This window comes from Parazoarcus sp. PS-13 R2A, assembly GCF_057621855.1.
The window spans coordinates 1-45,525 of the sequence record NZ_JBYEXN010000030.1 but is presented as its reverse complement, the minus strand read 5'-3'; the positions used below and the strand labels follow the sequence as shown (position 1 = coordinate 45,525).

41 protein-coding genes are annotated in these 45,525 nt (G+C 60.3%); 18 read left to right on the top strand and 23 right to left on the bottom strand.

Annotation, left to right across the window (positions count from 1 at the left end; all coding sequences use genetic code 11):
- A partial coding sequence (locus AC22G6_RS20270) for a DUF6538 domain-containing protein (RefSeq protein WP_487368270.1) occupies positions 1-1,614 on the top strand: 1,614 nt, incomplete at its 5' end.
- 173 nt (positions 1,615-1,787) lie between these two features.
- On the opposite strand, the gene AC22G6_RS20265 is transcribed toward AC22G6_RS20270, so the two are convergent.
- From AC22G6_RS20265 to AC22G6_RS20250, 4 genes are all read right to left on the bottom strand, one after another.
- Positions 1,788-1,937: a hypothetical protein gene (locus AC22G6_RS20265; protein WP_487368269.1), complete on the bottom strand. Its 150-nt coding sequence runs from the start codon at positions 1,935-1,937 to the stop codon at positions 1,788-1,790.
- A gap of 638 nt (positions 1,938-2,575) precedes the next feature.
- Entirely contained in the window at positions 2,576-2,878 is a 303-nt protein-coding gene (locus AC22G6_RS20260) for a hypothetical protein (RefSeq protein ID WP_487368268.1), read from the bottom strand.
- Complete coding sequence (gene rpsD / locus AC22G6_RS20255) at positions 2,875-3,486, bottom strand: 30S ribosomal protein S4 (protein WP_487368267.1); 612 nt, start codon at positions 3,484-3,486, stop codon at positions 2,875-2,877. Before rpsD ends, AC22G6_RS20260 begins: the two co-directional genes overlap by 4 nt.
- Before the next feature lie 15 nt (positions 3,487-3,501).
- Complete coding sequence (locus AC22G6_RS20250; RefSeq protein ID WP_487368266.1) at positions 3,502-3,801, bottom strand: hypothetical protein; 300 nt, start codon at positions 3,799-3,801, stop codon at positions 3,502-3,504.
- Positions 3,802-3,993: 192 nt separating this feature from the next.
- On the opposite strand from AC22G6_RS20250, the gene istA reads away from it, so the two are divergent.
- The 12 genes from istA (at position 3,994) to AC22G6_RS20190 (ending at position 17,030) form a co-directional block, all read left to right on the top strand.
- Positions 3,994-5,487: an IS21 family transposase gene (gene istA / locus AC22G6_RS20245; protein ID WP_487368265.1), complete on the top strand. Its 1,494-nt coding sequence runs from the start codon at positions 3,994-3,996 to the stop codon at positions 5,485-5,487.
- On the top strand, positions 5,477-6,298 hold the full coding sequence (gene istB, locus AC22G6_RS20240) for an IS21-like element helper ATPase IstB (RefSeq protein WP_487368272.1): 822 nt from the start codon (positions 5,477-5,479) through the stop codon (positions 6,296-6,298). The genes istA and istB overlap by 11 nt, the downstream gene beginning before the upstream one ends.
- 190 nt (positions 6,299-6,488) lie before the next feature.
- Positions 6,489-7,472 carry a GlxA family transcriptional regulator gene (locus tag AC22G6_RS20235; protein ID WP_487368264.1) on the top strand — a complete coding sequence of 328 codons (984 nt, stop codon included), beginning with the start codon at positions 6,489-6,491 and terminating at the stop codon, positions 7,470-7,472.
- A gap of 229 nt (positions 7,473-7,701) precedes the next feature.
- Positions 7,702-8,337, top strand: a complete 636-nt coding sequence (locus AC22G6_RS20230) for an ABC transporter permease (protein ID WP_234421549.1) — start codon at positions 7,702-7,704, stop codon at positions 8,335-8,337.
- A 29-nt stretch (positions 8,338-8,366) separates the two neighbouring features.
- Positions 8,367-9,497 carry an ABC transporter ATP-binding protein gene (locus AC22G6_RS20225; protein WP_108974371.1) on the top strand — a complete coding sequence of 377 codons (1,131 nt, stop codon included), beginning with the start codon at positions 8,367-8,369 and terminating at the stop codon, positions 9,495-9,497.
- A gap of 2 nt (positions 9,498-9,499) precedes the next feature.
- Positions 9,500-10,243, top strand: a complete 744-nt coding sequence (locus AC22G6_RS20220; RefSeq protein ID WP_108974373.1) for an ABC transporter permease — start codon at positions 9,500-9,502, stop codon at positions 10,241-10,243.
- A 45-nt stretch (positions 10,244-10,288) separates the two neighbouring features.
- Positions 10,289-11,179 carry a glycine betaine ABC transporter substrate-binding protein gene (locus tag AC22G6_RS20215; protein ID WP_108974375.1) on the top strand — a complete coding sequence of 297 codons (891 nt, stop codon included), beginning with the start codon at positions 10,289-10,291 and terminating at the stop codon, positions 11,177-11,179.
- Positions 11,180-11,241: 62 nt separating this feature from the next.
- On the top strand, positions 11,242-12,117 hold the full coding sequence (locus AC22G6_RS20210) for a nitrilase-related carbon-nitrogen hydrolase (RefSeq protein WP_487368263.1): 876 nt from the start codon (positions 11,242-11,244) through the stop codon (positions 12,115-12,117).
- Positions 12,118-12,128: 11 nt separating this feature from the next.
- A complete protein-coding gene (locus AC22G6_RS20205; RefSeq protein WP_487368262.1) occupies positions 12,129-13,322 on the top strand; it encodes an acyl-CoA dehydrogenase family protein in 1,194 nt (397 codons plus the stop codon).
- A 12-nt stretch (positions 13,323-13,334) separates the two neighbouring features.
- A complete protein-coding gene (locus AC22G6_RS20200; protein WP_487368261.1) occupies positions 13,335-14,897 on the top strand; it encodes a class I adenylate-forming enzyme family protein in 1,563 nt (520 codons plus the stop codon).
- Entirely contained in the window at positions 14,894-15,694 is an 801-nt protein-coding gene (locus AC22G6_RS20195; RefSeq protein ID WP_487368260.1) for a crotonase/enoyl-CoA hydratase family protein, read from the top strand. The genes AC22G6_RS20200 and AC22G6_RS20195 overlap by 4 nt, the downstream gene beginning before the upstream one ends.
- Positions 15,684-17,030, top strand: coding sequence for an MmgE/PrpD family protein (locus tag AC22G6_RS20190; RefSeq protein ID WP_487368259.1), 1,347 nt, complete (start codon positions 15,684-15,686; stop codon positions 17,028-17,030). The genes AC22G6_RS20195 and AC22G6_RS20190 overlap by 11 nt, the downstream gene beginning before the upstream one ends.
- Before the next feature lie 280 nt (positions 17,031-17,310).
- On the opposite strand, the gene AC22G6_RS20185 is transcribed toward AC22G6_RS20190, so the two are convergent.
- From AC22G6_RS20185 to AC22G6_RS20145, 9 genes are all read right to left on the bottom strand, one after another.
- Complete coding sequence (locus AC22G6_RS20185) at positions 17,311-17,796, bottom strand: hypothetical protein (protein WP_487368258.1); 486 nt, start codon at positions 17,794-17,796, stop codon at positions 17,311-17,313.
- Positions 17,797-17,874: 78 nt separating this feature from the next.
- Positions 17,875-18,321: a group II truncated hemoglobin gene (locus AC22G6_RS20180; RefSeq protein ID WP_487368257.1), complete on the bottom strand. Its 447-nt coding sequence runs from the start codon at positions 18,319-18,321 to the stop codon at positions 17,875-17,877.
- On the bottom strand, positions 18,318-19,454 hold the full coding sequence (locus tag AC22G6_RS20175; RefSeq protein WP_487368256.1) for an NAD(P)/FAD-dependent oxidoreductase: 1,137 nt from the start codon (positions 19,452-19,454) through the stop codon (positions 18,318-18,320). The genes AC22G6_RS20180 and AC22G6_RS20175 overlap by 4 nt, the downstream gene beginning before the upstream one ends.
- Before the next feature lie 653 nt (positions 19,455-20,107).
- On the bottom strand, positions 20,108-20,269 hold the full coding sequence (locus AC22G6_RS20170; RefSeq protein WP_487368255.1) for a hypothetical protein: 162 nt from the start codon (positions 20,267-20,269) through the stop codon (positions 20,108-20,110).
- Between the two features lie 294 nt (positions 20,270-20,563).
- Positions 20,564-21,457, bottom strand: coding sequence for a ZIP family metal transporter (locus AC22G6_RS20165; protein ID WP_487368254.1), 894 nt, complete (start codon positions 21,455-21,457; stop codon positions 20,564-20,566).
- 70 nt (positions 21,458-21,527) lie between these two features.
- Positions 21,528-22,967, bottom strand: coding sequence for a catalase (locus AC22G6_RS20160; protein ID WP_487368253.1), 1,440 nt, complete (start codon positions 22,965-22,967; stop codon positions 21,528-21,530).
- Positions 22,968-23,034: 67 nt separating this feature from the next.
- Complete coding sequence (locus AC22G6_RS20155) at positions 23,035-24,843, bottom strand: FAD-binding protein (RefSeq protein WP_487368252.1); 1,809 nt, start codon at positions 24,841-24,843, stop codon at positions 23,035-23,037.
- Between the two features lie 2 nt (positions 24,844-24,845).
- Complete coding sequence (locus AC22G6_RS20150; protein WP_487368251.1) at positions 24,846-25,061, bottom strand: 4Fe-4S dicluster domain-containing protein; 216 nt, start codon at positions 25,059-25,061, stop codon at positions 24,846-24,848.
- Positions 25,062-25,073: 12 nt separating this feature from the next.
- On the bottom strand, positions 25,074-26,483 hold the full coding sequence (locus AC22G6_RS20145) for a ferredoxin reductase family protein (protein ID WP_487368250.1): 1,410 nt from the start codon (positions 26,481-26,483) through the stop codon (positions 25,074-25,076).
- A gap of 160 nt (positions 26,484-26,643) precedes the next feature.
- On the opposite strand from AC22G6_RS20145, the gene AC22G6_RS20140 reads away from it, so the two are divergent.
- The gene (locus AC22G6_RS20140) at positions 26,644-27,375 is read left to right on the top strand and encodes a response regulator transcription factor (protein WP_487368271.1); all 732 of its coding nucleotides are present in this window, start codon (positions 26,644-26,646) and stop codon (positions 27,373-27,375) included.
- Positions 27,372-28,631, top strand: coding sequence for a sensor histidine kinase (locus AC22G6_RS20135; protein ID WP_487368249.1), 1,260 nt, complete (start codon positions 27,372-27,374; stop codon positions 28,629-28,631). Before AC22G6_RS20140 ends, AC22G6_RS20135 begins: the two co-directional genes overlap by 4 nt.
- On the opposite strand, the gene AC22G6_RS20130 is transcribed toward AC22G6_RS20135, so the two are convergent.
- The 5 genes from AC22G6_RS20130 to AC22G6_RS20110 form a co-directional block, all read right to left on the bottom strand.
- Positions 28,609-29,817, bottom strand: a complete 1,209-nt coding sequence (locus tag AC22G6_RS20130; RefSeq protein ID WP_487368248.1) for a trypsin-like serine protease — start codon at positions 29,815-29,817, stop codon at positions 28,609-28,611. The two genes, AC22G6_RS20135 and AC22G6_RS20130, sit on opposite strands and share 23 nt — an antisense overlap.
- Before the next feature lie 334 nt (positions 29,818-30,151).
- Positions 30,152-30,877, bottom strand: a complete 726-nt coding sequence (locus AC22G6_RS20125; protein ID WP_487368247.1) for a response regulator — start codon at positions 30,875-30,877, stop codon at positions 30,152-30,154.
- A 94-nt stretch (positions 30,878-30,971) separates the two neighbouring features.
- Complete coding sequence (locus AC22G6_RS20120) at positions 30,972-31,238, bottom strand: hypothetical protein (RefSeq protein ID WP_487368246.1); 267 nt, start codon at positions 31,236-31,238, stop codon at positions 30,972-30,974.
- Between the two features lie 167 nt (positions 31,239-31,405).
- Positions 31,406-32,074: a response regulator gene (locus AC22G6_RS20115; RefSeq protein ID WP_487368245.1), complete on the bottom strand. Its 669-nt coding sequence runs from the start codon at positions 32,072-32,074 to the stop codon at positions 31,406-31,408.
- Entirely contained in the window at positions 32,071-32,757 is a 687-nt protein-coding gene (locus AC22G6_RS20110; RefSeq protein WP_487368244.1) for a sensor histidine kinase, read from the bottom strand. The genes AC22G6_RS20115 and AC22G6_RS20110 overlap by 4 nt, the downstream gene beginning before the upstream one ends.
- 634 nt (positions 32,758-33,391) lie before the next feature.
- On the opposite strand from AC22G6_RS20110, the gene AC22G6_RS20105 reads away from it, so the two are divergent.
- Together AC22G6_RS20105 and AC22G6_RS20100 are read left to right on the top strand one after the other, a co-directional pair.
- Positions 33,392-34,012, top strand: a complete 621-nt coding sequence (locus AC22G6_RS20105) for a response regulator (protein ID WP_487368243.1) — start codon at positions 33,392-33,394, stop codon at positions 34,010-34,012.
- Complete coding sequence (locus AC22G6_RS20100) at positions 34,002-35,789, top strand: ATP-binding response regulator (protein ID WP_487368242.1); 1,788 nt, start codon at positions 34,002-34,004, stop codon at positions 35,787-35,789. Before AC22G6_RS20105 ends, AC22G6_RS20100 begins: the two co-directional genes overlap by 11 nt.
- A gap of 68 nt (positions 35,790-35,857) precedes the next feature.
- On the opposite strand, the gene AC22G6_RS20095 is transcribed toward AC22G6_RS20100, so the two are convergent.
- The 5 genes from AC22G6_RS20095 to AC22G6_RS20075 all read right to left on the bottom strand — a co-directional run bounded on the left by AC22G6_RS20095 (position 35,858) and on the right by AC22G6_RS20075 (position 44,609).
- Entirely contained in the window at positions 35,858-36,868 is a 1,011-nt protein-coding gene (locus tag AC22G6_RS20095; RefSeq protein WP_487368241.1) for a dihydroorotate dehydrogenase-like protein, read from the bottom strand.
- A complete protein-coding gene (gene nifJ, locus AC22G6_RS20090) occupies positions 36,861-40,487 on the bottom strand; it encodes a pyruvate:ferredoxin (flavodoxin) oxidoreductase (protein ID WP_487368240.1) in 3,627 nt (1,208 codons plus the stop codon). The genes AC22G6_RS20095 and nifJ overlap by 8 nt, the downstream gene beginning before the upstream one ends.
- A 317-nt stretch (positions 40,488-40,804) precedes the next feature.
- Positions 40,805-41,467 (bottom strand): HD domain-containing protein, encoded by a 663-nt coding sequence (locus AC22G6_RS20085; protein WP_487368239.1) that lies wholly within the window; start codon positions 41,465-41,467, stop codon positions 40,805-40,807.
- Positions 41,468-41,601: 134 nt separating this feature from the next.
- On the bottom strand, positions 41,602-43,023 hold the full coding sequence (ccoG, locus tag AC22G6_RS20080; protein ID WP_487368238.1) for a cytochrome c oxidase accessory protein CcoG: 1,422 nt from the start codon (positions 43,021-43,023) through the stop codon (positions 41,602-41,604).
- Between the two features lie 179 nt (positions 43,024-43,202).
- On the bottom strand, positions 43,203-44,609 hold the full coding sequence (locus AC22G6_RS20075; protein WP_487368237.1) for an aminotransferase-like domain-containing protein: 1,407 nt from the start codon (positions 44,607-44,609) through the stop codon (positions 43,203-43,205).
- A 127-nt stretch (positions 44,610-44,736) separates the two neighbouring features.
- Here AC22G6_RS20075 and AC22G6_RS20070 point away from each other — a divergent pair.
- Positions 44,737-45,525: LysR family transcriptional regulator (locus AC22G6_RS20070; RefSeq protein ID WP_487368236.1), on the top strand; the 789-nt coding region annotated here is incomplete at its 3' end.

Sequence of the window (45,525 nt, the reverse complement as noted above, 5' to 3'; positions counted from 1 at the left end):
CCCGAATCCCTGCGTCAAATCATTGGCAAACGAGAGATCAAGAAGTCACTCGGTCGCGACTATCGAACTGCGGTCAGCGAAGCACGACTTCTTGCACTGCAGGTCGACCGGCAGTTTGCCGAGGCCAGAGAACATCTCGGCATCGCACAGGCTGGACCGGACAGCATCGACAGCTTCCTGAGCCAACCCATCGACGCACGCTACAAGCCCATCACCAAGGTCACGCCTGAGCTGGTTGCCGGCATCAAGGCGCTCTGGCTAAACAGTCTGGACGCCGACCTGCAGTGGCGGCGCCAGGGGGTGGATGACGAAGATTTCGACGCCCTGCAGCAGAACATCGTCGACTTCAAGGCTCGAATCGCACGCGCCCTCGCGCGCGGCGACGCCGAACCCTTCATCCCCGCTGTCCGAGGCCTGCTTGCTGGTCGCGGCTACGAACTGGCGGTGGCGCCAGAGGAAGAGCGGCAACTGACACTTGACGTCCTGCCGGCGCTGCAGGAAGGCTATGACATCCTCGAACTGCGCCAGTCCGGCCGTCTTGTCGAACCCAGTATCGAAGCCGCCACCCCGCTGCCTGCGGCATGGGAAAAGCCCTCGACGGCCACGACGGGCATCACCTGGGATGCCCTGCTCGACCACTGGAAGAACGATCGCAGCCGCCCAGCCCGGACCGTCCGGGACGTCGAGGCCTTTGTTGCCGCTCTGCGAACCTGCCTGCCCGCCGCCACGCCGACGGACCTGACACGCGGGCAAGTCACTGAATGGCTTCGCCACGAACGTGAAAAGCGGGGCAACAGCGCCGCGACGCTGGAGAAGAAAGGCACGCTCGTCGGCGCCTTGTTCTCCGTCGCAGTAAAAGACGAACTGCTGGAGAAGAACCCCTTCGCCGGCTACGACTACACCCGCTTTGCCGCCAAGGAAGGATTGGCCCAGCCGAACAAACGCATGCCGTTCACAGAGCCGGAGCTCAAGCGGATCTTCTCGGATAGCGAAGGCGTCTTCTCGGTCCTCAAACCCATCGGGGGCGGCGGATACCACGCCCGGGTCTGGATTCCACTACTCGGCTGGCTCACGGGCGCACGCCTGGACGAAATCGGCAGCCTGACCGTGGACAACGTCCATCGTGACCCCGTGCCGTACATTTCCATCACCCGGGGCAAGACCCAGAACAGCGTGCGCGACGTTCCCTTGCACCCCGAACTCATCCGGCTTGGTTTCCTCGACTACGTGGACGCCGTCCGCAATGCCGGTCACCACACGCTGTGGCCGCACCTCAAAACCTCATCCGATGCGATGGCCAGCAGCGAGCTTCTCGGTAAGTGGTTCAACCGCTTCCTGCGTGAAAGCCTGAAGCTGCCCAGGTCCGTAGTCTTCCACTCCTTCCGCCACACCTTCAAGGATATGTGCCGAAACGCCCTGATCCCGAGGGACGTTCATCACGCACTGACCGGGCACGCTGACGACCGGGATGGAAAGGATGAAGGCAGCGTGGGGGATCAGTACGGGGTGGGGTTCTCGATTGAGACCAAAGCCGCGCAGGTCAAGAAAATCGAGATTCCGTTTGTGATCCCTCGGCCGGCAGGTTACGGGGCGTTACGGGGCACGGGCAAGTAACTCAGTGCAGCTGGCGCGCGAAACGGCTGCTTACGGGTAGCTCTTCGGTCTTATGGAAAGCTTTCCATAAGACCGAATTGCTGTCACCCACTGCGCGTTAGTAAAAACGTTTCCGCCTTCTGCGACATCTCAGACCGCCAGTCACAGCCCCGCCGAACATCGCCAAACCCTCTTCACCGCTGCCCGTGGTATGCAGCCACCAGCACCTTGACCTTGAGCATCATGATGTCCTTGAGCATGCGTACCTTTCGATCATGCATCCTGATGCGCCAGGTCGTAGATCTGCTTTCCAGTGTTTCGTTGGCGTAGTCAGGAATGCTCAAGGTCTATTGCGCGAAATAGGCTTCGTAGCGGTCAATCGTCTTGATCAGCTGAAAACTGAGCTTCTCCCGGGCTTTCGACGGGATGGAAGCCAGTTCCTGCTCGACGTCCGAATCGTTGTCATGGCCTCTGAGTGTTCGGAACGGGAAAACTGATGATCTAGGAGATGGGTGCATTCGCCTATCCAGTGAATCAGGAGAAAGGGCACGGTGGGGGCTGGTTCGGATGGTGGTTCTGCCAACGCTGGCGTGACATGAAGATGCAAAGGGTGAAGGCGAGGTGGCCGTGTCCGCCATTCCAGATGGCAGATTCCGCTTCGTCGGCCGAGGCGTCGGGGTGACGCATGCTCTGCATCCGGGGTGTCGCCATCTCGGCGCCAATAGGCCGCTACGCTTGTCCCAGGGGGCAGGGGGCGCCGTTTCCAATGGGTTGCAAGTCGCGCACCAGGCATTGCCTGTGCGGAAACTGCCCTGTGCCCGACGGCAGGTTGATCGCGTCGGGCGCAGGGCGATGTCATGCCGGCGTGTTCGGGATGGCTACTTTCTTTGCTTCGGGCAGCCTTTGCAGGGCTTGTCCTTCTTGCAGCATTTCTTGCTCATTGGTGTTCTCCCGACGGCTGAGGGTCTATGCGGGTTATCGATCAGTTCGCCAGCGAACCTGGTGCTTGCTGTGCCGCGTGGTCGGTGAGCAGGGCATAGGCGCGCCACTCGTCGACCAGACTCGATGCGCACTCTCGCAGGCAGCCCGCCATCCTCGCATCGTTGCCGATCACCAGCAGATGGTCGACGATGGCCTTTGCCACGGCCGGCGAGCGACGTGCCGGAAAGCGGGAGAGCAGATGCAGCACCGCAGCGAGCGCCAGCTCGGGACGGTTGGGGTATTGCAGCCCCTCGTCGGGGGCGTCGCTGCGCTGACTGTCGCAGCAGGTTGCGAGGTCGCTCATATCCGCACCGCGTAGTATTCGACGACTTGCTGCACGTCGACAGGAAAGGGCACTTCGTCGGGCGAGGGCGTGCGGGTCACGGTGGCGGCAAACGCGGGCTCGTCGATGGTGAGCCATTCCGGGCGCGTCAGCGCCGGCTCGGCCAGCGACTCGAGCACGATGGGAATGTTCCGGCTGCGCGCGGCGAGCTGAATGCGATCGCCCGGCTTGATGCGGATCGATGGAATGTTCACCGTGCGGCCGTTCAGCAATACATGCTTGTGGCGTACCAACTGGCGCGCCGCAATCGCGGTTGGGGCAAATCCTGCGCGGAAAACAAAGTTGTCGAGGCGGCGCTCAAGGAGTTCGAGCAACTTGTCGCCGGTCGGGCCCCGGTCGCGCTTGGCTTCGCGGAACAGACGCTGAATCACCTTCTCGGTGAGGCCGTAGTTGAAGCGCAGCTTCTGCTTTTCGATCAGTTGCAGGGCGAAGCCCGACTTGCGCTTGGTGCGCTGGCCATGCTGGCCGGGCGGGTAGTTGCGCTCACCGAGCGGTTTGCGGGAGAGGCCGGGGAGTTCGGTGCCGAGCGCACGCATCACTTTCAGTCGGGGGCCGGTGTAACGGGACAAGGGGATCTCCTTCGATCAGTTCGGGAATGAAACGGGTGAGCCGGAGGCGGGCGAAGAGCTTGAGCGAGGCCGACTCGAAATCAATGCATTGCGGGGTGCCGTCGCGCCGCCGCGGTAACGCGGATGGGATATCGCCAGGTCCAGTTGTTCGCATGAAGCTATCAACTCCTCGTCAACGGTGCTGGCGTCGAGACAGCGCAGCAGAAGTACCGCCTGGTGAGCAGCACGCGGACAGCCGGTTTCGAGGTAGCGCGAGATATGCGCCAGCACGCCGACAAGCAGACGGGTCTGCTCAATGCTTGAATCCGTTGCCATCGATCACCTCCATTAAATGCGAATGATTCGCACTCTCACGCATAGCGCAGGCTTTGTCAATGCCTTGTCTGCCCGTCAAGGTGATGCACTGCTTGCCGACGTCGTGCGTCTCTGTTGCTACGCGTTGAAAACTGACCCCGGTGATTAACCTTCCTGCTCGTTTTTTGAGCAGGGCGCGAGGAGATGATCACCATGAACATGATGGGCAAGATTCTGCGGCTGCATTATCGAGACGGGTTGTCGATCAAGGAGATCGTTCGGCGGACCGGCTTGGCGAGGAACACGGTCCGTTACTGGCTGAGGGCGGGAGAAGGCGCTGCGCGGAAGTACCAACGCAAGGCACGCGAAACCGTCCTGACGCCCTATCAGGATCGCTTGAAACAATGGCTCGAAGCGGATGCCCTGCGCCCCAAGCGAGAGCGACGCACGGCGCTCGCCTTGTTCAAAGCCCTGCAGCCGCTGGGTTTCACCGGCAGTTATACGCGTGTTAGCCAGTTCGTCAGGGCGTGGCGTGAAGAGGGCGGCAGGCAGGCCAAGGCCGCGTTCGTGCCCTTGCGCTTCGCGTTCGGGGAAGCCTTCCAGTTCGACTGGAGTGAAGAGTGGCTGATGATCGGGGGCTTTCATCGCAAGCTGCTGGTGGCCCACAGCAAACTGTGCGCGAGCCGCGCCTTTCACCTATCGGCCTACCCGACGCAGAGCCACGAGATGCTCTTCGACGCCCATACCCGCGCGTTTCGGGCATTCGGCGGGATTCCCCGGCGCGGCATTTACGACAATATGAAGACCGCCGTCGATAAAGTCGGCGTGGGCAAGCGACGGATCATCAATACCCGCTTTGCGGCGATGGCCGCGCATTACCTGTTTGATCCGGACTTCTGCAACGTCGCCTCAGGCTGGGAGAAAGGCGTCGTGGAGAAGAACGTGCAGGACAGTCGTCGGCGCATCTGGCTGGACGCCGCTGGCGAGCGTTTCGGTAGTTTCGCGGCGCTCAACCTGTGGCTCGATGGGCGCTGCCAGGCGTTGTGGTGCGAACTTCCCTACCCGGAGGCCGAGCACCTCACGATTGCCGACGCCTTGGCGATGGAGCGCGATGCGCTGATGCCGATGGTGCCCGCCTTCGATGGGTACGTAGAAACCATCGCGCCTGTTTCAAGTACCTGTCTGGTGAGCATCGAACGCAACCGATACTCGGTGCCGAGTGGCTTCGCGAACCAGAAGCTGAGCCTGCGACTCTACCCGGATCGGGTCGAAGCGCACGACGACGAAGGGCCGGTTGCCGTCCATGAGCGCAGCTTCGAGCGCGGTGAAGTCCGTTACGACTGGCGGCACTACCTGTCCCTGATCGAACGCAAACCCGGCGCACTGCGCAACGGTGCACCGTTCGATGGTCTGCCGGCGGTGTTGCAGCAGTTGCGTAGATCGCTCATCAAACGCCCCGGTGGCGACCGGCTGATGGCCGAGGTGCTAGCCTGCGTGCCGCAGCATGGGCTGGAACCGATCCTGGTCGCGGTCGAACTGATCCTCGAGTCGGGCAACACCAGCGCCGAGCATATCAAGAACATCCTCTCGCGGCTCAAGGAGCCCCCGCGACCGGACCCGCTCGACACGGCGCTGACCGTGGAAGAAGCGCCGATTGCCGACGCTGGTCGCTACGACCGCCTGCATGCGGAGGCCCATCATGCGTGAAGTCATCACCGAGCTGAAATCACTCCGGCTGCACGGCATGGCTGCGCGCTACGAGGAACTGCGTACCGAAGGGAGTGCCGCGGTGCAAGCCGCAGAATGGCTGCTCCGTGCGCTGCTCGATGCCGAGGGCACCGACCGGCATGTCCGGTCGATTCGTTACCAGATGGGTGCAGCCCGCTTTCCGGTGCATCGCGATCTGGCCGGTTTCGACTTTGCTAAATCGAAGGTCGATGAGAAGCTGATCGGACAACTCGCGACCGGTGACTTCCTCGATGCAGCGGCCAACATCGTGTTCATCGGCGGCACCGGCACGGGTAAGAAACACCTGGCTACTGCGTTGGGCGTGAGAGCGATTACACAATTAGGTAAACGGGTGCGTTTCTTCTCGACGGTGGAGTTGGCAAACACGCTGGAACTGGAAAAGGCAGCGGGCAAACAGGGCAAAACCGCCTACAGCCTGATGCATGTCGATCTGGTGATTCTCGATGAGCTGGGCTACCTGCCATTCAGCCAGACCGGTGGCGCCTTGCTGTTTCACCTGCTCTCGAAGCTCTACGAGCGTACCAGTGTGATCATCACCACCAACCTGACCTTTGCCGAGTGGCCTGCCGTGTTCGGCGATGCCAAGATGACCACGGCACTGCTCGACCGTCTGACGCATCACTGCCATATCGTCGAGACGGGCAACGAATCGTTCCGGTTCCGACAAAGCAGCCAGACCGCTAAAGCGCGTGTCAAAGCTCGCGAACAGAGTCGTCTTGGCGATGCGCTAGCAATTGAGCCCGTACCAGATGAGGAGACGCACTTCTGACCCGAACCGGGGAAACCGGCTTCGGGCTACGCCCTTCGCCGCTTTCCCCGGCCCCGTTTCATCAACTACACTTATCCACAGTCGTTCAATGACGAACGGCTACACCCCCGGGGTCAAGATTCAACGCGCACCGACACATTTACCATCGACGGATTAGTCACCCCTGTTGGGATCCCTCGTACCCACTCCAATGGCTGAGAAACTGAGCGACGTGGTCGACTTTGGCTACCTTCTGATTCCAAACTTTTCGATGCTTTCGTTATCGGGAGTTCTCGAGCCGCTAAGGTTCGCCAATCGCCTGGCGGGACGTGAACTCTATCGATGGAAGCTTCTGAGTGCGGACGACGAGCCGGTAGAGGCGAGCAATGGAATTCCGTTTTCACCGACGGCGCGCCTGGATGAGTGCGGGGCGCTGGATACGCTTATCGTCGTTGCCGGAATCTCTGCAAGAGAGCATTGCCACCCACCCATCCTTCGCCGTTTGCGGGAACTTGCTGCGAGCGGACTGAATATTGGTGCAACCTCGGTCGGGACCCTCTTCCTTGCAAAAGCGGGGCTACTTGATGGCTTCCGCTGCACGATTCATTGGGAGAATCTGGATGGGTTTCGTGAAGAGTTTCCGAGTCTCAATGTCACCAGCGAACTGTATGAAATCGACGGGAAACGTCTGACCTGCTCGGGAGGTTCTGCCGGGTTGGACATGATGATGCATCTTATTGGGCAGCGACACGGCCAGACGCTTGCTTCTGCAGTGGCTGAGCAGTGCATCCACCCGGAAATCCGAAAATCCACTGCAGCGCAACGAATGTCCTTGCGTATGCGGCTCGACGTCATCAGTCCCTGCCTGATCAATGCCGTCGAGTGCATGGAGCGGCATCTTGAGGATACGTTGGGTTGTCAGCAGGTCGCCGAGCAGGTTGGGCTGTCATTGCGCCATTTGAATCGTCTTTTTCAGGACAACTTCAACATGCCGCCGGCCCGCTTCTATATGGAGTTGCGCTTGAAGCGGGCGCGCGCGTTGCTTCAGCAGACATCGATGCCTGTCGCGGAAATTGGTATCGCCTGCGGTTTTGCTTCGGCTTCCCACTTTATCCGGAGCTATCGAAATCACTTCGGACATACCCCGACGATTGAGCGGGAAAGCCAGCAACGGCGAGAGTCTGGCCGCAGTTGATCTCCTCCTCGGCGCGCCTTCGTAGCGCCCATTCCTCTCGATTCAGAGCAAGTTAATTTCATAGATGGCCTGATTAGGCTACTGGGTGGCGATTCCAGGCTATTGTGAGCTGGCGTCTGTACCTACTATGCACTTGCCGACCAGACGACAGATCTGGCGCAAAACAGGCAGAGCTGCCTGGCAGGAAACAACAAAACGAGGAGACACCGTCTTGGAAACATGGACATTCATGGTCGAGAACTTCGACCTGATCGTGATGCGGACGCTTGAGCACATTTCGCTGGTGGGCGTAGCGATTGGCCTTGCGATCATCACCGGCGTGCCGATCGGCATCGCCATTACGCAGAACGATAAAGCCGCCAATATCGTGCTGTATATCGCAGCGATCATGATGACGGTCCCGTCGATTGCGCTTTTCGGAATCATGATCCCGATCCTTTCCAAGGTCGGTCACGGTATCGGTTATGTGCCCGCCGTGATCGCCGTGCTGCTGTATTCGCAGCTCCCCATCATCCGCAATACCTATACCGCGATACACAACGTCGACCCAGCGCTTCGAGAGGCCGCTCGCGGCATGGGTATGTCTTCGCTGCAGCGTCTGCGCATGGTGGAGATCCCGTTGGCAATCCCCGTCATTATGGGAGGCGTCCGCAGCGCGGTGGTGATGTCGATCGGCATCATGGCCATTGCCGCTTACATCGGTGCCGGTGGTCTCGGTACCTTCATCAGTCGCGGAATTTCCCAAACCGATGCTCGCCAGCTCATTACTGGCGCAGTCGCAGTCAGCCTGCTTGCCATCGTGGCTGATTTCTTTCTTGTCTGGCTACAGAGCCGGCTCACCCCAGCCGGGCTGAAGCGCGCCTGACCCCCACCATAAACAGGAGATCCGACGCCATGATCCGGCTTGACAACCTGACAAAGATATTTGAAACGAAAGAAGGTACGACCGTTGCCGCTGACCACATCAACATGGAGGTCAAGGAGGGCGAAATCTGCATCCTGCTCGGTCCCTCCGGATGCGGCAAGACCACATCGTTGAAGATGGTCAACCGGATTGTTCCGCCTACCTCGGGGCGTGTCTTTCTCGGCGGAAAGGATACAACCGACTACGACACCATCACCTTGCGCAGGCAGATCGGTTACGTCATTCAGCAGATCGGTCTGTTTCCGAACATGACGATCGAGGAAAACATCGGTGTCGTGCCCAGAATGCTTGGCTGGGATCGCCAGCGCACCGCGAAACGGGCGCAGGAGTTGCTGGAAATGGTCGCGCTCGATCCGGCCATTTTTCTCAAGCGTTTCCCTAAGGAACTCTCCGGCGGGCAACAGCAGCGTGTCGGCGTTGCCCGCGCGTTGGCGGCGGATCCCCCTGTACTGCTGATGGACGAACCCTTTGGCGCCATCGACCCGATCAACCGCGAGATCATTCAGGACGAGTTCCTGAAGATGCAGCAGAAACTCGGAAAAACCATTCTCTTCGTCAGTCACGACATCGATGAAGCGGTAAAAATGGGCGACAAGATTGCAATTTTCCGCGCCGGAAAACTTGAACAGTTTGACACGCCTGACAATGTGCTTGCTCATCCAGCAAGCAGCTTCATTGCCGATTTTGTCGGTGGCGACAGAACACTCAAGCGCTTGCGTTTGCTGAAGGTGGGGGAGGTGATGGATGCCCAGGCGCCGCGAGTCAAGGCGGAGGACAGCCTTGCCAGTGCGCTCAAGCTGATGAATGACGCCGACTACGAGAACCTGATCGTCGTCGGGCCTCATGGGCGTGCGCAGGGCGTCGTCTACCGCAGCGTCGCTGAGAGTCGGCAGGGGCTTTGCAACGATCACCACTCAGGATTGAAAGCCACTGTGCGCGAGAGTGATGACCTGCGTACTGCCGTGTCCCAGATGTTTGCGCATGATCTGACCTGGCTTCCGGTGGTCGACGACGAGGGTTTCTACAAGGGCTACATCACGCAGCGCGGCATCACACACACGCTCGGCCGCACTTATCGCGATGCCGAGCAGGGGGTGTAGCAATGGCGCGTGCATCCTTGAAGTTCTCAAGCTTGCGGATGGGTGGGCGGTACCTGACTGCCGTCCTGCTGTTGCTAGCCGGGGTGTGGTTGCAGCGGTCCGGACTCATTGATGATCTGACGACCTATTGGGGTGACATCGTCTACCTCACGGGTCAGCACATCGAACTCACTTTGATCTCTGGCGGGCTCGCCATTCTTGCGGGCATTCCGATTGGTGTTCTCTTTAGTCGTCCTGCGCTGCGGCGCTGGGCGGATGGCCTGATGCAGACGCTGAACATCGGAACAACGATCCCGACGCTCGCCGTACTCGCCCTTTCAATGAGCTTTCTGGGCATCGGGTCGACGCCCGCGATATTCGCGCTGTGGGTCGCGTCCCTGCTCTATATCGTGCGGAACACGTATTCGGGTTTGACGGCGGTGCCAGACCACCTGATCGAAGCTGCAAACGGAATGGGGATGAGGCCTGCACAGATCCTGCTACGGGTTGAGCTGCCCAATGCCCTGTTCGTGATGTTCGCAGGCGTTCGTACAGCACTTGCCATCAACGTCGGCACGGTTCCGCTGGCCTTCCTTATTGGGGGAGGCGGACTTGGTGAGCTGATCTTCACAGGCATCGACCTCAACGACAACGGGATGATGCTCGCCGGCGCCATTCCGACCGCTGCGCTTGCGGTCGCTGTTGATGCCTTGGTCGGCTACGCAGCATTTCTCTTTATCCCCCGCGGCGTCAATCCGTTGCGATGACGTCGTCTAGCTGTATCTGATTAATTACCCGAGGAGACAAATCAAATGAATATTCAAAAAATGATCCGTGGTGTGGTCCTGAGCGCTTTCGCACTCACCGCTGGAAGCACTTTTGCCGCCGATACGGTCGTGGTCGGCGGGAAGAACTTCACTGAGCAGCAACTCATGGCCGAGATGACCTCGCAGTTGTTGAAGGCGAAGGGCTTCGAGGTCGATACCCGCGCAGGTATGGGCAGTGCTGTCCTGCGCCAGGCGCAGGAGTCGGGGCAGATCGACGTGTACTGGGAGTACACAGGCACCTCGCTCATCACCTACAACAAGGTCACCGAGCGTCTTTCAGCGGAAGACACCTACGCCAAGGTCAAGGAACTCGATGCCAAGAAGGGCCTGACCTGGCTCGACGCTTCGAAAGCAAACAACACCTACGGTCTGGCGATGCGCCGCGCGGACGCAAAGAAGCGCGGTATCAACACAATCAGCGAACTGGCAGCAGCGATCAACGGAGGCAAATCGCTAACCCTTGCGTGCAACGCCGAGTTTGCCGCCCGCGCGGATGGTCTGAAGCCCCTGCAGAAAGCCTATGGTTTCGAGTTTGATCGCGCAAGTGTGAAGCGCATGGATACCGGGTTGACCTATCAGGCACTGCGCGACGATCAGGTCGAGGTGGCTTTGGTGTTTGTCACGGATGGTCGCATTCCGGCGTTCGACTTTGTCGTGCTCAAAGACGACAAGGGTTACTTCCCCGCGTACGCACTGACCCCCGTAGTTCGGACCGCAATCCTTGAGAAGCATCCCAAGCTGGGTGAGTTGCTGAACGCACTGTCTTCGAAACTCGACGACGCTGTCATGGGGCGCCTTAACGCTTCGGTAGATGTCGAGCGCAAGGCGATCCGCGACGTTGCCGAGGGTTTCCTCAAGGAAGCAGGCCTTATCTGAGCCACTCAGCTCCTGTATTAATCAAGCCCCACGGGGCTTGATCCAACTGGAATAGCAATAGCATGGCGATCGAATCCCGCATCAAGCTGGCCGTCGCGCAGACTGACTGCGTCCTCGGCGATCTGAACCACAACCTGGAGCAGCACCTTGCGTTGATCGAGCAGGCGCGAGACGAGGGCAATGGACTGTTGCTCTTTCCTGAGCTTTCCTTGACCGGGTATAGCCTCGGCGCTCGGGTCACCGAGGTCGCGCTGCACCGCAACGATCTGCTCGTGCGCAAACTGGCCGATGCAGCGCAAGGTATTGACGTGGCGTTTGGATTTGTCGAGGAGGGCGCTGCAGCCCAACTCTACAACGCGATGGCTGTGGTTCGCGACGGCGAGGTGGTGTTCGTCCATCGCAAGCTCAACCTGCCGACCTACGGCAATCTGGAAGAGGGCAAGCTGTTTGCGGGTGGACGGTATGTGGACACCTTCCCCGTTTCCGGGCCGTGGCAGGCCGGCTTGCTGACCTGTGCCGATCTGTGGAATCCGGCGCTGGTTCATCTGGCGATGCTCCACGGGGCAACGCTCTTGCTGGCCCCGGTCAATTCGGCACTGGGGGCGGTAGGCGGCGAGTTCTCCAACCCCGACGGTTGGGATCTGGCATTGCGTTTCTACGCAATGATGTATGGCCAACCCGTCTTGATGGCCAACCGGTGCGGCAACGAAGGCAATGCCGTGTTCTGGGGCGGTTCGCGCATCCTCGATCCATATGGCAGGACGCTCGCGATTGCGGCCGATGGACACGTCGGCCTGATCAGTGCTGAACTCGACTACGCAGACGTTCGCCAGGCACGTTTCCAACTCCCTACCGTGCGGGACAGCAACCTTGATCTCGTGCAGCGCGAGATCAGCCGTCTCGCGCAACAGATCGGTTTGCCGCCGGTACAACGATGAAGGATCAACTGATGAACGACTATCTGCTCAACGACGAGGATCGCAGCTTCCGTGCTGAAGTGCGTGCCTTCCTGCAACGCGAACTGGCTCCGCGGGCTGCGGCGATTGAGGACCGGGAGGACTGGGATGCCGTGAAGACCGTGGTGCGTGCGCTGGGCGAAGCGGGGTACCTGCGGCTGATGTTCCGTGATCTCTATAAAGGGTTGCTGCAAAGTCCGGGCCTTACTCACGCCACCATCCTCTCCGAGGAGGCAGCTGCGATCAACTATGCTTTCGACACAACGATCGCGACAGCCACTTCGTGCGCTTACCCGCTGCACCGTTATGCTCAACCAGAGGTACGTGAGCGCTACCTGACCGGCATCATTGAAGGCGCCGAAATCGGTGCGATCTGTGTTACCGAACCCAACGTCGGTTCCGACAGTGCTGGCATGGAAACGACGATCACCTTTGATGAGGCCACTGATGAGTGGGTCATTAACGGATTCAAACGCTACATCTCGAACGCTTCCGTTGCCGACACCTACATCGTCTACGGTATCAGCGACCCAACAGTGCCGCCGCAAAAAGGCATGAGCGCGGTGGTGGTACCAAAGAACACGAAGGGAATCAGCTTCCCGCGCAACTACACCTTCATGGGCCGGCGTGGATGCATTGTAGGGGAGGTCGAGTTTCGCGACTGCCGCGTACCCGCCAACCATCTGCTGGACAAACCGAATGCGGGCTTCCGCATCATGCTCAGCATGTTCAACTTCGAGCGCGTGATTTTGGGCGGAAGCGGCCTTGGCGTTGCCCGCTCGGCTTTTGCCATCGCAACCGAACATGCTCAGCGTCGCGAAAGCTTCGGCCAGAAGCTCGGCTGCAAGCAGCTGATCTGGGACAAGGTGGCTGAGATGAGCTGGCGCATAGACGCCGCCGAACTGATTACCTATCGCGCTGCGAAGCTCTATGACGCAGGCACGCTGTCCGCCAAGGAACTCATGAAGCCCGCATCCATGGCCAAGCTGGTGTCGACGGAGACAGCCAATTTCTGCGCCGACCAGACCGTCCAGATCCTGGGCGGGGATGGTCTTACCAAGGAATACGGCCGCGCCGAACAGCTCTATCGCGACGCCCGCGCCTTGCCAATCGTTGGCGGGTCCTCCGAGATGGTGAAGTACCTGATCGCCAGCGTTGATCTCCCCCAGATCAAGCCCAATCTCTAAACAGGCCACGTCATGAATATCGCATCGATTCTGATTCAGGCAGTCGACCGTTATCCGAACAAGGAGGCGCTGGTCTTCGGTGAGCGGCGGTGGACATATGCGCAGTGGAATGCGCGCATCAACCGGCTGGCCCAGGGACTGGTCGAACTCGGCGTGCGGCCGTTTGACCGTGTGGCGCTGTATCTGAGCACCGATGAGGCATCGGTCACGACATATTTTGCGTGTCAGAAGCTGGGTGCTGTCGCCGTTCCAATGAATTTTCGCCTGGCGGCCGGTGAAGTCGCCCATATCCTGCGCGATTCTGGTGCGCGACTGTTGGTCTACAGCCACTCATTGCTGGCCAATACGCTTGATGCCCAGAAGCAGGTGCACAGCGTTCATGATTTCATTTCGGTTGGGGCGCCACCTGATGAGATTCCGGAAGGTCACTTCCGTTTTGAAACGCTGGCCGAAAGCGGTGATGGCTCGGTGGAGCCAGCATATCGTGCAGCGCCGGAGCACCTTTCGGCCCTGGTATACACCTCAGGCACGACAGGCCGCGCCAAGGGCGTCATGCACACCCATGGAAATGACCTGGCCATCTCGATGAACTGCGTCATGGAGTACAGCCTGACGCCGTCCGACCGCGCCTTGCACATCGCGCCGCTTTACCATGTCGGCGGCATGCAGGCTTTCTATCTTCCACACATGTTCGTGGGTGGCACGAACGTGGTTGAGGGGCGCTACCAGGCGTTGAAAACGCTTGAGACGATCGAGGCACAACGTATTACGACGCTTTTCGCCGTGCCCACGCAGATACAGGAAATGCTGTTCCACCCGCGATTCAAGGAATTCGATGTCTCCTCCCTGCGGATGATCACCACGGGAGGTGCCGCCATTGCTTCGGCCACCATGGAACGCGTTCTGGATGAGTTCTGCCCCAATCTTTTCAACGGCTACGGCATGACCGAGGCGAGTCTGACGCTTTTGCTGCATCCGCGCGACGCGCTCGCGAAACTGGGTTCGTGCGGGAAGCCGACCTTGATATCGAACGCTCGCATCATCACCCACGACCCCGCTCGTGACGTGCGGCCTGATGAGGTTGTAAGGCACAGCGAAGTCGGGCAGTTGGTGGTTCAGGGGCCGCAGATGATGCCAGGCTACTGGAGTAACACCCTTGAGACTGACAAGAAGCTCAAGTACGGCTGGCTCTACACCGGCGATCTGTTCAGTCGTGACGAAGACGGCTACTTCACCTTCCACGGGCGCGCTGACGACATGATCGTGTCGGGTGGGGAGAACATCTATCCCCGTGAGGTCGAGGAGGTTCTCTATCGCTGTCCTGGTGTCAAGGAAGCGGCCGTCGTTGGCCTGCCTGATGCGAAGTGGGGCAGTGTGGTGTCAGCATTCATCGTGCGCGCCGAGCCGCATCTTACGGTTGAGCAGGTGGATGATTTCTGCAGAAACAGTGGCCTGATCGCGGCGTTCAAGCGTCCGCGACAGATTCGCTTTCTGGATGAACTCCCGGTGAATCCCAGCGGCAAGGTTCTGAAGCGTGAGTTGGTGAGTCAGTACGGACAGGGAGCCCCCGCATGAGCGATGTTGTGATCTATGACCAGGATGGCGCTGTTGTCACGCTGACCCTGAATCTTCCCGAAACCCGGAATCCGATTTCCGACCCTGGCATGGTCGATGCGCTGGAGGCGGCGGTTGCGCGCATCAACGCGGACATGACTGTTCGTGCCGTGATTCTGACCGGTGCTGGCAGTGCGTTTTCTTCCGGCGGTAACGTGAAGCACATGCGGGATCGGCTCGGCATGTTCGGTGGTTCGCCTGCAAGCGTTCGAAACGGTTACCGCAATGGCATTCAGCGTATTCCGCTCGCACTCAACGCACTCGAAGTCCCGGCGATTGCAGCAGTTAATGGGCCTGCGATTGGTGCCGGGTGTGACCTGACCTGCATGTGCGACATTCGAATCGCTTCCACGGACGCGATCTTTGCAGAGAGCTTCGTCAAGGTCGGCATCATCCCCGGTGATGGAGGTGCCTGGCTACTGCCCCGTGCGGTGGGGCTGTCGCGCGCATGCGAAATGGCGTTCACCGGCGAGTCGATCGATGCCCGGACGGCACTTGCATGGGGTTTGGTTTCAGACGTGGTTGCACCCGACGAGCTTCTGCCGGCGGCGCGGCGCCTCGCAGCAAGAATCGCTGCAAATCCGCCGCAAGTCCTTCGCATGACCAAGCGCCTGATCCGCGAGGGACAGCATATGCGACTCGACAGTTTGCTCGAGTTGTCCGCGTCAATGCAGGCGATTGCGCACCACACCAAGGATCACGAAGAGGCAGTCTCTGCCTTGCTGGAAAAGAGGGAGGGTGTGTTCCATGGGGAATAATGACAGCGATGTCATCCAGTTTATCCATGGATTGCGCTACGAGGACTTGCCGCAATCCGTGATCGCTCACGCCAGGCGTTGCATTCTCGATCTTTGTGGCGTGGCGGTTGGCGGAACGACGACCGAGCTCTCGCGCATCATCCGCAACCATGCGGAGGCGAACTTCGCCTCGAACAGTCGCAGCGTAAGGATGATGTTTGACGGACGACGGGTCAGTTTGCCTGGTGCTGCACTCGCCGGTGGCATGACAATTGACAGCCTTGATGCACACGACGGACATGTACTGACTAAGGGGCATGTTGGCGTCACGGTGCTCCCTGTATTGCTCGCCCTGTCGGACGCCGGCTATATCCAGGATGACCGTGAGTTCGTCACCGCGCTTGTTCTTGGCTACGAAATCGCCACCCGGGCAGGTATCGCGCTGCATGCAAGTGCCTGTGATTACCATACGTCCGGTGCGTGGAATGCGCTGGCTGCAGCGGCGATGAGTGCCCGGGCTTTGGCACTGAGTCCGGCCGAAACCCGCGAGGCCTTGGGTATTGCCGAGTACCACGGGCCTCGCAGCCAGATGATGCGATGCATTGACCACCCGACCATGGTGAAAGATGGTTCGGGATGGGGCGCAATGGCGGGTATCGACGCAGCGTTGCTGGCTCAGGACGGGTTCACTGGTGCGCCGGCACTGACAATTGAAGACGTGGCTTTGGCCGACTTGTGGGGCGACCTGGGCCAGCGCTGGACGATTCTGGAGCAGTATTTCAAGGCCTATCCAGTTTGCCGCTGGGCGCAGCCAGCCGTTGAAGCGGCAATGTCCGTGGTACGCGAACACGGCATCCGATCTGAAGATATCCGCATCGTGAAAGTGATTAGTTTCCATCAGGCATGCCGGCTTGCGACACGCGAACCCGAAACAACTGAGCAAGCTCAGTACAGCCTGCCGTTCTCGGTGTCCATATTGCTCTCACGGGGAGTGTTGGGGACGGAAGAAGTTTCGGGTGATGCGCTGCGGGATGCCGAAGCGCTTCGCTTGTCGAAGGCCATTGAATTGCACGAAAGTGAGTTGTACAACAGCCGCTTTCCGTCAGAGCGTTGGGCGCATGTTGAGATTGAGCTATTCGATGGAAGCACGCTGAAGTCAGCGCCTCACACCGCACGTGGTGATCCTGAGACGGCGCTTACAGACGCAGAGATCGATCGCAAGTTCGTTCAACTCGCCTCTCCCGTGCTCGATCAGGCTCGCATTGATGCGATACGGGATTGCGTCATGTCGCTTGGGCAGGCAGATGGGAGGCTCGGACCGTTGCTCGATGTCATGCTTCGCCCCGTCAGCGCTTGAACCCATCAATTCGTGCTTGATTGGGCCAGTGTTTCACCCGTGACCGTCAGATTGTCTACTTGCCATGGGCGAGGAGCGCTGACGGTTTACCCAGTTGCTACCTACCCCAGACTCACGAAGTCGTCCGTGCTTCTCGAAGAACTGGATAACTGATTGACTCCGGACCGTGCGGCGCGAAGGCATTTCGGCACACACTGCCCATTCTTGTAGAAAATCGTCGTTCCGTTCTAGGTGCGTAAGCAAGTTGCGCGCTACGAGGTGAGCTGCTTCAAATCGCTCATTACTCTTTTGATGTGAGGCCCAGTGCTTCGCGCAGCGTCTCGGCTTTCGCTGCGTAGTTCACTGCCACGATTCGGCTATTTTCCAGTCCGATCAAGGTCACCGCATCGTCCCGCCGCGGGAAGTCCGACAACAGCGCTTCATCCAGCACCACGCCCACCGCGAACGGCTGCTCACGCAGTGACGGCAGTGCGAAAGTGCGGGTGATGAGGCCGGGCATCCTGCTCATGTCGGCCAGATAGACGGCATGGCGGGTGGCCAGGAAACCTTTGGGCTGTTGGCCGAGGACCTCCATTGCGATGTTCGAAGCCTTGCGTCCGGTGGCGAACAGTACCAATCGGGTCTCTGCGCCGATGCCCCAGGGCAGGTCGTGCTGATCTTTTGCGACCAGCGGGGGCATCGCTTGACCGACCGCCAGCGGCTCGGCCCATGAGACCAGGGGCAAGGTCAGTGTGCACGCGATAAGGAGGTGCTTGAAGTTCATCATTGTGGTGTTCTGACTGAGGAGTTGGCGTTTCCGCAGGCGCAGGGACGCGCCCCTTGCGAGTCTGCGGCGGCGCGGTGTTTACGCGACATGAGTTGTCCGGTGTGCGGCGCCAGCTGTGCATCCGCTACCACCATCGGTGTTGATGAGGTGATCTGCCATTTGGGCGAAGACATGGATCAGACCGTCGCGCATTTCGGGGTCCGCCACCTGCTCGGTAAGTGCTTCCGTCATGCAGAGCATCCACTCGTCGCGCATGCGCTGGTCCACTACATAGGGTGCGTGGCGCATGCGCAAACGCGGGTGGCCTTTTTGGGCGATGTAGAGGGCGGGGCCGCCGAACCAGCCCGACAGGAATTCGAATAGACTTTGGGTGCTGCCGGCGAGGCTTTCCGGGTGAATCTTGCGCACTGCATAGGCTTCGGGGAGCGTGTCCATGAGCTCATAGAAGCGGGTCACCAAGCGGTGCAAGGCGGGCGCGCCACCAAGCGCTTCGTAGGGGGTGAGTGTGCTTTGAAGTGCAGTCATCGGTATTTCTTCAGGTAGGTGCTTTCGAAGAGCCTTTTGATCCAGTGAAACAGGCGCGTCGGCGGCAGGATGATCTGGCGCTGTGCATTACGAAACACCAGCGTGCCGTGGTCTATCGCATCGATGATGCAGACCAGCTCAATCTTGAAGGTGGCGCTGGGTGTACCGCCGCGCAAACCTGTCAGCAGATTTTCTGCCGCGGCTGCGGCCTGCAGATCGGCCATGTGTGCCTGCTTGGGCATCCAGTCCGGTCCGGGGAAGCTGCCAGAGTCGCCGACAACATACACGTGCTCGGTCCCGGCGACCCGACACTGTGCATCCGCTTGCAACAGGCCGCCCGGAGAGCGTGCCAGTTCGGTCTGATCGAACCACGCGTTTCCGGTCATGCCGGGCATGAACAGGATGAGATCGGCGGGGAACGAACCACCTTCAGTCAGCACGCGGTTGGCCTCGAACCCCTTCATCTTGTGGCCCAAGTGGGTGCGGATATCGCGCCGCTTCATCTCGGCGAGCAGGTGCTTGACCGCCTTCGGGCCAAGCCGGTTGCCTGGCTCACTGGATGGGTTGAAGAACACCAGTTCGAATTTGTCGCGCCGGCGTTCGCGCCGGAGTTGTTCGTCAATGCCGAACAGAAATTCGAACATCGGGCCACCGCGCACCGCAGTGGGCTCGTTCGGGTTGCCGGCGAAGCCTACGGCAATGGTTCCTTCCTGCAGCGCCTGCAGACGATCACGAATCTTCTCCGCGGCTGCAATGCCCTCACAGGGGGTGATGGCGTGTTCGATTCCGGGCAGCTTCTTGATGAAACGCCCGCCGCTAGCGATCACCAGTGCGTCGTTCGGGATTTCACCAACGGTGGTGTCCACCAGACGCCCGCCATTACGCAAGCCGGTCACCTCGGCCGCCACGTGGCGAACGTTCATGCGCTGGAAAAAATCATCGAGGGGTACGATCAGCTGCTCGCGTGTTCGCAGGCCACTGGGAATCCAGATGATGCCGGGCAGGTAGTGCAGCTCGGCTCTGGGGGCGATCAGGGTGATTTCCGCCTCGCGGTCGCGCTTGCGGATTTCGCGAACGCTCGAAAGCGCGCCAAAACCGGCACCGATGATGGTGATTCTGAATGGACTTGTCATGTGTTCGGGCCTTGGGAGCTCAGCACGCTGGAGATACGTCGCGCACGGCTGTCAGAAGCGCCAGGGGGCATGTCGGCTGTTGGGGGCGTCGGGTCAGGGTGGATCTGGGTGAAGTGCATATCCGGTTCTTGCCTTCTGACCTGTGTCCTGCGCACCCGTGTGCAGTCGAGGTAGCGCCGCGCTGATATGCGTGCAGAGAACGGCAACGGTCGGGGCGATGACCAAGGGCCGAATCCTCCGGGGTTGCAAGCTGCTTATCCACGCGAGCCATTCCTGCCAATTAAGCCAACGATCCAACCCCTACCCAAACAGGGCTCAAACCAATCTGGAGATAGACCAATCATGTCCATGTACTTGCTTTCCCGAATGTAGCGCCTGCGGGGGAATGCCCGTCAGGCCGACTCTCCCTCCTTTAACAAGAAACATGCCAATGAGCCGATGCTTAATGAGATGATAAGAATCAATAATTTAAGACTTGTCCGCCGCCACTGAGATCTGCGGGCTCTACAAACTGCGCCACTATGGCAGATGGCGCTGCCATGAATGGCAGGCCAGAGTCGAGGCACTCGACTTGCCCCTCGGGCGCACCCGCCCCACGTTTGCTGCCAGATCGATGCCCGACCTGAGCAAGTGCAAACCAGGTCAGCACACGATCATGGCAGGGGAGTGCTGCGGGTCGGCGCGTGGACGGTCAGCGATGGCGATTCGGCTCCGCCACTCGATGAGAGCATGCTGGCGTCGGTGATATGGAGGTTGGGGTCGTCGTGGCTGCGACAGTCGGCCTTGGACGCCGCGTTGCGGCTGTTTTCACCCATTTGGTATGTACGGGTTTGCCGGGCTCAAGAGAAACGCGCCGACGAGTTGGCACTGGGGTCGATGCGTTGAGAAGGGCAAGCTACCTGCCGGGTCAGCCAGGTGCGACATCGGCGATTCGTGTGCATCGACGATACCGCTCAAGCAGGTTGGCTCGGGTTGAAGATGGTTGTGCAGGTGAAGTCACTGAAATTACGAGGCACTCTGCCAGCGCCAGAGGTTTGGCGCCTGCCCGGCCCGGCAGTAGTGGCGGCACGCCCCGGGAATCAACAGCCTCGCTGCTTCTTCGACCAGGCTCAGCCCAAGGTGGTGTCGAGCACCATCATCAGGGCAAAGCCGGCCATCAGGCCGAGGGTGGCGCTCGTCTGGTGGCCATTGCGATGTGTCTCGGGGATGACTTCGTGTGAGACCACAAAGATCATGGCTCCCGCCGCCAGTCCCAGGCCGATCGGATACGCCAGTGCCAAGCCACCGGCCAGGCCTACGCCAAGCAACGCGCCCACCGGTTCGAGCAAGCCACTGGCCGCGGCAATCAGTACCGAATAGACAGGTTTAACGCCTGCGGTACGCAGGGCAAGTGCAACGGCGAGTCCTTCGGGAATGTCCTGCAAGGCGATTGCCGTGGTGAGCGGCAAGCCTACGCCCATGTCCCCTTGAGAAAAGCTGACGCCGATTGCCATGCCTTCAGGCAGGTTGTGCAGGGCGATGGCAAAGACGAACAGCCAGACTCGACCGCAGATCTCATAACCCGGCCCGCAAGGCCCGGTCTTGTCATGCTCGTGCGGTGTAAACTCATCAAGGCCCAGCATCAGCAAGACCCCGAGCGCCATCCCGAAGACGACGACTGCCGCACCTGTACCCCGATTGCCCAAGAGCGATTCACCGGCTTCAAGTCCCGGCAATAGCAAGGAAAATGCGCTGGCGGCGAGCATCATCCCCGCCGCCAGGCCCAGCATGCTGTCTTCGACACGCTGCGGCAGGCTGCGCATCAGCAAGGCGGGGAGGGCGCCCAGCGCTGTGGTCGCGAAACCCGCCGCCCCGCCGTAGAGCGCAAGGCGTAAGCCGGGTGCTGCATTGCCGGAAATTACTTGAGCAATGCTCTGCCCGAGCAGGACGATCACACCGAGCAGGGAAAGCGCCAGGCCAGTTGCCACCAGTTTGTGCTGCTGCGCATGCGTGCGCAGCAGCACAAACCATGAAGGCCTTGATGCAAGCCCGTTCAGTACGATCGTCTGGCTTCGGTCCATCTTCTATCCTGGTTCAGGTCATCATGCCCAGCGCTTTGGCAACACCGGCGCCATAGGCGGGTTCGCACTTCGTGCAGTTCGTAATGTGGCGACGCTTGATTTCATCTGGCGCATCGCCCATGGCGCGGGCGGTGTTCTCGAACAGACGCTGTTGCTCGTCCGGCGTCATCAAGCGGAAGAGGGCGCGTGGCTGGCTGAAATAGTCGTCATCGTCCTCGCGGAAATTCCAGTGGTCGGCTGCGCCGTTGATTGCCAGCGGCGGCTCACGGAAATCCGGTTGTTCCTGCCACTCATTGTAGCTGTTCGGTTCATAGCCCAGCGTGGAACCATAGTTGCCATCGGTGCGCATCTGACCGTCGCGATGATAGCTGTGCATCGGGCACCGGGGGGCGTTAACCGGAATGTGTCCGTGGTTGACCCCGAGGCGATATCGCTGGGTATCGCCATAGGAAAACAGGCGGCCTTGCAGCATTCTGTCGGGCGAGAAGCCGATGCCAGGGACTACGTTGGCCGGATTGAAAGCCGCTTGCTCGACATCGGCGAAGTAGTTCTCCGGGTTGCGGTTGAACTCGATGACGCCCACCTCAATCAGCGGATAGTCCTTGTGCGGCCAGACCTTGGTGAGGTCGAAGGGATGGTAGGGTACCTTCTCGGCATCCGCCTCGGGCATGGCCTGGATGCAGAGCGTCCACTTCGGGAAGTCGCCGCGCTCGATGGCCTCGTAGAGGTCGCGCTGGTGCGATTCGCGGCATTTGCCGACAGCGGCTTCGGCCTCGGCATCGGTCAGATTCTTGATCCCCTGCTGGGTACGCCAGTGGAACTTGACCCAGAATCGCTCGTTCTGCGTGTTCATGAGGCTGAAGGTGTGCGAACCGAAACCGTGCATGTGGCGGTAGCTGGCCGGAATGCCGCGATCGGACATCACCACGGTGACCTGATGCAGGGCCTCGGGCAAGGAGGTCCAGAAGTCCCAGTTGTTGGATGCGCTGCGCAGGTTGGTGCGCGGGTCGCGCTTGACTGCGTGATTGAGATCCGGGAATTTCAGCGGGTCGCGGAGGAAGAAAACCGGGGTGTTGTTGCCGACCAGGTCCCAATTACCTTCTTCGGTGTAGAACTTGATCGCAAAGCCGCGAATATCCCGTTCGGCATCGGCTGCGCCGCGCTCGCCCGCCACCGTGGACATGCGGGAGAACAGGGGCGTCTGCTTGCCGATCTGGCTGAAGATTTTGGCGCGGGTGTACCGGGTAATATCGTTGGTGACGGTAAAGGTGCCGAAAGCCCCTGATCCCTTGGCATGCATGCGGCGCTCAGGAATGACCTCGCGGTCGAAGTGCGCCAGCTTTTCCAGGAACCAGACATCCTGGAGCAACTGCGGGCCGCGCGGTCCTGCGGTCATGACGTTCTGGTTATCCACCACCGGGCAGCCGGCGGCAGTCGTGAGTTTCTTGTTCATGTTAGCGCTCCAAATTTGCCTGTTGGCAATAAAAACCAGGTTCAACCTGTTCCCGGAGGCCGCCCTCTCAAGTTTCCGCCAATTCGAAAATGCTGAGGCTGGCCACCATTAGCTTCGAATGACTACGCACTGACGAAGTCTGGCCACAGTCAAATGGCTGCTTCTCCAGTTGCATCTGCCCCTTGTCGTCCTGCCAGATGTTGATCCATGCCTGCCAGTTCTCGTAGTCGATATCCGGGCAGTCGAGGCGGTAGTGACTGCAGCGGCTCTCTCTGCGCATGAGCGAGGCTTTCAGCTTCATCTCTGCAGTAATGATCATGTTTTCCGTTTCGTGTGCGAGGCGGAGTGCATGGAGATCGTCCGCCAGGAGCATCGGCACATGGTGTTCGCGCAGCTCTTCGACGTATGCCAGCGCGCCCAGCATCATTCTTTCCTTTTTGATGTAGAGGACGAAGTTGGGGATCATGACGCCCTGCAATACCTGGGTTACCCACGCAGGGCTGTATCCACGCTCCCGCTTGAGCGGTGCCAGAATTTCGGTGGTCACTTTCTCGATTTGCGCGCTTGATACCGTGACCTTGCCCTTCAGTCTCAGGCTTTCCCTGGCTGCGGCTTCGCCCGCGATCGCGCCTTGCACTGCAGAGCCCGCCAAGGAGCCGCCAATCTGGGTGTAGATGCCGCCTGACATGTAAGAGCCGAGGGCATCGCCCGCTGCATAGAGGCCCGGAAGTGTTGAAAGCCCCTCCTCATTGACGGGCACAAGTCCTTCCGATTTATGGATCGCCATGCCGGCGCTGGATCCACCCACCTGTTCGCCACCCATCCCCGGAGGGCCTGCGTTCGGCGGTCCGGCAAACAGCCCCCTCAGCCCGCCCTGTTGGGGAGGGGGAGGTGGCTCGGTGTGACGAAACGCCTCAGGAACATAGGGGCCGCCATTTTCAGCAGGCGGGCTCTCATCCTGACCGGGCCCGGGCGGTCCCATCACGACGGGTCCACCCTGCGTATAGGCCTGATAGTTGAGGTCTACACCCAAGTGGTGGTTGACCGTCACGTCAGTTGTTGAAGGCTTTTCTTCGACCTGCCCATGCCAGTTGTCGTAACTCGAGCCGGAGTTCTTTGCAGAACCAGGATGGCCGTCATTCCACTCCTTGCCGGTTACCTTCGCGCCCGCCTTATAGGCCATGATGGTGCCGTCATGGGTAAGGTCGGAAACGGGGAAGCCGTTAGGTTTGAACCCGCCTGAGCCGGTACACAGAACGACGGATTTTGCCAGGTAGTGAATGATTCGCTCTTCATCCAGCATGAACCCGGATGCACCGACGATCCGCCCATCTTCTTTCAGCAGATGGGTAATCATGATTCGCTCATCGACGGCAATCCGGCGTTCGTTGATCGGCCGCATGAAGCTCTCGTGGTATATCGGGGAATCGAAGAATCCCCACGATTTCAATTCCTGCACCCGGTCATAGGAGTGCTCGGCAAGCTGACGGGTAAATACCGGGTTGTTGGTCTGTATCGCCGATTCCGAGACTTGGGCAACAAAGTCGTCAATACTCACCTTTGCATTCTTCTTGTCGTAGCTGAAGATGCCTTTGGCAAACGGTGTCAGTCCTGAGCTGCCCACACGTCCCTTCGAAACCATCAACACTGTTGCTCCGGCATCGTGGGCTTTGATGGCAGCAAACAGACCCGCCATGCCTCCGCCGATCACAAGCACGTCGACTTCACGTTGTTCGTGCTTGAAGTCTCCAGCGTGGATCTTGGGGTTGTTGATCTGAGCAGGGGCATCGAAATCCAGGCTCGCAAGCGCCACGGCGCCCGCCAGACCACCGGCTATACCCATGAACTGCCGACGCGACAAAGATAGCGTGCTCATCATTACCTCCAGGAAACCATGACCGGAATGGATTTTTCGGGTGTGATCTTGATTGCGCCTACGGGGCAGTAAAGCCGGCACAGGTGGCAGATCTGGCAGTCTTCCGGATAGCGAATTTCAGCCTTGTTCGTCTGCCTGTTCATACGGATAACGTCCGTTGGGCAACTCTTGACACAGGCTTCGCATCCGATGCAGCCGGAGATTTGATGGATAGGCATACGTTTCTCCCTCTAGAACGCCAGCTGTTCAAAGTGAATGTTGTTTGATGGCACGCCGATCGCCCTGAGCTGCTTCACGTTGGCCGCAATCATTCCCTCGGGGCCGCACAGATACACTGTCCAGTCAGCGTGCTTGCCCGGATCGATCGCGGCGCGGATTGCAGACTCATCGATCACGCCTTGCCGGATATCGAGCCCGGCCTCTTCCATTCTTTCCGGCAGCTGGTTGCAGATCAGCTTCAGCGAGAAGTTGCGCATCGTTGAGGTGAGCGCTTGAAGCTCAGGGATTGCCACCATGCGCTCGAGACTCTGGTTGCCGTAGATTAGTCGCACAGGCCGCGTTTCATTTCTTTTCGCGAATTCGCGCAACAGGCCCAGCAGGGGGGCGATACCAGCACCACCTGCGATCAGCGTGATCCCCGACGATACGTTGCTTTGATCCACGCTCATGCTTCCGTAAGGACCATCCACGTACACCGTCTGGCCTGGGTGCAGGGTGTTCAGGCTGCTGGTGTAGTCGCCAAGCTCACGAATGATGAAAGAGAGCGTTCCCGTCTCCATCTCGCCACCCGCAATCGAGAACGGATGCTGTTCCAGATTGAATGGCGTATTCGAGGTGTTGATCCACACAAACTGCCCGGCTTCGAAGCTGACCTTCGACTGCGATTCAGACTGAATCGTCAGTTTCCAGTCACAGTCACTGACCTTTGTTATTTCCCGGACTGCAAAAGGTTGCGAGCGGATGAGTCGCGGCTTGATCAGATAGTTGTAGAGCACCAGCATCATTGAAGCTGCGTACAGACCCCACCACACCAGATTGAACTCCTGTTCATACTGACCGTGGCTCCCGACAGATGTAATGTGAAATGCCGCCAGTGTGGCAATCGCAATGAATCCGCACACATGCAGCAGACGCCAGGTTTCGTAACGGATATTGAGCCGGTTCTTGAAAACGGCCATCAATACCCATACCGACATGGCCACCCAGGCGATGACACCGGTCAGCGTGTTGGGGGAGGTAATCATCGCTGTTGCGCTGGTCATCAGATCGTCGGCAGACAACAGCGCTTTCGGCGCAACAATCAGGAGGGGATGGAGAAAGAAAAAGATCCCCAGCCATTTTCCGATCGTCTTGTGAGTCGAGATGCTCCAGTCAATGTTGGAGAACCACGACAGATTGCGAAGCCTTCCGGCCAGGGGAAACTGAATGAAGAAAGCCATCATCGCGAGTACGTTGAGCGCGCTGAGTACATAACGATAGATATCGTGAAACTCGACGCCCTGGGCGCTGGCAATTGCCCACGGTGCGACCAGCATGACCGAATAGGTTAGGATCAGCTTCTGCTTTTCAGTCAGGCGAAATGACACGCTTTCAAGGGGATGGGCATTTCGATCCAGTTCGAGGCTTGTTGCGTGCTTCATGACTGCTTCACCCGTTGCATTGATGTTGCGACCGAGAATATCAATGGCGGGGTTAAGCCCGGGTTAACGGCAGCAGGGAAGATCGAACAGCGCCGACAGGGTTAACGAGCCGCGCCATAACCCTGTGTTAACCCCAAGGCTTGGTAGGATCGGGGCCTTGGTGGGCGCCCGCCCGCTGCACGCGTTATTCGAGGAATCAATGGGGTCAGAGCACATACAACTTCTGCTTGTCGAGGACGATCTCGATCTGGCGACCGCGATCATCGACTACCTCGCACTGGAGGGGATCGAGTGTGACCACGCGGCCAACGGACTGTCGGGGTTCAACCTCATCAAGCAGAACGTCTACGATGCGGTGATCCTGGATCTGAATCTCCCCAGAATGAGCGGTCTTCAGGTGTGTGAGCAACTGCGTGCTCAAGGTATTGATGTGCCAATACTGATGCTTACGGCGAAGGACACGCTTGACGACAAACTGACCGGTTTCTCGGTCGGTGCGGATGACTATCTGGTGAAGCCGTTTGCCATGGAAGAACTCATCGTGCGTGCGCAGGTCTTGTCCAAACGGAGAAGTGGTCAGGTCAGCAAACTGGCTGTTCATGACCTCGAGCTGGATCTGAAACAGCAGAAGGCGATGCGTCACGGTGCGATCCTGAAGCTGTCACCAATCGGTTTCAGAATTCTGGAAGTGCTGATGCGCGAAAGCCCCAATCCGGTATCACGTGAAAAGTTGATGCAAATCGTCTGGGGCGACGAACAGCCTGACAGCAACAGCCTGAAAGTGCATATGTTCAACCTGAGAAAGGCGGTTGATGGCGCGTCGGACTGCAAGTTGATTCATACCATCGTCGGTCGGGGCTTTGTACTGCGGTCAGAAGAAGCGCCGACATGAAGATCCGTCCTAGCCTGAGACGCTACTTTCTTGGTTCCATCCTTGTCACCGGAGTCGTGACGATAGCGGCAATGGCATATGTCAGCTATCACTTCTATTTCCTGGGCGTCGACTTTTCGATTTCCGATGTCATGCGAACCACTGCGTATCAGGTGGCAGTGTCTGACGGCAAGCCGCAAGAATTAAATGGTTTCACTGTTGCAACGCGCTGGGAGGATCTTCCTGCAGCCGTCCGAAGCCACCTTGACGAAAGCGAAATGGTTGACGAAAGGCTGCTCAAGTTCGTTGACGGCAATCCACTGTTCTCTCCTCCCAAGGCGCGTTATTTTGCGATCAGGCTCAACAGGGGAGGCGAGCAGCGTTATGTGGCATCCATGTTTGTGAGCGATTCACATACCTTGGATGCACCAAAGGACCCTCCCGATTTTCTGTATATATTTGCGATTGCCCTTGTGGCGATCAGCCTGTTTTCACTGGTCCCGGTCCTGTTGCTGAAAAAGGTTGCGACGCCCATCGAGCGGCTGACAACATGGGCAAAGGATCTGGGAAGCGAAGCGCTGGATAAACCCGCCCCGAAGTTCCATTACAGTGAATTGGACAGTCTGGCGCAGATTGTCCTGTCGAGCCTGAGATCAGTACAGGAGAGCGTAGACCGGGAGAAGCTCTTTCTCGGTTATGCGAGCCACGAGTTAAGAACCCCGATCGCGGTTACACGGGCCAACAGCGAGTTGCTTCGCAAAATGATCGAGAAGGGGATCAGCAGTACGCGCCAGCTGGAGGTGCTTGGGCGGATAGAGCGGGCAGGCCTGACCATGACGGATCTGACGGAAACCCTGCTGTGGCTCAACCGACACTCGGAGAAGTCCCTGCCAACGAGTCCGGTTGAGCTGGACGGATTGATTGAAAAGCTGGTCGAAGAGCTCTCCTACCTGCTTTCGGGAAAAACGGTAGACGTTGCGATCAGGTGCGAACCCATCGTGCTTGCCTTGCCTGAGGCGCTTTGCCGGATCGTCATTTCCAATCTGATCCGCAATGCATTTCAGTACACCTGGTCGGGCAGAGTGGACATCAGTCTGACCGGGAAGAAACTTGAGATTCTGAACATCAACGAGGCAGATGAAGAACGGAATGACGAGCTCGGCTTTGGACTGGGCCTGGAGCTTACCGAGCGTCTTGTTGGTCAGCAGGGCTGGGGCTACTCCAATAGGGAGACTGGCGCTGGGCGTCATGTGGTCATTGAATTCGATGTGAAGTAAGCTCGCCTCGCGTTCTTTGGTCATGTTGAATGGGGTGCCGCCGGCGCATGAAGCAGCCAAGACCCATCAGCCCCAGAAGCACCAGCGCACGGCTGTCGGGTTCCGGTACGGTGTTGTTGTACATCAGGCTTTGAATCCAGTCCGAATGCAAATAGACCGGTACGTAACCAGTGAGCTCCCCAAAGGAAGCATTGAGCGAATTGTCTACGTCCCCCCAGGGCGACCAAAAGGTTAATCCGTAAGAATTAACGGACGCGATCAGACCATCGACGAAGCCTGCTCCGCCCGAGTCACCTGGCGCCTGGGCAGCTTCACGCGCGCCGAGTCCCGTGTCGCAAAATATGGATCCTGCCGCCGCCGCCATGTTGCTGGCCATCGCGATGAGGCAGCTCGAATCGTTCTGAGTCAAACCACTGTCAAAGTCCGCCACCCACGAGTGCTCTATCTGCGTTTCAGGATAGCCAAGCACGTTTGCCCATTGATCGCCGAATATATCGTCGCCAAGCCTGTAATCATAGGTATTCTCTCCAGTGCGCAAGCGCCCAAAAAGGTTATTGGTGCCTGTTGCTCCGTCTCCAAGACGGCCGTAACCTGTGACCACAAAATCCTTGCCCGCCAGGTCAGGGTCGGTGTAAAGGCCGTAGGATGTCGTCCACGCCGGCGCACTATCCGATAACCGGAGGACGGCGATATCATTCTGATCGATGACGCGACCTGAATACTCCGAGTGGACGAAGTAGTCAGATACGGCCACCACACTTACACCTGCGGCAGGCACCCCACTGGCCAGTATGCGAGTGTCCGCAGCCAATCCACCGTCAGGCTGAAAGAGGACCATTGTCGATAGTGGGTTCGCAGCGCCTGCGCCATGAGAGACACAGTGTGCCGCGGTGAGGATTGAGCGCCGGTCGCTGAGCAGCGATCCCGAACACGCGTAAGAGCCTTCTGCGCCGTAGTTCATCACCAGACTGACTGCACCGTTGTATGCGGGGTAGGTCGGGTGATAGATCGAATCTCCGGCGGGGTCACTGGAATTTCCAGTGCTCGTCACGCCGACCAGCAGGCTTTGCGCGATCCACGAGAAGCCTTCATATGTGCCGGAGATTGTCGAGGCGCAAACAGGCCCTGCACCAAGACAGAATAAGGCGGTCGTTGCTGCCGCCAGGGTGCTGCGAACAATCGCCATCATTTTGTCCTCACAAACGATTTTACATCTGAGATGAAACACGGTTCGCGATGAACACGAGGCGCTGCGTTCACGTCACGTTGTGTCATTGCGTTATTGACTGAGTTCAGGCCTTGAGCAAGCCAGCCCTCATGCGCTGCGCAGATCTCTGTCTGGACGGCATGATCTTGGTCCGGGTGAGGGCCGTCAATAATGCTCAAGGACTAGTGTGGTCCTGCCCGGCGCGGGAAACCGGTGCGACGAGCGCGATGTCCGAGGGCGCATTCCGGTATGGCGGCAGCTTCGTGAAGAGCGTCGTCAGCGCGTTGTGCCCTTCCTCGGTTGTGGCGATCTGCTACCGCGTCTCCTCGATCTGAATCGCATGGCGAATGAGGTCGCGGCCGGTCTTGATGCGGAGTTTCGTCTTGAGGCTTGCGAGCTGGGTTTCGATGGTCTTGATGCTGCGATTCTGAATTTGCGCGATTTCAAGAGTGCTGAAGCCCAGTCCGAGCAAATGCAGCACTTCGGATTCCCGTTCGCTGATGCGAGGGGCCGAGGTAGCGCGGTTGCTGCCGGAGACGAGCACGCGATGGGCGATGCTGCTTTGCATCGCATCGCTGAGGTACACCTGGCCAGCCAGAATCCGGTCGATTGCCTCAAGAATATTCCGCGTGCTCTCCTGCTTCATGAGGTAGCCATTGGCGCCCGCATTCAACGCGCGTTCAGCATAAACGGATTCGTCGTGCATGCTCAGCGTCAGAATCAACACATTCGGATAGCGCGATCGGAGCGTTGCAATCAGCTCGAGCCCGGAACTGCCGTTCAGTGACAGATCCACGATACAGAGATCGTGCAGGCAGGACTGCATTGCAAGCAGCGCATCATCTGCATTCGCTGCCTGGCAACACAGGTGCAGGTCGTCCCGCGGATTCAGGAACTGGGCCATGGCTTCGCAAACGATGGGATGGTCATCGACCATAAGGATGCGAGGCTTGACCGGCACCGAATGTGTGACCTTCATCGTTTTTCTCTCCATGTGCAAAGTGCACGTGACCGCTTGCCTTGCCCGCGACCCGGTCACGCGCTCTGCATTGACCGGTCACGGTAATTCACCGTTGCAATCACCCTGCGCGTCATGGTGACGTGTGCGGACTGGATTGTCAGCGGTGAGCAACTCAATCGGTTTTCACCAATGCACCTCCAGCTTGATCGGGGCTGGCCGATGATGAATATCGCCTTTGCTTGCCGGTAACACGTGCGCGCATTGAACCGTAGCGGGTACCTTTCGAGCGGAACTGGCTTTGCTTTTTTTCTGCTTTCGCAGGCTCGCGGGCTTCCCGCGCATTTTGAATCGTCTGCCAGTCGGGGCCGGCGGAAGCGGCGCTGCATGCAAGGATGAGCGTAAGTGCGGACAAGGTTCTGAAAAGCGATTTATTCTGCATGGCGTTGGCCTCCGGATTGAAGTTGAAGGGCAGCGCAGACCGGTTTGTGTCTGAAGCGTTCTGCCCATTTCACTTTAATCAGCGCCGGAGTCGGCTGGTATCAGGCACCCTCTGATATTGCTTAGTGGATTTCCCTATTTCATGCGACCGCCGGGGCGGGTGTCAGCTCAATCGGCCTTTAGCCAGTGCATGGCAAAACGCTCAAGGTCGCGACCGCGAGAGATGTTCAATTTTTCCTTGATGTTTGCGCGATGCGCGTCGATCGTTTTTACGCTGCGATTGAGCTTGTGCGCGATCTCGCGCGAGCTGTTGCCCATGCCGATCAGGTGAAGGATGGAAAACTCGCGATCGCTCAGTGTTGCCAGGGGCGACGCGGGTGCGACGGCGGCGCCCGTGAGTTTCCCGCTGAGTGAGCGCTGCATGGCATCGCTGAGATAGGGCAGGCCACCGAGTATCCGGTTGACGGCCCTGAGGATGTTGGGCGTCCCTTCCTGTTTCATGAGGTAGCCATTCGCGCCGCAGCGCAATGCATGTTCCGCGAACTCCGATTCTTCATGCATGCTGATGACCAGAATTCCGATATCGGCAGACTGGTGGCGAATGGAGGCAATCAGATCGAGACCGGAGTCTCTGTTGAGAGACATATCGACGATCGCGAGGTCATGCCTGTGCGTGCAGGTGCGGGTCATCGCGTCCGCAGCATCTTCAGCCATGCAACAGACGAACAGATTGCTTTGCTGGTTGAGAAACATCGCCATCCCTTCACGCACAATCGGATGGTCATCAACAATCAGAATTCGGGCGTTTTTCGAAGCCGGCTGTTGGCATTGAGTCATGGGTTCCGGCTCGTCTTTGGTACCACGGCAGTAATGATCGTGCCCCTGCACGGGTGGCTGCTTACTTTCAGCATTCCGTCGAGGATGTCCGCACGATAGTGGGCATTACGCAATCCCATGCCGTCGCCGTGACTGACAGTTGCCAGATCGAAGCCCGACCCGTTGTCCTCAATACACAAACGGTATGTGCTTTCCGCTTCGTCCAGCCTGATCAGAATGTGACTCGCGTTCCCGTGACGGAGCGCGTTGTTGACGGCCTCTTGTGCGATCCGGTAAAGGTTGATTGCAACAAGCGGGTCGTCAACCGCAACAGGCGCGTCGGCCCGGAACTCGCAGGCCACGTTTCTCAGATGGCAGGTCGTGTCGGCCAGTTGCTCAAGTGCGGCATTCAGTCCGGCAGTTTCAAGAATGGCGGGATACAGGCCCCTCGACACTGCGCGGACCATGTCGTTTGCCTGGTTGATGAGATCGACAATGCGTAGGGCGTGGCTGGCTTCGGGGTGATTCTGCGCTTCAAGTCTTTGCTGAAGCGTTGCGCCGAACAAGGCAATGCTGGTCAGGTGTTGTCCCAGACCGTCGTGCAGATTGCGCCCAAGCATGCGTTGCTGGTGCTCCTCGGCGCGGATCAGTTCGCCCTCGAGGTGGCGGCGCCTGGCCACTTCCACGTCTAGTGCATGATTCATCGCAGCCACCTGGCTGCTTCGCTTCCGCACCTTGTTCGTGAGCGTTTCGTACAAACGCACCAGTCGGTCCTTGCGGAGTCGGCCCTCGACGGCAAGGGTTGCGAGGACAAGCCCGGTGATGCCTATCGCCACGGTAAAAACCTCCCAGTGCGCAACGCCTGTCGTTGCGGAGTCCGGTTCGAAGGAACGCGTCCCCCGTGTTGCACCGGACATGGCAAGGAGGGCGATGACATGTATCAACACGTTTGCACAGCTTAGGTCGATACGCAGCCGGTACCGAAAGACGAATGGAAAAGCGGCGCGGCTAGGGGCTGCTGCACAAGGCCATGGGCATTGCAATTGCGATGCGTCAGGATCGGTCGCATGCCATCAGTGCTCGGTCGGAGTGCCTGCGTCGTTCATTACATTGTCAACCTGGTCGTCGTGAGTCGCGTGCAAGGCACTGCTCAGGTGGCATACTCCTCGGCTGTTTCAGGTGCGTCAATAATGCTCTAGGACTAGCAAGGACGCGGCGCAGCGACCGTTTTGGTGCGCGTTGTCGATGCTTCTGCCCGAGAGCATGCGCTATCGCAAGCTCTCGATTGCTGGACCAAACTTTGCTTGGGTTGGATGTCTTCACTTGGTGTCATTCATCATGAAATTTCTGCTCGTCGACGATCATGCGTTGTTCCGCCATGGCTTGCGTGAGTTGCTGTCCCGGCTTGCCGGAAACCATGTCTTCGTTGAGGCGGAGAATTGCGCGGTAGCCTTGGCCGAAGTGAGTGCGCACCCGGATATCGATCTCATCCTGCTGGATCTGGCCTTGCCCGATCTGAACGGGCTGGATGGCCTGGTGCGGCTGCGGGAGCTGTGCCCGACGACGCCTGTCGTGTTGCTGTCGGCCAACGAGAATTCGCACATCATTGTCGATGGCCTGCGTCGCGGCGCGCAGGGGTTTATCCCGAAGTCCTCGAGCATTGACGAGATGACAGCAGCGTTGACGCAGATTCTTGCGGGAGAGATCTACGTGCCGATGATCGGCATGGTGGGGCGGGCAGAACCGCCGGACGAGAATCGCACACTTACAGTGCGGCAACGGGAGGTACTGGCGCTGCTGGTGAAGAACCGGTCGAACAAGGAGATTGCCGACGCCCTGGGCATGCGCGTGAACACCGTGCGGGTGCATGTGGCGGCCATTCTCAAGATTCTCGATGTCGAGAACCGTAACGATGCGGCCCGCGTTGCGCTCGGCATGGGAGTGGCAAATGGTGGCTGACGCATCCGTGGCGCAGGGCTTTCAGGCCCGGATTCACGACGAACAGATCGAGCTGCTGTTCCGCTATACGCCTCTCGCGCAGATGACGAACCTGACTGTGGCGACGGTGCTGGTCGGCTTCCTCTGGCGCGTCATCGATCCGGACATCCTGCTGGGCTGGTGGGCAGCCGTTGCCGTCGTCGTGCTGTTCCGCCTGGGGCTGACGATCGCCTATCGGCGCCGCACTGCCGGCTCGCGGATTGCATGGCATACGCTGATGACCGCGGGCGCCGTGTTGTCCGGTGTGACATGGGGCGCGGCGGGCGTGCTGTTCTTTGTACCTGAGTCGGCGGTCACGCTCGTCTTTCTGACGATCATTCTGGCAGGCATGTCGGCGGGCACCATCGCATCCCACTCATCGTGGCCGCCAGCGCAGTTTTCCTATGCCATTCTGACCATGACACCCATCGCGGTGTGCTATCTGCTTGAAGGCAGCGAGCTCTGGATCCTCGGGCTGATGTGTCTGATTTATTTTGTCAATGTGCTTGCCTTCGCGCGCCAGCTCAGCCGGACGCTGCTGGAGTCCATGCGCTTGCGGCTGGAGAATCAGGAACTGGTGCTGCAGTTGCGCGAGGAGATGTCGGCTGCGGAAGTGGCACGTGCGCGTGCAGAGGACGCGAATCTCGCCAAGTCGAAATTTCTTGCTGCGGCCAGCCACGATCTGCGCCAGCCGCTGCAGGCAATGAACCTGTTCATCGAGGCGCTGCGCACCGAGAAAGACCCCGTGCGCGCCGAGCGGGCGCGCTTTGCACTGGGCGATTCGGCGCAGGCGCTGGAGGGCTTGCTCAATGATCTGCTCGACATCTCCAGGCTGGAGGCGGGATTGTTCAGCCCAAGAATCCGGATAATTTCGCTGCAGTCACTGTTCGATGCACTGAAGCGGGAGCTGCAGCCACTGGCGGAAGAGAAGGGGATCGAGCTGGGCTTCGTCAGGACGCGCCTCAAGGTTGCGAGTGATCCCAGCATGCTGGGCCGCATCCTGCGCAACATCATCAGCAATGCAATCCGTTACACCGAGCAGGGCGCGGTACTCGTGGGCTGCCGCCGCAAAGGTGACCAGGTCGCAATCGCGCTTTGCGACACAGGGCCCGGAATTGCGCCCGAGTTTCACGAGGCCATCTTCCGCGAGTTCTATCAGTTGGGAAATCCCGAGCGTGACCGTCACAAAGGGCTGGGGCTGGGGCTCGCGATTGTCGACGGCCTGTGCCGCATCCTCGATCACCCCCTTGAGCTCAAGTCCAGGGTGGGGCATGGCTCCACCTTCTCGGTTCGCGTGCCGAGCGCACCGGGCGATGTGCCCTGCCTCGATGACACCGAGGAGACAGCGTCCTTTGGTCTGCGCGGCTTTGCCGTGATGGTGGTCGATGACGACCAGGCCATCCGTGAGGCCTTGGCCGAGGTTCTCGGTGGCTGGGGCTGCCACGTACTGACCGCCGGGAGCGCAGGGGATGCGCTTTCGCAGCTGGCCGACGCCGCCTTCTCGCCAGACGCGATCATTGCTGACTACCGGTTGCGCGAGGGGCGCTCCGGGACCGAGGCCATTGCCGAGATCCGACGCGCCCTTGGCCGCGATGTGCCGGCTGCCATTCTGACCGGCGACACCGCTCCGGAGAGGCTGCGTGAGGCCAGCGCCAGTGGGCTGCTGTTGCTGCATAAGCCCGTGCAGCCGTCGCGACTGCGCGCCGTTCTTTCGCGATGGCACGCAGAGGCGGTCGGCGCCTTGCATGAACTCGCCTGAGTGCGCGCTGCTCGTCGGTTGCGCGGCGGTGCTGCGGTTTCGTAACCCGCTTGCTGCAGGGCCGGCCTTCAGTAACGCACGCCGTCCGGCGGCGTAAACGAATCGATGGCGTTGAGGTAGGCGGCGCGGGCGAAGGCGCTCGGGTCGGGCGAGTTCTGCTGGCTCATCGACCCCTTCAGCTGCGCCACCGAGTCGTATTCGCGCTCTTCGAGCCAGCGGCCGATGCCCTGCAGGATGTCGCGCAGGGCCTGTGGGCCGCGCTGCAGCAGTGCGCTGGCGAGATGCACCACGTCGGCACCGGCGAGCAGCATCTTGAGGGCATCGTCGGCGCTATGCACACCGCCGGTGGCCGCCAGCGACAAGCCTGTGCGGCCGCGCAGAATGGCGATCCAGCGCATCGTGAGCAGGGCGTCGGCGGAGCTTGAAAGCTGCACGCGATCGACCACCGTGAGTGTCTCGAGGTCGATGTCCGGCTGGAAGAAGCGGTTGAACATGGATACGCCGGCGGCACCGGCCTGTTCTGCCTGCTGCACAAAATTCGGCAGCGACGAGAAGAAGGGCGACAGCTTCATGCTGATCGGCACGTTCACGACCGCCTTCAGGGACTGCAGCAGCGAGAGGTAGCGCTGTTCGATCTCGGCAGCGGTCACACCCGGATCGCTGGGCATGTACCAGGCATTCAGCTCGAGCGCATCGGCGCCTGCGGCCTGCATCTCCTTGCCCAGCTCCACCCAGCCATCGGCCGACGAGCCGTTCAGGCTTGCCACCACCGGGATGGAGAGACGCGACTTCAGCTGCTGGATCTGTTCCAGATAGGTGTCGAGCCGGCTCTGGTAATCATGACCGGCGGGCAGGTGTCCCGCCGACTCGCCAAAAGCGTCGGGGTTGAGCAGAAAGCGGTCCATCATCTGCTCGTCACGCTTTACGTCCTCCTCGAACAGCGAATGCATGACGACGGCTGCAGCGCCGGCATCTTCGAGGTGCAGCATCGCATCCAGTTCGTGGCTGAGCGGTGTGGAGGAGGGCACCAGCGGATTCTTCAGCGCCAGGCCCAGATAGGTGGTGGATAGATCAGGCATCGGGCGTCTCCTTGGTTGCGGCAGCGTCTTTGGCGTTTTCGTCGAGGGCCACCTCGGGCGGCACCATTTCGGAGAGTTCCACGTATTCCTGATGGCGCAGGCGCGCGTCCTTGCCCGCCTGTGCGATGAAGCTGGCCGAGGCCTGCGGATTGAGCCGCTCGAGCACGGTGAATCGTCCTTCTGTGCGGGCGAAGTCGCCGAACGGAATGCTTGGTACGGCGCTATCGACGGACAGGGGATTCTTGCCCCGTTCGCGCTGGCGTGGGTCATAGCGCAGCAGCGGCCAGTGTCCGGACTTGACCGCGAGGTCCTGCTGGCGATGGTTGTGCTGCATGTCCACGCCGTGGGCGATGCACGGACTGTAGGCAATGATGATCGATACCCCGGGATAGCTCTCGGCCTCGATGAAGGCCTTGAGCGTATGCACGTCCTTGGCTCCGTAGGCGACCTGGGCGACGTAGACGTTTTCGTAGTCCATGGCGATCCGGGCGAGATCCTTCTTGCGGTTCGGTTTTCCGCCGGCGGCAAACTTGGCGACCGCGCCGCGCGGCGTCGCCTTGGAGTTCTGGCCACCGGTGTTGGAATAGACCTCGGTGTCGAGCACCAGGATATTCACGTTCTCGCCCGAAGCCAGCACATGGTCGAGGCCGCCGAAGCCGATGTCGTAAGCCCAGCCATCGCCGCCGATGATCCACACACTGCGGCGGATGAGATAGTCGGCGATGGTCGCCAGTGCCTCGGCGGCAGGCGTGGCAAGCGCAGCCAGCTGCGCCTTGAGCGCGGCGATGCGTTGCCGCTGCTCGTGAATGCCGGCTTCGTCTGTCTGGTCGGCCTCCAGCACGGACCGGACCCGTTCCTCACCGAGAACCGGCGTCATCTCGTGCAGTTTCACCTGTGCAGCCTTGGCCAGCTGGTCGGTTGCCAGGCGCATGCCGAGGCCGAACTCGGCGTTATCCTCAAACAGCGAGTTGCTCCATGCCGGGCCCCTGCCTTCGGCGTTGGTGGTGTAGGGCGTGGTTGGCAGGTTGCCACCGTAGATCGACGAGCAGCCGGTGGCGTTTGCCACCATCATGCGGTCGCCGAAGAGTTGCGTGGCGAGGCGGATATAGGGGGTTTCGCCACAGCCGACGCAGGCCCCCGAGAACTCGAACAATGGTGCCAGCAGCATCGATCCCGGCACGGTGGTGCGCTTGGCCAGCTTGCGGTCATAGTCGGGCAGTTTGACGAAGAAATCCCAGTTCTCGGCCTCGCGCTCGCGTAGCGGGGCCTGCTCGGCCATGTTGATTGCCTTGCGCGAGACGTTCGACTTGTCGCGGATCGGGCAGATATCGACGCACAGCGTGCAGCCGGTGCAGTCCTCCGGTGCGACCTGGTAGGTCATCTTCCAGCCGCTCGGGTAGTCCTTGCTGCGGATCGCCATCTGCTTGAAGGTCGAGGGCGCTCCGGTGGCGAGCTCCGCCGGGTAGGCCTTGACGCGGATCGCCGCGTGGGGGCACACGAACACGCACTTGCCGCACTGCGTGCACAGGTCGCTCTCGACGACCGGAATCTGCAGCGCGAGGTTGCGCTTCTCGTAGCGGGCGGTGCCGGTCGGCCAGGTGCCGTCGGCGGGAAACAGCGACACCGGCAGCGTATCGCCCTTGCCGGCGATCAACGGCAGGGTCAGCCTGCGTACAAACTCGGATGCCTGCGGCTCGCTGCGCGCCTGGGTACTGCTCGCAGCGCTGTCATGGTTCTGCGGCAGGGCCACTTCGTGCAGGCAGGCCAGGGTCATGTCGATGGCGCGGTAGTTCAGTTCGGCAATGCGACGCCCCTTGCGACCGTATGTCTTTTCGACCGCGTGCTTGATCGCGGCAATGGCTTCGTCCTGAGGCAGAATTCCCGAAATTGCAAAGAAGCAGGTCTGCATCACGGTGTTGATGCGCCGCCCCATGCCGGCGTCCTGCGCCACCTGATAGGCGTCGATCACATGCAGGTGGATGCGCTTGTCGATCAGCTGTCGCTGCATCGTGGCGGGCAGCGTTTCCCAAACCCTGTTCGGTGCGACCGGCGTGTTGAGCAGAAACACGGCGCCCGGCGCGGCGTGCGACAGCAGGTCGTGGGTTTCGAGAAAGAGCGGCTGATGACAGGCCACGAACTTCGCATCGCCCGCGCCGGTGAGGTAGGTCGAGCGGATCGGCTGGGTGCCGAATCGCAGGTGCGACACCGTCATCGCCCCCGACTTCTTGGAGTCGTAGACGAAGTAGCCCTGTGCGTTGAGCTCGGTCTCGTCGCCGATGATCTTGATCGAGTTCTTGTTGGCGGAAACCGTGCCGTCCGACCCGAGACCGTAGAACACCGCGCCAAAGGTCTCACGCACTGCGTCGGTGCGGAAGCCCGGGTCGTAAGGCAGCGACAGATGCGTGACGTCGTCCTGAATGCCCACGGTGAAGCGTCGTTTCGGGCTCGGCTCGTCAAGGGCGGCGAACACCGAACACACCATCGCCGGATTGAATTCCTTGGAGGCCAGCCCATAGCGGCCGCCGATGACCTTGGGCAAACGGGCAAAGCGTGGCGTCTCGCCGGATGCGTTCTCGGCCAGTGCCACCATCACGTCCTTGTACAAGGGTTCGCCCTCGGCGCCTGGCTCCTTGCAGCGGTCGAGCACCGCAATTGCACGGGTTGTGGCGGGCAGGGCGGCAACCAGCGCTTCGGGTGCAAGGGGGCGGAACAGGCGCACCTTCAGCAGGCCGACCTTTTCGCCCTGCCGATTCAGGTGCTCGACGGTTTCCTGTGCGGTTTCAGCGCCGGAGCCCATGAGCACGATCACGCGCTCGGCATCGGGCGCACCGACGTAGTCGAACAGCCTGTATTCGCGTCCGGTCGCCGCGGCGAACTGATCCATGCAGGCCTGCACGACGGCAGGGAAGGCATCGAACCAGGGGTTACGCGCTTCGCAGGCCTGAAAGAAGACATCGGGGTTTTGCGAACTGCCGCGCAGGACCGGGTGTTCCGGCGACAGCGCACGCTCGCGCTGGGCGGTGATGCGGTCCTGCGGCAACATGTCGCGCAGCAGCGCATCATCGACCGGAACGATCTTGGCGACTTCGTGCGAGGTGCGGAAACCGTCAAAGAAGTGCAGCACCGGGATGCGTCCGGCAAGGCTGGCTGCCGACGCGATCACCGCCATGTCCTGCGCTTCCTGAACCGAGTTCGAGGCCAGCAGCGCGAACCCGGTGCCGCGCGTCGCCATCACGTCCGAGTGGTCGCCGAAGATCGACAGCGCATGTGTTGCCACCGCCCGTGCCGCGACATGAAAGACCGTCGGTGTCAGTTCGCCGGCGATCTTGTACATGTTGGGGATCATCAGCAGCAGGCCCTGCGAGGCGGTGAAGGTCGTCGCGAGTGCGCCGCCCTGCAAGGCGCCATGCACGGTGCCGGCCGCACCGCCTTCCGACTGCAGTTCGACCACACGGGGAACGCAACCCCATACGTTGGTCGTGCCCTGTGACGCCCACTCGTCCGACAGCTCACCCATGCCTGACGAAGGGGTAATCGGATAGATGGCGATCACTTCGGAAACGCGATACGCCACATTGGCAACGGCTTCGTTGCCGTCGATGGTTAGCATGAGGTTCATGTCAAATCCCGCCCTGAAGAGTGTGCGGCGTGCTCGCGGAGAAGTGTCCGTGCCGTGAATGCTGCGTCGCAGCATCCTCATTCTACGAGGATTTTCGACCGGGGTCTGGTTCAAATGTCATTATTCGACCACTGGTTCGGAAAAACGTGCGATGCAGGATGGGGGACTGCCGTTGGTCGGGTTTTGAATGATGTTGCGAAGCAATACGCATGAATCGGAGGCATGCTGGGCCGCGCGGCAGCCCATTCCGTCAGCCTTGAACTGGCTGGCGCCCGCAGCTCGGGCGGTCAGGTATCTCGATGCGGATGGGCTGAAAGTCAGTCGTCGGGCGTACCCCATTCCTGCAGAAACCTGGCGACGAAGTCCTGCATGTACTGCGTGCGCTCCTCGGCGAGCGCGCGGCCGCTGGTGGTGTTCATGCGGTCCTTGAGCAGAAAGAGCTTCTCGTAGAAGTGGTTCAGACTCGTTCCCTTCGCAGCCTTGTAGGCTTCGGCTGTGGCGTGCATGACCGGCGCCTCGTCCGGGTCATACATCAGGCGCCCGGCGTGGCCGCCGTAGGCAAAGCAGCGCGCGATGCCGATTGCGCCGATGGCGTCGAGGCGGTCGGCATCCTGCACGCATTTGCCTTCGAGGGTCTTCATTTCGGTATGGACGCCCGCACCCTTGAATGAGATCGTCGCAACAATGTCCGTGACCTGATCGATCACGTCCTGCGTCGCGCCCTCCTGCCGCAGCAGGCGCGCGGCCTCGATGGGGCCCTTGGTGTCATCGCCGTCATAAAATTTCCAGTCCGCGATGTCGTGGACCAGCGCGGCCAGCTCCGCCATGTCCACGTCCGCGCCTTCCTGCGCAGCGATCTGCCGCGCCAGCTTTCTGACCCGGTTGATGTGGTGCCAGTCGTGGCCGGAGCTTTCGTCCGCGAATTTCGACTTGATGTGTTCGGCGACGCGCTCGACGAGCCTGCGTTGGGGTGTGTTCATGCTTGGGAGGAGTCCGGATCGGTCAGTAGTTCAGGGCTGCGCGGATGATACCAAGCGGAGCCACCCCGGCCGGCACCCGTTTGCAGGCGGATTCCCTGACAACCGGGGGCGGCCAACGCGCATCGGGTGTCACGCTAGTCCTGACGTAGCGCCCCGGCCAGGGTGACGGGCAGCAGGAAAGATGTTTTCTCCACCACCCGCGTTTCGGGGGCTTCGAGGTCCTGAATCGTGAAATGGATCTGCTGGCTGCCGCGCAGGGACGAATCTGCCGTGCCGGACACGCTCACCGACAGGCTTGTGATGCTGCCCGCGGTTGCGTCGAAAGTGTCGGTGCTTTCCAGGCGGATGTCTGCCGGGCCGTCAACCTGTACGCGAAAGCGGCGGGGCTGCTCAAGCATGTTGGCGACCTTCAGGATGTAGTCGTTCTCGATTCGCCCCGCATCATTCAGTCGCATCAGGGCGTGCCGGTCGCGCAGGATATCCACCGCAAGCGGGGTGCGTTCGATCAGCATCCACGCGCCGGTCACTGCGAAGAGAACAAGCGTGGCCAGGTAGACCTGGACCCGGGGGCGGAGCAGGGCGGGGCGCGGGGTGGCCTTCGGTGCGGACAACTCGCGTTCTGTTGCGAAGCGGATCAGGCCCTTGGGTGCGCCGATCCGTGTCATGACCTCATCGCAGGCGTCGATGCACAGCCCGCAGTTGATGCAGGCATATTGCAGGCCCTCGCGGATGTCGATCCCGGTCGGGCACACCTGAACACATACGCCGCAGTCGACACAGTCGCCCTGAGGTGCGCGCTCGGGCTGGCGCCTGGAAAGTGTTCGGCGTGGTTCGCCGCGCAGCACGTCATAGCTGACATTGCGGGTGTCGGGGTCGCCCATCACCCCCTGGAAGCGCGAGTAGGGACACATGTGCATGCACACCATCTCACGTGCGAACCCGGCCAGCAGGTAGGTGAATGCGGCATAGAAGAACACCCAGAATCCCTCCCATGGGCCGAGTTCGGCCGGCAGGCGCGCGAGCAGGTCGCGAATCGGGGTGAAGTAGCCGACAAAGGTGATCGCCGTCCACAACGCAATCGAAAGCCAGATCACGTGCTTGGTGGCCTTGATCGCAAATTTGCGCAGGCCGGGCGGGGACTGGTCCAGTCGCATCCGTGCCAGGTGGTCGCCCTCCACCCTGGTCTCGACCCAGCGAAAGATGGCGGTGTAGACGGTTTGCGGGCAGGCAAAACCGCAGAACACCCGCCCGGCCAGTGCCGTGGCGAAGAAAAGGCCGGTTGCGGCGACGATCAGCATCACCGCGAGCAGCATCGCGTCCTGCGGCCAGAGGACGAGCCCGAACAGGTGGAACTTGCGTTCTTCGATGTCAAACAGGACCGCCTGTTGGCCGCCCCATTCCAGCCAGCACAGACCGTAGAAAATGATCTGCGTGATCCACACCATGGACCAGCGCAAGGTGTTGTATCGGCCGGCGGTGGTGCGAGGGTGGATCTTCCCGGTCTTGTTGTAGAACTCGATCCGGGCGCCTTGGGCTTTGTTGACGCGCGCGTGCATGAGGGCTTTCTCCGTTGCGACCCGAATCACCTTCAAAATGAGGTGTTCCGGGCAGTGGCGCGAGTAAACCATCGGGCTGGAGAGCGTTACAGTCTCAGATTGTCGCTAATTCGACCATAACAGTTTGGAGGGGCTGCACCGGATGGAAGCGAGCGGGGCCGGATGCGCCGGAACCCGGGTCAGCGCTTGATCAGCTGCCCCAGCTTCATCACCGCGGCCTCCACACTTTCCGACCAGGGATGGCCGAAGTTGAGCCGGATGCAGTTGCGGTAGGCCTGTTTGGCCGAGAACAGCGGGCCGGGGGCGATGCTGATGCCGGCGTCGAGTGCGTCGCGATGAAGGGCGAGGGCATCGACGTCGTCCGGCAACGCGATCCACATGAAGTAGCCCCCGCGCGGCCGGGTGATGCGCGTGCCGGGCGGAAAGTGGCGGTCGAGCGCGGTCGCCATCTGCACTTCCTGCATCTCGAGGGCTGAGCGCAGTCGGCGCAGGTGGGTGTCGAACGCGCCCTGTTTCAGAAAGTCGGCAATCGCGATCTGCACCGGGATTGTCGTCGCAAGGCTGGCGGAGAATTTCAGGCGCTGAATCTTCTGCGCAAAGCGGCCGGCAGCGACCCAGCCCACGCGGTAACCGGGCGCAAGGCATTTCGAAAACCCCGACACATGCAACAACAGGCCGTCGCTATCGAGCGCCTTGGTCGCCAGCGGCGCCTCACGCCCGAAATAGAGTTCGGCATAGGTGTCGTCTTCGATCAGTGGCACCGCGTGGCGACGCAGCAGCGCGATCAAGGCCTTGCGCGAATCGTCAGGGACCAGGCTTCCCATGGGGTTCTGGAAGTTGAGCATCAGCAGGCAGGCTTTCACCGGATGATGGCGCAGGGCGTCTTCGAGCGCGTCTAGGCTTACGCCGGTGCGCGGGTGGGTGGGAATCTCGATCGCGCGCAGGCCACGGCGTTCGATCATCTGCAGACTGGCATGGAAGGTCGGGGATTCGATGGCGACGAGGTCGCCGGGCGAGGTCGTCGCTTCAAGGCAGAGATTCAACGCCTCCATTGCGCCGTTGGTGATGACGATCTCGCTCGGCTGCAATGATGCGCCACGGGACAGGTAGCGCAGTGCGATCTGACGTCGCAACTCCTCATTGCCCGGCGGCAGATCGGTCACCGTTGCACGCGGATTCATGTGACGTGCGGCAGCCGCAAGGAAGCGCCCCAGCTTGTCCAGCGGGTACAGGTCGGGACTCGCGAAGCTCGAACCCAGCGGCACCACGGATGGATCTTTCACCGATTCGAGAATCTCGAAGATGAAGTCGCTGACCTCGAGCTTGGTCGCAGCGCCTGCTGGCCGCGTGATCTCCGGCTCTGGCAGCCCTGTGAGCAGTCTTGGCCGCACGTAATAGCCCGACTGCGGGCGGGCCTCGATCAGGCCGCGACTCTCCAGCAGATAGTAGGCCTTGAGAATGGTCGACGGGCTCAGGCGTTGCGACTTGCAGGCACTTCGCACCGACGGCAGGCGGTCGCCGACCCGAAGCACACCGTCGGCGATGCGCCTTTCGATGTCGAATGCGAGCTGTTCGTACAGGTTCATGGCTGGTGCGCTGCGTGAATATTGGTGATGCGTCAATGCGTCTGAGACTTGTGGCGCCGGGTCTTCGCCTGACGCATCGTGAGTAAAACGATTCCCCAAGCCAAAGTCGGGCACCGATAATAGTCCCATGAAACGAATCGACTTCACCTCGATGGCCTACTTCGTGGCCGTATGCGAGACCGGCGCCATCGCCAAGGCGGCAGAGCGCGAGCATATCGTGGCGTCTGCGATCAGCAAGCGGCTGGCAGAGCTGGAGGCGGATTTTGGTGTTCCCCTGCTCGAACGCGGCGCGCGCGGCGTGAAGCCCACTGCCGCCGGGGAAGCGCTGCTGTTTCACGCGCGCACGGTGTTACGCAGCGTCGACCGTCTGCATGCAGAGCTTTCGGAGTATGCGCAGGGTGTGCGTGGCCATGTCCGCATGCATGCAAACATCTCTGCGGTGGTCGAGTTTCTGCCGGAAGATCTGCGCGTTTTCATGGCAAACAATGAAGGCATCAAGATCGATCTGCAGGAACACCTGAGCGCCGACATCCTGCGCGCAGTGGAGGAGGGGCGTACGGATCTCGGGGTCGTCTCCGCGAGTGACGAGGTCGAAGGGCTCGAATACTTCCCCTACCGTCAGGACGAACTCGTGCTCGTCGTTCGTCCGGATCACCCGCTGGCGGCGATGCGCGAAACCGGATTCGCTGCCACCCTGGCCTGCGACCATGTCGGCCTGAGCCAGAACAGTTCGCTCTACACCTTGCTCGAGCACGCAGCCGCCGAGGCTGGCCTGACCCGACGACTGCGGATTCATGTCACATCCTTTGATGCGCTGTGCCGGATGGTGGATGTGGGTCTTGGGGTCGGCGTTGTGCCGCGCCGGGTCGGCAACTTCTTTGCCTCCGCGCTCGGCCTCAGGCTCGTCGGCCTCACC

Bases quoted from the DNA above. Each gene is read 5' to 3' on its own strand.
- AC22G6_RS20260 (WP_487368268.1), bottom strand. From the start codon at position 2,878: ATGAGCGACCTCGCAACCTGCTGCGACAGTCAGCGCAGCGACGCCCCC.
- AC22G6_RS20250 (WP_487368266.1), bottom strand. From the start codon at position 3,801: ATGGCAACGGATTCAAGCATTGAGCAGACCCGTCTGCTTGTCGGCGTG.
- istA (WP_487368265.1), top strand. From the start codon at position 3,994: ATGAACATGATGGGCAAGATTCTGCGGCTGCATTATCGAGACGGGTTG.
- AC22G6_RS20235 (WP_487368264.1), top strand. From the start codon at position 6,489: ATGGCTGAGAAACTGAGCGACGTGGTCGACTTTGGCTACCTTCTGATT.
- AC22G6_RS20230 (WP_234421549.1), top strand. From the start codon at position 7,702: ATGGTCGAGAACTTCGACCTGATCGTGATGCGGACGCTTGAGCACATT.
- AC22G6_RS20225 (WP_108974371.1), top strand. From the start codon at position 8,367: ATGATCCGGCTTGACAACCTGACAAAGATATTTGAAACGAAAGAAGGT.
- AC22G6_RS20220 (WP_108974373.1), top strand. From the start codon at position 9,500: ATGGCGCGTGCATCCTTGAAGTTCTCAAGCTTGCGGATGGGTGGGCGG.
- AC22G6_RS20215 (WP_108974375.1), top strand. From the start codon at position 10,289: ATGAATATTCAAAAAATGATCCGTGGTGTGGTCCTGAGCGCTTTCGCA.
- AC22G6_RS20210 (WP_487368263.1), top strand. From the start codon at position 11,242: ATGGCGATCGAATCCCGCATCAAGCTGGCCGTCGCGCAGACTGACTGC.
- AC22G6_RS20205 (WP_487368262.1), top strand. From the start codon at position 12,129: ATGAACGACTATCTGCTCAACGACGAGGATCGCAGCTTCCGTGCTGAA.
- AC22G6_RS20200 (WP_487368261.1), top strand. From the start codon at position 13,335: ATGAATATCGCATCGATTCTGATTCAGGCAGTCGACCGTTATCCGAAC.
- AC22G6_RS20195 (WP_487368260.1), top strand. From the start codon at position 14,894: ATGAGCGATGTTGTGATCTATGACCAGGATGGCGCTGTTGTCACGCTG.
- AC22G6_RS20190 (WP_487368259.1), top strand. From the start codon at position 15,684: ATGGGGAATAATGACAGCGATGTCATCCAGTTTATCCATGGATTGCGC.
- AC22G6_RS20185 (WP_487368258.1), bottom strand. From the start codon at position 17,796: ATGATGAACTTCAAGCACCTCCTTATCGCGTGCACACTGACCTTGCCC.
- AC22G6_RS20180 (WP_487368257.1), bottom strand. From the start codon at position 18,321: ATGACTGCACTTCAAAGCACACTCACCCCCTACGAAGCGCTTGGTGGC.
- AC22G6_RS20175 (WP_487368256.1), bottom strand. From the start codon at position 19,454: ATGACAAGTCCATTCAGAATCACCATCATCGGTGCCGGTTTTGGCGCG.
- AC22G6_RS20170 (WP_487368255.1), bottom strand. From the start codon at position 20,269: ATGGGTGAAAACAGCCGCAACGCGGCGTCCAAGGCCGACTGTCGCAGC.
- AC22G6_RS20160 (WP_487368253.1), bottom strand. From the start codon at position 22,967: ATGAACAAGAAACTCACGACTGCCGCCGGCTGCCCGGTGGTGGATAAC.
- AC22G6_RS20155 (WP_487368252.1), bottom strand. From the start codon at position 24,843: ATGAGCACGCTATCTTTGTCGCGTCGGCAGTTCATGGGTATAGCCGGT.
- AC22G6_RS20150 (WP_487368251.1), bottom strand. From the start codon at position 25,061: ATGCCTATCCATCAAATCTCCGGCTGCATCGGATGCGAAGCCTGTGTC.
- AC22G6_RS20145 (WP_487368250.1), bottom strand. From the start codon at position 26,483: ATGAAGCACGCAACAAGCCTCGAACTGGATCGAAATGCCCATCCCCTT.
- AC22G6_RS20135 (WP_487368249.1), top strand. From the start codon at position 27,372: ATGAAGATCCGTCCTAGCCTGAGACGCTACTTTCTTGGTTCCATCCTT.
- AC22G6_RS20130 (WP_487368248.1), bottom strand. From the start codon at position 29,817: ATGGCGATTGTTCGCAGCACCCTGGCGGCAGCAACGACCGCCTTATTC.
- AC22G6_RS20120 (WP_487368246.1), bottom strand. From the start codon at position 31,238: ATGCAGAATAAATCGCTTTTCAGAACCTTGTCCGCACTTACGCTCATC.
- AC22G6_RS20115 (WP_487368245.1), bottom strand. From the start codon at position 32,074: ATGACTCAATGCCAACAGCCGGCTTCGAAAAACGCCCGAATTCTGATT.
- AC22G6_RS20110 (WP_487368244.1), bottom strand. From the start codon at position 32,757: ATGAATCATGCACTAGACGTGGAAGTGGCCAGGCGCCGCCACCTCGAG.
- AC22G6_RS20105 (WP_487368243.1), top strand. From the start codon at position 33,392: ATGAAATTTCTGCTCGTCGACGATCATGCGTTGTTCCGCCATGGCTTG.
- AC22G6_RS20100 (WP_487368242.1), top strand. From the start codon at position 34,002: ATGGTGGCTGACGCATCCGTGGCGCAGGGCTTTCAGGCCCGGATTCAC.
- AC22G6_RS20095 (WP_487368241.1), bottom strand. From the start codon at position 36,868: ATGCCTGATCTATCCACCACCTATCTGGGCCTGGCGCTGAAGAATCCG.
- nifJ (WP_487368240.1), bottom strand. From the start codon at position 40,487: ATGAACCTCATGCTAACCATCGACGGCAACGAAGCCGTTGCCAATGTG.
- AC22G6_RS20085 (WP_487368239.1), bottom strand. From the start codon at position 41,467: ATGAACACACCCCAACGCAGGCTCGTCGAGCGCGTCGCCGAACACATC.
- ccoG (WP_487368238.1), bottom strand. From the start codon at position 43,023: ATGCACGCGCGCGTCAACAAAGCCCAAGGCGCCCGGATCGAGTTCTAC.
- AC22G6_RS20075 (WP_487368237.1), bottom strand. From the start codon at position 44,609: ATGAACCTGTACGAACAGCTCGCATTCGACATCGAAAGGCGCATCGCC.